The 45,579-nt window shown below is 70.4% G+C and carries 45 protein-coding genes and 1 pseudogene (1 of these 46 cut by a window edge); 21 read left to right on the forward strand and 25 right to left on the reverse strand.

From position 1 onward, the window contains the following. A protein-coding gene (locus ABZV06_RS14090) for an SCO1664 family protein (RefSeq protein ID WP_355233412.1) crosses the window boundary here: on the forward strand, nt 1-553 show its 3' portion. It extends 266 nt beyond the left edge of the window; the window shows 553 of its 819 coding nt (coding positions 267-819); its start codon lies off the left edge, out of view; the stop codon is at nt 551-553. Between the two features lie 67 nt (nt 554-620). Beyond that, nucleotides 621-1,859, forward strand: a complete 1,239-nt coding sequence (mshC, locus tag ABZV06_RS14095) for a cysteine--1-D-myo-inosityl 2-amino-2-deoxy-alpha-D-glucopyranoside ligase (protein WP_355233414.1) — start codon at nt 621-623, stop codon at nt 1,857-1,859. A gap of 191 nt (nt 1,860-2,050) precedes the next feature. On the opposite strand, the gene ABZV06_RS14100 is transcribed toward mshC, so the two are convergent. Both ABZV06_RS14100 and ABZV06_RS14105 read right to left on the reverse strand, forming a co-directional pair. Then, a complete protein-coding gene (locus ABZV06_RS14100) occupies nt 2,051-2,842 on the reverse strand; it encodes a GntR family transcriptional regulator (RefSeq protein WP_355621406.1) in 792 nt (263 codons plus the stop codon). A gap of 158 nt (nt 2,843-3,000) precedes the next feature. Beyond that, nucleotides 3,001-3,870 carry a PAC2 family protein gene (locus ABZV06_RS14105; RefSeq protein ID WP_269678735.1) on the reverse strand — a complete coding sequence of 290 codons (870 nt, stop codon included), beginning with the start codon at nt 3,868-3,870 and terminating at the stop codon, nt 3,001-3,003. 262 nt (nt 3,871-4,132) lie between these two features. Between ABZV06_RS14105 and metH the strand changes: the two genes are divergently transcribed. Next, a complete protein-coding gene (gene metH / locus ABZV06_RS14110) occupies nt 4,133-7,648 on the forward strand; it encodes a methionine synthase (RefSeq protein ID WP_355233418.1) in 3,516 nt (1,171 codons plus the stop codon). A 107-nt stretch (nt 7,649-7,755) separates the two neighbouring features. Here metH and ABZV06_RS14115 read toward each other — a convergent pair whose 3' ends face one another. The 3 genes from ABZV06_RS14115 to ABZV06_RS14125 are packed head-to-tail and all read right to left on the reverse strand — an operon-like array spanning nt 7,756 to nt 9,256. Next, a complete protein-coding gene (locus tag ABZV06_RS14115) occupies nt 7,756-8,157 on the reverse strand; it encodes an arsenate reductase ArsC (protein WP_355621408.1) in 402 nt (133 codons plus the stop codon). After that, nucleotides 8,154-8,891, reverse strand: a complete 738-nt coding sequence (locus tag ABZV06_RS14120) for an MIP/aquaporin family protein (RefSeq protein WP_355621411.1) — start codon at nt 8,889-8,891, stop codon at nt 8,154-8,156. The genes ABZV06_RS14115 and ABZV06_RS14120 overlap by 4 nt, the downstream gene beginning before the upstream one ends. Then, complete coding sequence (locus ABZV06_RS14125) at nt 8,888-9,256, reverse strand: metalloregulator ArsR/SmtB family transcription factor (RefSeq protein WP_355621414.1); 369 nt, start codon at nt 9,254-9,256, stop codon at nt 8,888-8,890. The genes ABZV06_RS14120 and ABZV06_RS14125 overlap by 4 nt, the downstream gene beginning before the upstream one ends. A 77-nt stretch (nt 9,257-9,333) precedes the next feature. Here ABZV06_RS14125 and ABZV06_RS14130 point away from each other — a divergent pair, with 77 nt between their 5' ends. Continuing rightward, entirely contained in the window at nt 9,334-9,792 is a 459-nt protein-coding gene (locus ABZV06_RS14130; RefSeq protein ID WP_355621417.1) for an ArsI/CadI family heavy metal resistance metalloenzyme, read from the forward strand. A gap of 552 nt (nt 9,793-10,344) precedes the next feature. On the opposite strand, the gene ABZV06_RS14135 is transcribed toward ABZV06_RS14130, so the two are convergent. Next, the gene (locus ABZV06_RS14135) at nt 10,345-10,665 is read right to left on the reverse strand and encodes a putative quinol monooxygenase (protein ID WP_355233428.1); all 321 of its coding nucleotides are present in this window, start codon (nt 10,663-10,665) and stop codon (nt 10,345-10,347) included. A 498-nt stretch (nt 10,666-11,163) separates the two neighbouring features. On the opposite strand from ABZV06_RS14135, the gene ABZV06_RS14140 reads away from it, so the two are divergent. From ABZV06_RS14140 to ABZV06_RS14155, 4 genes are all read left to right on the forward strand, one after another. Further along, complete coding sequence (locus ABZV06_RS14140) at nt 11,164-12,057, forward strand: hypothetical protein (protein WP_355621420.1); 894 nt, start codon at nt 11,164-11,166, stop codon at nt 12,055-12,057. A gap of 131 nt (nt 12,058-12,188) precedes the next feature. Next, the gene (locus ABZV06_RS14145) at nt 12,189-12,623 is read left to right on the forward strand and encodes a hypothetical protein (RefSeq protein WP_355621423.1); all 435 of its coding nucleotides are present in this window, start codon (nt 12,189-12,191) and stop codon (nt 12,621-12,623) included. A 197-nt stretch (nt 12,624-12,820) separates the two neighbouring features. Continuing rightward, a complete protein-coding gene (locus ABZV06_RS14150; protein ID WP_355233434.1) occupies nt 12,821-13,231 on the forward strand; it encodes a hypothetical protein in 411 nt (136 codons plus the stop codon). Continuing rightward, the gene (locus ABZV06_RS14155) at nt 13,228-15,981 is read left to right on the forward strand and encodes a tetratricopeptide repeat protein (RefSeq protein WP_355621426.1); all 2,754 of its coding nucleotides are present in this window, start codon (nt 13,228-13,230) and stop codon (nt 15,979-15,981) included. The genes ABZV06_RS14150 and ABZV06_RS14155 overlap by 4 nt, the downstream gene beginning before the upstream one ends. Before the next feature lie 317 nt (nt 15,982-16,298). On the opposite strand, the gene ABZV06_RS14160 is transcribed toward ABZV06_RS14155, so the two are convergent. After that, complete coding sequence (locus tag ABZV06_RS14160) at nt 16,299-16,577, reverse strand: hypothetical protein (protein WP_355621429.1); 279 nt, start codon at nt 16,575-16,577, stop codon at nt 16,299-16,301. 161 nt (nt 16,578-16,738) lie between these two features. On the opposite strand from ABZV06_RS14160, the gene ABZV06_RS14165 reads away from it, so the two are divergent. Continuing rightward, a complete protein-coding gene (locus tag ABZV06_RS14165; RefSeq protein ID WP_355621432.1) occupies nt 16,739-17,200 on the forward strand; it encodes a hypothetical protein in 462 nt (153 codons plus the stop codon). 16 nt (nt 17,201-17,216) lie between these two features. Here ABZV06_RS14165 and ABZV06_RS14170 read toward each other — a convergent pair whose 3' ends face one another. Beyond that, on the reverse strand, nt 17,217-17,582 hold the full coding sequence (locus ABZV06_RS14170; protein WP_355621435.1) for a GNAT family N-acetyltransferase: 366 nt from the start codon (nt 17,580-17,582) through the stop codon (nt 17,217-17,219). After that, nucleotides 17,579-17,755 carry a hypothetical protein gene (locus tag ABZV06_RS14175; protein ID WP_355621437.1) on the reverse strand — a complete coding sequence of 59 codons (177 nt, stop codon included), beginning with the start codon at nt 17,753-17,755 and terminating at the stop codon, nt 17,579-17,581. The genes ABZV06_RS14170 and ABZV06_RS14175 overlap by 4 nt, the downstream gene beginning before the upstream one ends. A gap of 71 nt (nt 17,756-17,826) precedes the next feature. On the opposite strand from ABZV06_RS14175, the gene ABZV06_RS14180 reads away from it, so the two are divergent. Continuing rightward, nucleotides 17,827-18,300, forward strand: a complete 474-nt coding sequence (locus ABZV06_RS14180) for a hypothetical protein (RefSeq protein ID WP_355621440.1) — start codon at nt 17,827-17,829, stop codon at nt 18,298-18,300. Between the two features lie 41 nt (nt 18,301-18,341). Here ABZV06_RS14180 and ABZV06_RS14185 read toward each other — a convergent pair whose 3' ends face one another. Then, nucleotides 18,342-18,911 carry a helix-turn-helix domain-containing protein gene (locus tag ABZV06_RS14185; RefSeq protein WP_355233444.1) on the reverse strand — a complete coding sequence of 190 codons (570 nt, stop codon included), beginning with the start codon at nt 18,909-18,911 and terminating at the stop codon, nt 18,342-18,344. 83 nt (nt 18,912-18,994) lie between these two features. Here ABZV06_RS14185 and ABZV06_RS14190 point away from each other — a divergent pair, with 83 nt between their 5' ends. After that, nucleotides 18,995-19,957, forward strand: a complete 963-nt coding sequence (locus tag ABZV06_RS14190; protein ID WP_355233446.1) for a zinc-dependent alcohol dehydrogenase family protein — start codon at nt 18,995-18,997, stop codon at nt 19,955-19,957. Nucleotides 19,958-20,003: 46 nt separating this feature from the next. Here the strand turns inward: ABZV06_RS14190 and ABZV06_RS14195 are convergent, their stop codons facing one another. After that, nucleotides 20,004-20,723 (reverse strand): SDR family oxidoreductase, encoded by a 720-nt coding sequence (locus ABZV06_RS14195; RefSeq protein ID WP_355621443.1) that lies wholly within the window; start codon nt 20,721-20,723, stop codon nt 20,004-20,006. A 143-nt stretch (nt 20,724-20,866) separates the two neighbouring features. Between ABZV06_RS14195 and ABZV06_RS14200 the strand changes: the two genes are divergently transcribed. Then, nucleotides 20,867-21,778 carry a LysR substrate-binding domain-containing protein gene (locus ABZV06_RS14200; protein WP_355621446.1) on the forward strand — a complete coding sequence of 304 codons (912 nt, stop codon included), beginning with the start codon at nt 20,867-20,869 and terminating at the stop codon, nt 21,776-21,778. An 85-nt stretch (nt 21,779-21,863) separates the two neighbouring features. Then, complete coding sequence (locus ABZV06_RS14205) at nt 21,864-22,304, forward strand: VOC family protein (RefSeq protein WP_355621449.1); 441 nt, start codon at nt 21,864-21,866, stop codon at nt 22,302-22,304. A gap of 167 nt (nt 22,305-22,471) precedes the next feature. Here ABZV06_RS14205 and ABZV06_RS14210 read toward each other — a convergent pair whose 3' ends face one another. Continuing rightward, complete coding sequence (locus tag ABZV06_RS14210; RefSeq protein WP_355621452.1) at nt 22,472-25,798, reverse strand: GH92 family glycosyl hydrolase; 3,327 nt, start codon at nt 25,796-25,798, stop codon at nt 22,472-22,474. 245 nt (nt 25,799-26,043) lie between these two features. On the opposite strand from ABZV06_RS14210, the gene ABZV06_RS14215 reads away from it, so the two are divergent. Beyond that, the gene (locus tag ABZV06_RS14215; RefSeq protein ID WP_355621455.1) at nt 26,044-26,484 is read left to right on the forward strand and encodes a GNAT family N-acetyltransferase; all 441 of its coding nucleotides are present in this window, start codon (nt 26,044-26,046) and stop codon (nt 26,482-26,484) included. Here the strand turns inward: ABZV06_RS14215 and ABZV06_RS14220 are convergent. Beyond that, the gene (locus ABZV06_RS14220) at nt 26,450-27,385 is read right to left on the reverse strand and encodes an NAD(P)H-binding protein (protein WP_355621458.1); all 936 of its coding nucleotides are present in this window, start codon (nt 27,383-27,385) and stop codon (nt 26,450-26,452) included. The genes ABZV06_RS14215 and ABZV06_RS14220 overlap by 35 nt on opposite strands. Nucleotides 27,386-27,477: 92 nt before the next feature. On the opposite strand from ABZV06_RS14220, the gene ABZV06_RS14225 reads away from it, so the two are divergent. Continuing rightward, nucleotides 27,478-27,906, forward strand: a complete 429-nt coding sequence (locus ABZV06_RS14225) for a VOC family protein (RefSeq protein WP_355233460.1) — start codon at nt 27,478-27,480, stop codon at nt 27,904-27,906. 84 nt (nt 27,907-27,990) lie between these two features. Then, nucleotides 27,991-28,575: a hypothetical protein gene (locus ABZV06_RS14230; protein WP_355621461.1), complete on the forward strand. Its 585-nt coding sequence runs from the start codon at nt 27,991-27,993 to the stop codon at nt 28,573-28,575. 91 nt (nt 28,576-28,666) lie between these two features. Here the strand turns inward: ABZV06_RS14230 and ABZV06_RS14235 are convergent, their stop codons facing one another. The 3 genes from ABZV06_RS14235 to ABZV06_RS14245 all read right to left on the reverse strand — a co-directional run bounded on the left by ABZV06_RS14235 (nt 28,667) and on the right by ABZV06_RS14245 (nt 33,882). Then, the gene (locus ABZV06_RS14235; protein WP_355621464.1) at nt 28,667-31,498 is read right to left on the reverse strand and encodes a PQQ-dependent sugar dehydrogenase; all 2,832 of its coding nucleotides are present in this window, start codon (nt 31,496-31,498) and stop codon (nt 28,667-28,669) included. A gap of 87 nt (nt 31,499-31,585) precedes the next feature. Further along, nucleotides 31,586-32,866 carry a ThuA domain-containing protein gene (locus ABZV06_RS14240; RefSeq protein ID WP_355233466.1) on the reverse strand — a complete coding sequence of 427 codons (1,281 nt, stop codon included), beginning with the start codon at nt 32,864-32,866 and terminating at the stop codon, nt 31,586-31,588. Nucleotides 32,867-33,138: 272 nt separating this feature from the next. Continuing rightward, entirely contained in the window at nt 33,139-33,882 is a 744-nt protein-coding gene (locus tag ABZV06_RS14245; RefSeq protein WP_355621467.1) for a methyltransferase domain-containing protein, read from the reverse strand. A gap of 105 nt (nt 33,883-33,987) precedes the next feature. Between ABZV06_RS14245 and mug the strand changes: the two genes are divergently transcribed. Then, nucleotides 33,988-34,557: a G/U mismatch-specific DNA glycosylase gene (gene mug / locus ABZV06_RS14250; protein ID WP_355233470.1), complete on the forward strand. Its 570-nt coding sequence runs from the start codon at nt 33,988-33,990 to the stop codon at nt 34,555-34,557. Here the strand turns inward: mug and ABZV06_RS14255 are convergent. Together ABZV06_RS14255 and ABZV06_RS14260 are read right to left on the reverse strand one after the other, a co-directional pair. After that, nucleotides 34,554-35,054, reverse strand: coding sequence for an SRPBCC family protein (locus tag ABZV06_RS14255; RefSeq protein ID WP_355621470.1), 501 nt, complete (start codon nt 35,052-35,054; stop codon nt 34,554-34,556). The two genes, mug and ABZV06_RS14255, sit on opposite strands and share 4 nt — an antisense overlap. After that, nucleotides 35,051-35,413 (reverse strand): metalloregulator ArsR/SmtB family transcription factor, encoded by a 363-nt coding sequence (locus ABZV06_RS14260; protein WP_355621473.1) that lies wholly within the window; start codon nt 35,411-35,413, stop codon nt 35,051-35,053. The genes ABZV06_RS14255 and ABZV06_RS14260 overlap by 4 nt, the downstream gene beginning before the upstream one ends. A 90-nt stretch (nt 35,414-35,503) precedes the next feature. On the opposite strand from ABZV06_RS14260, the gene ABZV06_RS14265 reads away from it, so the two are divergent. Further along, nucleotides 35,504-36,604: an ionic transporter y4hA gene (locus ABZV06_RS14265; RefSeq protein ID WP_355233476.1), complete on the forward strand. Its 1,101-nt coding sequence runs from the start codon at nt 35,504-35,506 to the stop codon at nt 36,602-36,604. 247 nt (nt 36,605-36,851) lie between these two features. Here the strand turns inward: ABZV06_RS14265 and ABZV06_RS14270 are convergent. From ABZV06_RS14270 to ABZV06_RS14280, 3 genes and pseudogenes are all read right to left on the reverse strand, one after another. Next, nucleotides 36,852-37,106: pseudogene (locus ABZV06_RS14270) on the reverse strand (sigma factor); the annotation flags it as partial. A 3-nt stretch (nt 37,107-37,109) separates the two neighbouring features. After that, nucleotides 37,110-37,502 (reverse strand): YciI family protein, encoded by a 393-nt coding sequence (locus ABZV06_RS14275; RefSeq protein WP_355621476.1) that lies wholly within the window; start codon nt 37,500-37,502, stop codon nt 37,110-37,112. A 232-nt stretch (nt 37,503-37,734) separates the two neighbouring features. After that, complete coding sequence (locus tag ABZV06_RS14280) at nt 37,735-38,100, reverse strand: hypothetical protein (RefSeq protein WP_355621479.1); 366 nt, start codon at nt 38,098-38,100, stop codon at nt 37,735-37,737. Nucleotides 38,101-38,444: 344 nt separating this feature from the next. Here ABZV06_RS14280 and ABZV06_RS14285 point away from each other — a divergent pair, with 344 nt between their 5' ends. Next, nucleotides 38,445-38,657 carry a hypothetical protein gene (locus tag ABZV06_RS14285; protein ID WP_355621482.1) on the forward strand — a complete coding sequence of 71 codons (213 nt, stop codon included), beginning with the start codon at nt 38,445-38,447 and terminating at the stop codon, nt 38,655-38,657. Between the two features lie 95 nt (nt 38,658-38,752). Continuing rightward, a complete protein-coding gene (locus ABZV06_RS14290) occupies nt 38,753-39,493 on the forward strand; it encodes a neutral zinc metallopeptidase (protein ID WP_355621485.1) in 741 nt (246 codons plus the stop codon). A gap of 68 nt (nt 39,494-39,561) precedes the next feature. Here ABZV06_RS14290 and ABZV06_RS14295 read toward each other — a convergent pair whose 3' ends face one another. Further along, nucleotides 39,562-39,942 (reverse strand): hypothetical protein, encoded by a 381-nt coding sequence (locus tag ABZV06_RS14295; protein ID WP_355621488.1) that lies wholly within the window; start codon nt 39,940-39,942, stop codon nt 39,562-39,564. A 312-nt stretch (nt 39,943-40,254) separates the two neighbouring features. On the opposite strand from ABZV06_RS14295, the gene ABZV06_RS14300 reads away from it, so the two are divergent. Next, nucleotides 40,255-40,911 (forward strand): HAD family phosphatase, encoded by a 657-nt coding sequence (locus tag ABZV06_RS14300; RefSeq protein ID WP_355621500.1) that lies wholly within the window; start codon nt 40,255-40,257, stop codon nt 40,909-40,911. 79 nt (nt 40,912-40,990) lie between these two features. On the opposite strand, the gene ABZV06_RS14305 is transcribed toward ABZV06_RS14300, so the two are convergent. The 3 genes from ABZV06_RS14305 to ABZV06_RS14315 form a co-directional block, all read right to left on the reverse strand. Further along, entirely contained in the window at nt 40,991-43,546 is a 2,556-nt protein-coding gene (locus ABZV06_RS14305; protein ID WP_355621491.1) for an FtsX-like permease family protein, read from the reverse strand. Continuing rightward, a complete protein-coding gene (locus ABZV06_RS14310) occupies nt 43,546-44,313 on the reverse strand; it encodes an ABC transporter ATP-binding protein (RefSeq protein ID WP_355233492.1) in 768 nt (255 codons plus the stop codon). The genes ABZV06_RS14305 and ABZV06_RS14310 overlap by 1 nt, the downstream gene beginning before the upstream one ends. Nucleotides 44,314-44,642: 329 nt before the next feature. Next, complete coding sequence (locus ABZV06_RS14315; RefSeq protein WP_355233494.1) at nt 44,643-45,329, reverse strand: response regulator transcription factor; 687 nt, start codon at nt 45,327-45,329, stop codon at nt 44,643-44,645. Nucleotides 45,330-45,579: the final 250 nt, after the last annotated feature.

Here is a 45,579-nt window from a genome sequence, read left to right on the forward strand (position 1 = left end):
CCCGCCCACCATCCTTCGCGACGGTCCGTTCGGCCCCGGCTCCTGCCAACTCTGGATCGACGAGCCGGAGGACGCCGAGCCGCTGGTCGGGTTCGTGCCGGCCGAGGAGGTGCCGCCGCGCTGGTTCCCGATCGCGGCGGCCCGGGACGACGACGGCGCCGCGTACGCCCTCGCGCACGCCGACGATCCACGGCTGGCCCGCCTCGCCGTGCTCGACGCGGTGATCAACAATGCGGACCGCAAGGGCGGGCACGTGCTCGTCGGCGCCGACGACCGTATCTACGGCGTGGACCACGGGGTGAGTTTCCACGTCGAGGACAAGCTTCGTACCGTGCTCTGGGGTTGGGCCGGCAAGCAGTTGCCGCCGGACGCCGTGGAGATGCTCGACGGGCTCGCCGGACAGGTCGCCGGGGCGCTCGGCGAGGAGCTTGCCGACCACCTGACGATCAGCGAGATCGGCGAACTCGCCGCCCGTGTCGACCTGCTGCGGGAGACCGGCCGCTTCCCGCAGCCGCCGGAGGACTGGCCGGCGATACCGTGGCCACCCATGTGAGTCCCCTGTCATCTTGATCACCCGTGGGGCATCCCGGTGCCGCCTGAGGGCTGGTTAGGCTGAGGCCATGGAGTCTTGGGCGGGACACGAGGTGCCACGGCTGCCGGGTCGGGGCGAGCCGTTGGCGTTGTACGACTCGGCGCGACAGGGTGTCCACCCCAGCGACCCGGCCGACGCGGCGAGCATGTACGTCTGCGGCATCACCCCGTACGACGCGACCCACCTCGGTCACGCCGCCACCATGATCACTTTCGATCTCGTGCAGCGGATGTGGCGCGACGCCGGCCGTCCGGTGCGCTACGTGCAGAACGTCACCGACATCGACGACCCCCTGCTGGAGCGGGCCGCCCGCGACGGTGAGGACTGGGTGGTCCTGGCGATGCGGGAGACCGCGCTGTTCCGCGAGGACATGGAGGCGCTGCGGATCATCCCGCCGGAGCGTTACGTGGGCGCGGTCGAGTCGATCCCGGACATCGCCGACAAGGTCGAGGTGCTGGTCAAGGACGGTGCCGCGTACCGGCTCGACGACGGCACCGGCGACGTTTACTTCGACATCTCCGCCACCGGCCGGTTCGGCTACGAGTCGAACCTGACCCGCGAGCAGATGCTGGAGATCTTCCCCGAGCGCGGCGGTGACCCCGACCGGGCTGGCAAGCGCGACGCCCTCGACCCGCTGCTGTGGCGCGGGGCCCGCGAGGGCGAGCCGTCCTGGCCGGGCGGGGAGTTGGGCCCGGGCCGCCCCGGGTGGCACATCGAGTGCGCGGTCATCGCACTGAACCTGCTCGGCGACCGCATCGACGTGCAGGGCGGTGGCAACGACCTGCTCTTCCCGCACCACGAGGCGTCCGCCGCGCACGCCGAGCGGCTCACCGGGCAGACGCCGTTCGCCGAGCACTACGTGCACGCGGGGATGATCGGCCTGAACGGCGAGAAGATGTCCAAGTCCCGCGGCAACCTGGTCTTCGTCTCCCGGCTGCGCGCCGACAAGGTCGACCCGATGGCGATCCGGCTCGCGTTGATCTCCGGGCACTACCGCAGCGACCGTACCTGGACCGACGACCTGCTCACGGCCGCGCAGGAGCGGCTGGACCGCTGGCGGCGGGCCGCCGCCGCGCCCGCCGGGCCGTCCGGGGCCGAGCTGCTGGCCGGGGTACGCGCCAGACTGGCCGACGACCTCGACACCCCCGGCGCCCTGGCGGCAGCGGACCGCTGGGCCGAGGCAACCCTGGCCGGCGCAACGGACGACCCCGAAGCCCCGGCCCTGTTCGCGAAGACGGTGGACGCCCTCCTAGGCATCCGCCTCTAACATCACCCGCCCCGGCCGCCGTGCCCCTTATGCGAGGCACCACAAGTCCATGATCGACGAGAACCCCTCACCTACTGCGCCGATCTTGCACTTTCGGACGTAACGAAAGTTGCCAATCGGGGCAAAGGGGCGACACAAAGTGCAAGATCGGCGGGGCGGAATGGGGCGAGGCAGGGCAGGGCGGGGTGGGGTTAGCCCAGGACCAGGCCGGGGTCGGGGTCCGGGTCGGGGGCTGGGGCGGGGATCTGGTACTCCTCGGTGAGGGTGGTCATGGGTCCGGGCCAGGTCGCCTGGGCCACCTCGATCGGCTTGCGGTGCGCGTCGTACGCGACGTGCAGCAGGTGCAGCACCGGGGTGTCGGGCCGGATCTGCAGCGTCTCGGCCTCGTCTCGGCTGGGCTGGCGGGCGGTGATGGTGTCGGTGGCCGAGACGTACCGACGGCCGGTCGCCTCCTCGGCCTCCTGGTAGAGCGGCCGGCCGAACGCCTCGGCGCGCTCCAGTGAGGTGCCGGCGGTGTTGGCGGGCAGGAACCAGGAGGCGCCCACCTCGACGGGGGAGTCGTCGGTGCGGACGAGGTGGCGGCGGCAGAGCAGGTTGGTGCCGTCGGTGACGCCGAACGCGTCGGCGACCTCGGCGGGCGCGGGGGCGAGACCGACCGAGACGAGTTGCTGACGGTACCGGGCGGCGAGGTCGGTGTGGTAGCCGCGGAAGCCGCCGTACCGGCCCCGGGAGAGGCGGTTCAGTCGACGCCGGGTGCCCCGGACGTACGTACCCGAGCCGGGTTTGGTGATCAGGATGCCCTCGACCCGCAGCTGGTCGACGGCGCGTTGGACGGTCTGCTTGGCGACGCCGAACATCTCGGCGATGGCCGGAATGGACGGCAGTCGTTCACCCGGCCCCCAGTCGCCGCGGCGGACCTGGGCCTTGAGCTGCGCGGCGATCTGCCGGTGTGGAAACTCGGCGGCCCCGGGGTTGATCTGCACACCAGCCTCCCTTGATCACATCTAGGTTCCTAGGATGCCCTAGCGGATGTGCCGGCGCCACCCCTGACACGCGAAAACGGGCCCCCGGACCGCGAAGGTCCGAGGGCCCGCAGAAGGCCAGTGCTACCAGAAGCCAGTGCTCCCAGAGGCCAGTGCTGCTACCAGGAACCGGCGGTGGGGCCGGCCGAACCGCCCCGACGCCGCAGGTACTTCTCGAACTCCTGGGCGATCTCGTCACCGGTCAACGGGGTGATGCCCTCGTCGCCGACGCGCTCCTCCAACTCGCGGACGTACTCGCCCAACTCGGCGTCCTGCTCGGCGGCGCTGCGTACGCGCTGCTCCCACTCGGCGGACTCCTCGGCCAGGTCGGCCATCGGCACCGGCAGGTCGACGACCTCCTCGACGCGGTGCAGCAGAGCGAGGGTGGCCTTGGGGCAGGGCGGGTTGTTGGCGTAGTGCGGCACGTGCACCCAGAACGACACGGCGTCGACCTCGGCGCGGGCGCACGCGTCGTGCAGCACGCCGACGATGCCGGTCGGCCCGTCGTAGCGGGTCGGGGTGAGCTGGTAGCGCTCGGCGGCCTGCGCGTCCGAGGCGCTGCCGCTGATGGGCAACGGCCGGGTGTACGGCACGTCGGCCAGCAACGCGCCGAGCAGCACGACCCGTTCCACCTCCAGGCTGTGGCAGATCTCCAGCACCTGTTCGCAGAATGTCCGCCAGCGCATGCTGGGCTCGATGCCCCGGATCAGCACCACGTCACGGTCGGTGCCCTCGGGGCTCGCCACCATGAACCGGGTCGTCGGCCACTCCACGCGGCGGGTCTCCCCGTCGGCCATGGTGATGGTGGGCCGGCTGACCTGGAAGTCGTAGAAGTCCTCCGGGTCCAGCTCGGTGATCTGCCGGGCGTTCCAGACCTGCTCGAGGTGCTCGACGGCCGCGGTGGACGCGTCGGCGGCGTCGTTCCAGCCCTCGAACGCGGCGATGGCCACGGGGGACCGCAGGACAGGCAGTCCGTCGAACTCGGTCACGCCGTCACCTCACCCTGCTCGTCGCGGCCGATACCGGGACCGCGCCCGGTTGTCGGACCGTGGTGCACGATGGCGTCCCTGTTCTCCTTCACGTCCGCCAGCCTACGTGCCGGGCAGGGATGCGGCCCGTCGGCCGCGCCGGTCCGCCCGGTCGGTGACCGGGCATACGGCGGCGAACCGGACAGCGTGATCCGCCCGACACAATATGGGATCGGGCGCGGAGGGCGCTCGAGTTCGCCTGCGGCCGCACTAACCTGAACGGGTGCGGAACTCGTTGCTGGATGTGCTGGCCGACCGGATCCTCATCGCTGACGGCGCGATGGGCACGATGCTGCATGCCGCCGACCTCACGCTCGACGACTTCGACGGCCTTGAGGGATGCAACGAGATCCTCAACGTCACCCGTCCCGACGTGGTGCGGGGGGTGCACGACGCATACCTGGCCGCCGGCGCGGACTGCGTGGAGACCAACACGTTCGGGGCCAACCTGGCCAACCTCGGCGAGTACGACATCCCGCACCGCATCCGCGAGCTGGCCGAGGCGGGCGCGCGGATCGCCCGGGAGGCCGCCGACGCGGCCAGCACTCCCGAACGCCCCCGGTTCGTGCTCGGTTCGATCGGTCCGGGCACCAAGCTGCCCACCCTCGGGCACGCCGACTACGCGACCCTGCGCGACGCGTACCAGGAGAACGCCGCCGGCCTGATCGCCGGCGGCGCGGACGCGCTGATCATCGAGACCTGCCAGGACCTGTTGCAGGTCAAGGCGGCGGTGATCGGCTCGAAGCGGGCGATGGCCGAGCTGGACCAGCAGGTGCCGATCATCTGTCACGTGGCCGTGGAGACCACCGGCACGATGCTGGTGGGCAGCGAGATCGGCGCGGCCCTCGCGGCCATCGAGCCGCTCGGGGTCGACCTGATCGGGCTGAACTGCTCGACCGGCCCGGCCGAGATGAGCGAGCACCTGCGCTACCTGTCGCAGCACTCCCGCATCCCGCTGTCGGTGATGCCCAACGCCGGCCTGCCGGTGTTGACGGCCGACGGCGCGTACTTCCCGCTGACTCCCGTGGAGCTGGCCGAGTCCCTGGAACGGTTCATCACCGAGTACGGCGTGGGGCTCGTCGGCGGCTGCTGCGGCACCACCCCGGAGCACATCCGGGTGCTGTCCGAGCGGCTGCACGGCAGCGTCGCCCCGGCCCGCGAGGCCCGGCACGAGGCCGGCGTCTCGTCGGTGTACCATCCGGTGCCGTTCGCCCAGGACGCGTCGGTGCTGATGGTGGGGGAGCGGACCAACGCCAACGGCTCGAAGGCGTTCCGCGAGGCGATGCTCGACGGTGACTGGCGGGCCTGCGTGGAGATCGCCCGCAGTCAGGCCCGCGACGGCTCGCACCTGCTCGACCTGTGCGTCGACTACGTCGGGCGCGACGGCACGCAGGACATGCGCGAGTTGGCCGCTCGGTTCGCCACCGCGTCGACGCTGCCGATCATGTTGGACTCCACCGAGCCGGCGGTCATCGAGGCCGGGCTGGAGATGCTCGGCGGTCGCTGCGTGGTCAATTCGGTGAACTTCGAGGACGGCGACGGCCCGGAGTCCCGCTACGGGCGGGTGATGCCGGTGATCCGGGAGCACGGTGCCGCAGTTGTGGTGATGTGCATCGACGAGGAGGGGCAGGCGCGCACCGCCGCGGACAAGGTCCGCATCGCCTCGCGCACCATCGACGACCTGACCGGCAGGTGGGGGATGGACCTCTCCGACATCCTCATCGACACGCTGACCTTCCCGATCGCGACGGGGCAGGAGGAGACCCGCCGCGACGGCATCGAGACGATCGAGGCGATCCGGGAGATCGCCCGGCGTTACCCGGGCGTCAACTTCACCCTGGGCATCTCGAACATCTCCTTCGGCCTCAACCCGGCCGCTCGGCAGGTGCTCAACTCCGTGTTCCTGCACGAGTGCGTGCAGGCCGGCCTGACGTCCGCGATCGTGCACGCCAGCAAGATCCTGCCGATGTCGAAGATTCCCGACGAGCAGCGTGAGGTCGCCCTGGACATGGTCTACGACCGACGCCGCGAGGGGTACGACCCGTTGCAGCGCTTCCTCGAACTCTTCGAGGGTGTCGACGTGACCAGTGCCCGGGCCAGCCGGGCGCAGGAGCTGGCGGCGCTGCCGCTGGACGAGCGACTCAAGCGGCGCATCATCGACGGTGAGCGCAACGGCCTGGAGGCCGACCTCGACGAGGCGATGGCCGGCGGCCGGTCCCCGCTGTCGATCATCAACGACATCCTGCTGGACGGCATGAAGGTCGTCGGTGAGCTGTTCGGCTCCGGGCAGATGCAACTGCCGTTCGTGCTCCAGTCGGCCGAGGTGATGAAGACCGCGGTGGCGTACCTGGAGCCGCACATGGAGGCCACCGAGGACGGCGGCAAGGGCCGCATCGTCCTGGCCACCGTGCGCGGCGACGTGCACGACATCGGCAAGAACCTGGTCGACATCATCCTGTCCAACAACGGCTACGAGGTCGTCAACATCGGCATCAAGCAGCCGATCAGCGCGATCCTCGACGCGGCCGAGCAGCACCGCGCCGACGCGATCGGCATGTCCGGGCTGCTGGTCAAGAGCACGGTCATCATGAAGGAGAACCTGGCCGAGATGGCCACGCGCGGCGTTGCCGAGCGCTGGCCCGTCCTGCTCGGTGGGGCGGCGCTGACCCGGTCGTACGTCGAGGACGACCTGCGCGCGACGTACCCCGGGCAGGTGCACTACGCCCGTGACGCGTTCGAGGGCCTGTCCCTGATGGACCGCGTGATGACCGCCAAGCGCGGCGGCGCCCCGGTCGTCGACCCGGAGCGCGAGGCCGCGCTCGCCACTCGCCGGGCCCGCCGCGAGCGGCAGCGCGCGGTGGTCACCGAGTCGCTGCCGGAACTGCACGACTCCTCGGTCCGCTCCAATGTGGCCCTCGACGTGGAGGTGCCCACCCCGCCGTTCTTCGGCACGCGGGTGGTCAAGGGCGTGCCGATGGCCGACTACGCGGCGCTGCTCGACGAACGGGCCACATTCCGTGGGCAGTGGGGGCTCAACGGCGCCCGGGGCGGCAACGGACCCTCCTACGACGAGCTGGTCGAGACCGAGGGCCGCCCGCGACTGCGGTACTGGCTGGACCGGCTGATCGCCGACCAGGTCCTGGAGGCAGCCGTGGTGTACGGCTACTTCCCCGCGTACTCCGAAGGAAATGACCTGGTGGTGCTCGACGAGAACGGGCACGCGGAGCGCGCCCGGTTCTCGTTCCCCCGCCAACGCCAGGAGCGACGGCTCTGCCTCGCGGACTTCTTCCGGCCCAAGGGCGACCAGCTCGATGTGGTCGCGCTGCAACTGGTCACGGTCGGGCAACCCGTCAGCGAGTACGCGGCGAAGCTGTTCGCCCGCAACGAGTACCGCGACTACCTGGAGGTGCACGGGCTGTCCGTGCAGCTCACCGAGGCCCTCGCCGAGTACTGGCACCGGCGGGTGCGCGCCGAACTGACCCTGCCCGACGGGCGCCCGCTGGGCCACGACGACCCGCAGGACCTGGCGGGCATCCTGCGCAACGACTACCGGGGCTGCCGGTACGCGTTCGGCTACCCGGCCTGCCCCGATCTGGAGGACCGGGCGAAGATCGTGGATCTGTTGGGCGCGGAGCGGATCGGCGTCGAGCTGTCGGAGGAGTTCCAGCTCATGCCGGAGCAGGCCACCGACGCCATCGTGGTCCACCACCCCGAGGCCAGCTACTTCAACGCCAAGTAACGGGCGCACGGATTGCGCTGGACGGCTATCTCTGCCAGCCGTATTTGGTGGCGCAGTTCAGGAAACCCTGTTGACTGCATGAGGGGCAAGGGCCGCTGATCCCAGCACTACGTGCGGAGAGTGTCGACGAGCTTTTGAACCTGGACGCGGATGTCGTCGCGTACCTGACGGACGACGTCGAGGGGTTGACCCGCTGGGTCGGTGAGTTTCCAGTCTTCGTAGCGTTTGCCGGGGAAGACGGGGCAGGCGTCGCCGCAGCCCATGGTGATGATGACGTCGCTGGCTTCGGCCGTGTCCCAGGTGAGCTTGGCGGGCGATTGGCTGGTGATGTCGATGCCGACCTCCCGCATGGCTTCGACGGCGACCGGGTTGATGTGGTCGGCGGGCTCGCTGCCGGCGGAGCGGACCTCAACGGTGTTGCTGGCGAGGTGGCGTAGCCAGCCGGCGGCCATCTGGGAGCGGCCGGCGTTGTGGACGCAGACGAAGAGGACGGTGGGCTTGCTGCTCATCGAGCTTCGGTCTCCTGGGTGAGGCGGGGCACGACGAAGGCGTTGGCGGTGTCGGCGGCGTGGGGGTACCAGGCGGCGATGGCGGCGACGGCGACCAGGCCGCCGACGAGCTGGGCGGCGATGAAACCGGGTACCGAGGTGGGGGCGATACCGGCGAAGGTGTCGGTGAAGGCCCGGCCGATGGTGACGGCGGGGTTCGCGAACGACGTCGACGAGGTGAACCAGTAGGCCGCGCCGATGTAGGCGCCCACGGCGGCCGGGGCTGCTGTGGCGCGGCCGGAGCGGGCGAGGGCGAAGACCAGGAGGACCAGGCCTGCGGTGGCGACGACCTCGGCCAGCCACAGGTTCCCGCCGCTCCGCTCGGTGCGGGACCAGGCCACGGCCGGCACGTCGAACATCAGGTCAGCCAGCACCGTGCCGGCGATGGCTCCGCCGGTCTGCGCGGCGGTGTAGGCGGCGAGGTCCCGGGTGGTGAGGCCGAGGCCGGCGCGGCGGCCGAGCCACCAGTCGACGACGGAGACGATCGGGTTGAAGTGCGCGCCGGAGACCGGGCCAAAGGTCAGGATCAGCGCGCCCAGGGCCAGGGCGGTGGCGATCGCGTTTTCCAGGAGTTGGAGACCGACGTCAGTGGGGGAGAGCCGGGCGGCGGCGATCCCGGAGCCGACGACGGCGGCGACCAGCAGGGCGGTGCCGGCGCACTCCGCCGACGCCCGCCGGGGCAGGGTGCGGCTCACGCGGCGGCGGCCGGGGCGGCGGAGATGTCCAGTAGCGCGCCGAGCTTGCGGAATGCCTCCGGCTTGACCCGGTACCAGACCCAGGTGCCGCGCCGCTCCGAGTCGACCAAGCCGGCTTCGCGCAACAGCTTGAGGTGGTGGGAGATGGTCGGCCCGGACAGGTCGAACGCCGGAGTCAGATCACAGACGCAGATCTCGGGGACCGACGCGATCATCGACATCAGCCGCAGCCGGACCGGGTCACCCAGGGCCTTGAACAGCGGCGCGACCAGCGCCGCCTGATCGGCGTCCATGGGGCGGGCCGCTATCGGGGAGCAGCAGGCGACCGCGTTGAGGTCCACCACCGGCAGCTCTTGTTTCGACATTTCTCTAGCTTGACAGACTTCGAAACAGGGGGCAACGTAGGTCTTGCTTCGATAAACATCTAGGCAAGGAGATGGCCATGTCCCGCGTTCAGCTCGCCCTGCGCGTGTCCGACCTCGAAGGCTCGGTGGCCTTCTACTCGAAGCTGTTCGGCGTCGAGCCGGCCAAGCGTCGCCCCGGCTACGCGAACTTCGCCGTCGAGAACCCGCCGCTCAAGCTCGTCCTGTTGGAGGGCGAGGCCGACCAGCCCACCGTGATGGACCACCTGGGCGTCGAGGTGTCCACCACCGACGAGGTCAACGCCGCTACCAAGCGCCTCACCGACTCCGGCCTGATCACGTTGGAGGAGAACGACACCGAGTGCTGCTACGCGCTCCAGGACAAGGTGTGGGTGCGCGGTCCCGGCAACGAGCCATGGGAGGTCTACACCGTCAAGGCCGACTCGCCGCAGTTGGAGAGGGCCACCGCGAGCGCCTGCTGCACTTCGGCCGCCGAGAAGGAGCCGGCCACCAGCGGGGCCGCAGCAAGCTGCTGCTGATCGTTGCGCCCTCGTGCGCCCGTCCTCGATCCAGGAGGCGGGCGCGCAGTGCTGGGGCACGACGGGGGCACAAGACAGCGTGAAACGTCGTCAACCAGCGCGACACGACGAGGACCCGGAGCTGCCCCCAACAGCGTGCGGGCAGCGTTGCCGGAGGTCACAAAGATGCCGCACCAAGTTCCGCTTCAACGTCTGACACCGCGTAGAAGAAGCGCTTGTCAGTCAGAGCATTGCAGCAAGCATGGTGCCGATCAGACCCGCAGCCCAAACGCCAAACCAGGACCACAAGGCAGCGCGGCCATAGGGAAGGGCGCGGATGGCGGTGTAGAAGCGACGGTGCCGTTGTCGCGGACCTCGATCCGGTAGCCCGGTTGCGCCGTGTCGCCAGCAAGCTCCCATTGAGGAGCCGAGACCGAGCCGTCTTCAGCCGTGAACTTCCCCCAGCACCACCGGGTCTCGTGGCGGTCGTCGGAGACGCGCACACAGCTCGGGTGGTCCGGTCACGGGCTGGAAATTCTCCATGTGCCAGTTGGCGCGCAAGGAGGAGCGGCTCTAGTGGGAGACAGTGAGCGCCGTGAAAGGGGACCAGCCGGACGCGTTGGTCTTGACGATTTGCACTGTCTCGGTCAGACGCGGTGGAAGATCGCGTTGAGCCTGCTGGAACTGCTCCGTGCCAAGATGCGCCGCGTTGGCCGCCTCGTCTTTCCAGAACTCCACGAGAATGTATTCGGTGGGATCATCGAGGCCGCGCGACCAGTCGAAGGATACGCAGCCCGGCTCTTTTCGGGTGTCGAGGGTGTACTCACGAATGATTTCTGGCCATCGGTCTGCGTCTTCCGGGCGCACTCGAAACCGTGCAGTTACGATGATCATGGTTAGCCCCTCGTCCCAAAGTCTCCGGGTCGGTGTCGGTGGTCTCGGCGATACGTCGATCCTAGGATCTTCGGTGTCCCAAAACTCGAACAAGCAGTTTTCTGACCCGTTTGCTCGACGTCTGCCGTCGGGCGGTGGAGGTCGGCGGGGCGGCATCGCCGGCCGGGCGCCCGAGCCTCGCGCTCCGGCTGGCGACCTCGCGTCCACGACGGGAGATCGGAGGTGTAGGGGGTTCAGATCCCCTCGCGTCTCGGGTTGCCGCCCTTCGCGAGATCGTGCCGCATCCAGGCCGTCCAACGAGAGCCAACGGCGGCCATCGCCGACCATCCATGCCAGGTGTGGCAGCAGCTCGAACCCGCAGTCATCCGGTTTGATCGACCATCCCCCTGGCTGGACCAATACAACGCCAAGCGAGGACCTCGGGCTGCGGCGGCGTTGACAGTCGAATTCGCCTGATGGCAGCCCCTGCGGACAACCGCACTCCACGAGGGACGATCCGTGGGCGCGACCGTCGATGAGCGATCCGAATCGCCGCAGGTCGGCCGGCTTGAGGGCGAAGTGACCCTTTTAACACGTCTTCTGGTGAACTCGGCAGTGCTCCTCCACGTCGGTGGCGACGTCGACTACTTTTCGGAGGACCACTTGCGCAATCAGCCCCATCCCGAACCGCCGCTGTGGCTCCAGGCAGCCGAGACGGCCGGGGCGTCGGTACTCCGCGAGATGAATGCGCCCTGGTTGCCGGCGCTGGCGGGCATCTGGGCGGCGAGCGTCACGCTGTTCGCCTACGCGCCGGTCGCCACGGCCATCAGTCGCCGACTCCGCGGCGAGCGGCGGGCGAATGTCGTCGAGGAACTGTTCACGCGGACCATGCGCGGGGTCTACCCAGGTGCGAAGCGGGACGAGCAGCGGCACCATCCGTCGAGGTCGAAGAGCCAGGACCGCTCCTACGAGGCGACCTTTCAACGACGGGACCCGCTCCACTCGACGGCTGTCTACACCGTCGTCGTACGCGATCTGCTGCGCATCCAGGAACTGTTCTACCGAAGACTGAACCACCCTGAACGGATAATGTACTGCCGTGACGCGAACGAGCGTATCGCTGCACAGTTGGCGCCCGACGGTCGAAGCCCGCAGACCTATGAGGAACTGGATTTCCACCATCAGGCCATCGTCGAACGTCAGATAACTGTCGACAGGCAGTTCTTCAGGTTGTACGAGACGTTCAGCGATCAGCAGGTTGCCGGCGCGCCCATCAGTGAGCTGACGCCGATCAGCGCCCCGGCGCTGCCCCCCGTCGTCGTGGACGCGCTGGGTCTGGTCGAGGCCACCAGAGCACCGTTTCCCACCTTGGCGCCGTACCACCTGACCGCCCACGCGATGGCCGTCGGCTGACGGGTCCCCGTGTACGAAACGGCTGGACTGCTCCGCGCGGTCGGCGCGGAGCAGTCCAGCCGGATACCGCGTCCGGCGTGCCAGCTCGGCGAGGGGTGTGGTCACAAGGCGGTCGGGGAAGGATGACGGTCATGGTGGAGGCCTTCGTCGCGGAGCCGCCGTGCGCGGCGTGTGGGCGACCGGCGACCCACGTCGAACTCGTCGCACCGGATGCCCAGCCGGTCGGTTGGCAGGGCTGGTCACCGGCGCAGCGCGACGCCCACACCGCCGCGCGAGAGCGCCACAGCGGCCAGCGATGGTGGCTGCTGTATTCCGGGATTGCGGCGGGTAACGGGCTCGGCCGACCGGCGGACCCGGCAGAGGCACAGCGCATCGTCGACGCGTTCACCCAGCCGTACCGGTACGCCGCCGTCACGACTGCCGGCTTCTACGACGACGCCGGCTTCTGTGCGCGGTGCGACGCCCCGTACTGCTTCCACCACTGGAACGTGTCCAGCACCGGCTACGGACGGTGCCCCCGGGGGCACGGCAAGAGCCTCGACCCCCACTGGTCGCCCGACGACTAGTGCGGCACGATGACCGGTTCGGATGTGCGCTCCGCTGGGGCCGGCACCGGATTCGGCGATCCAGCGATTCGACGAAGCACGGCTGTAGCCCGCGCGGCTTGCGGCCCGGTGCATGTGGTCGCACCGTGACGGTGTGTGCACCGGTGTGGTACTGATCGGGTCGCTGGTGTGCTGTCTCGCTCGGAGGGTGTGGGCTGATGGATCCGGATGTGACTTCCCTGGCTGGTGCCGTGGTGCCATACGTGGCCGCGGCGGCCGGAGCGTACGGGGCGGGCGTGGTGGCGCGGGTGCAGGAGGTGGCGGCGGACGCGACGGTCGGCCTCGGCGGGCGGCTGTTGCGTCGGTTGCTGGGGCGGGAGGAGTCAGCGCCGCTGGTGGAGGCGGCGGTGCTCGATGTGGCTGAGGACCCGGCTGACGAGGACCGTTTGGCGGCGTTGCGTTTGCAGATCCGTAAGGCGGTGGCCGCCGACGCGCGGTTGGTCGCCGATCTGTCGGAGATGCTGGCGTCGGCGGGGGTGACGATCACCGCATCGGGCGAGCGGTCGGTCGCCAGCCAGACGATCAGCGGGGTGGTGATCACCGGGGATGGTGGCCAGGTGACTCGATGAGCGACCGGGATGCCGCCGACCGTGGCGCGGAGTCCGCCGGGGTAAGCGCCGAGGGCGGCAGGTCGGTCGCGGCGGGTGAGATCAGCGGGCTCGCCATCACGGGGAACGACGCGAAGGTCGATGCGCGGCGGATCGAACTGCATCGGGCGTCGACGGCACCCGATACGGGGGCTCGATTGCACAACCTTCCCAAGCCGGCGACGCGGTTGTTCGTGGGCCGTCAGGAGGAGTTCGCGGCGCTGGAGGCGGTGATGTCCGCTGGTAGCGGGGTGATCTGTCAGGCGGTGCACGGCCTGGGTGGGGTCGGCAAGACCGAGTTGGCGTTGCAGTACGCCCACCGCTGTCGCGACCGGTATCCGGTGCGGTGGTGGCTGACCGCCGACAGTCCGGCGGCGATCGAGAACGGCCTGGTGGCGTTGACGGCCCGGATGAACCCGGACCTGGTGTTGACCGCGACGGCAGCGGAGGCCGCGAGTTGGGCGGTCGGTTGGTTGCAGAACCAGTCGGGCTGGCTGCTCGTGCTGGACAACGTGGAGCAGCGCTCAGACGTCGAGCCGCTGTTGGCGCAGCTGGACACCGGGCACCTGTTGATCACGACCCGGCGTGACGTGAACTGGGAGACGCTTGTCGACGGTTGTCTGCGTCTTGACATGCTGGATCGTGAGTCCGCGGTGCGGCTGCTGCTGGAGCGAGGGGAACAGCAGGACCTGTTGGCGGCGGCGGTGTTGGCCGACGAGTTGGGGTATCTGCCGTTGGCGTTGCAGCAGGCGGCCGGCTACCTGAGGCAGACCCGCCTGCCGGTGTCGGTCTACCTGGATCGGCTGCGGGCGCAACCTGCCGAGGTGTTGAACACGATCGCGGAGGGCGACCAGGCAGAGCGTGCGGTGGCCCAGGTGTGGCTCCTCACCCTCGACCGGCTGCGCGAAGTCCGGCCGGCGGCGATCGACCTGCTGCGGATCTTGTCGTGCTACGCGCCCGACGACGTGCCGCGATCGATCCTGGACGGGTACGCCGACCAGGCTGGGGCTGTTGACCAGGCGTTGTCGGCATTGGCGTCGTACAACCTGGTCACGCTCACTCAGACGACAGTCAGCACGCACCGACTCCTCCAGACGGTGGTCCGCGGTCAAGCGCAGACACAGGCCGAGGCTGGCCACCACGACGGGCACAGCGACCTCTCCGAATCGTTGTGGCAACGAGTCGTTGACCGCGCGATGGCCCTGCTCGACCAAGCCGCGCCGTCGGGCAACCCATCAGAAGACGTAGATACCTGGCCGCAGTGGCGGGCACTCGCCCCACACATCGAGATGCTCTTTCAACACACGCCAGAGCACGCCGTAGACCTGACTTTCGCCTACCTGTTGGGCCAGTTGGGGTTCTATCACTACACGCAGGCCAGGTACAGCCAGGCATTGCAGGCCGAGAGGCGTGTGTTGGAGATGTCCGAGGCGGCGTTGCCGGCGGGGCATCCTGACATCGCGCTGCGGTTGGACAATCTGGCGGGCACGTTGGGTGCTCTGGGGCGGTCGGACGAGGCGTTGCCGTTGCAGCGGCGGGCGTTGGAGATCAGTGAGGCGGCGTTGCCGGCGGGGCATCCTGACATCGCGCTGCGGTTGGACAATCTGGCGGGCACGTTGGGTGCTCTGGGGCGGTCGGACGAGGCGTTGCCGTTGCGGCGGCGGGCGTTGGAGATCAGTGAGGCCGCGAGGCCGGCGGGGCATCCTGACATCGCGCTGCGGTTGGACAATCTCGCGTCCACGTTGAGTGCTCTGGGGCGGTCGGACGAGGCGTTGCCGTTGCAGCGGCGGGCGTTGGAGATCAGTGAGGCGGCGTTGCCCGCAGGACACCCCACCATCGCGCTGCGGTTCAACAATCTCGCCTTCACGATGAGGGTTCTGGGGCAGGCTGAAGAAGCGCTGCCGTTGCAGCGGCGGGCGTTGGAGATCAGTGAGGCGGCGTTGCCGGCGGGGCATCCTGACATCGCGCTGCGGTTGGACAATCTCGCGTCCACGCTGGGTGCTCTGGGGCGGTCGGACGAGGCGTTGCCGTTGCGGCGGCGGGCGTTGGAGATCAGTGAGGCGGCGTTGCCGGCGGGGCATCCTGACATCGCAATCCGGCTGGACAACCTGGCGTACTCATTGGGGGATTTGGGGCGGGAGCAGGAGGGGTTGCCGTTGCAGCGGCGGGCGTTGGAGATCAGTGAGGCGGCGTTGCCGGCGGGGCATCCTGACATCGCGCTGCGGTTGGACAATCTCGCGTCCACGTTGGGTGCTCTGGGGCGGGAGCAGGAGGGGTTGCCGTTGCAGCGGCGGGCGTTGGAGATCAGTGAGGCGGCGTTGCCGGCGGGGCATCCTGACATCGCAATCCGGTTGAACAACCTGGCGTACTCATTGGTGAAGTTGGGGCGGGAGCAGGAGGGGTTGCCGTTGCAGCGGCGGGCGTTGGAGATCAGTGAGGCGGCGTTGCCGGCGGGGCATCCTGACATCGCAATCCGGCTGGACAACCTGGCGTACTCATTGGTGAAGTTGGGGCGGGAGCAGGAGGGGTTGCCGTTGCAGCGGCGGGCGTTGGAGATCAGTGAGGCGGCGTTGCCCGCGGGGCATCCTGACATCGCAACTCGCCTGAACAACCTGGCATACACGTTGAGGGAGCTGGGGCAGACCGAGGAGGCGCTGTCGCTGCAGCAGCGGGCTTCGGAGATACGAATGGAGATTCAGCGTAGGCGGTCGGGTACGAATGACGCAGGCTGAATGCTGTCCTGCCGTGAGGTCCACTCCATCGCTGATCTCGTCCGAGCGCTGCGACTGCCCGACGCCATCACGCTCCGCCCGGCGAGGTGAGTCGAGACACCGGCTGGGAGTTGACGCGGCCTGAGCACGGCCCGGAGGGATGTAATCCCGGTACTCAGACGATGCCTCGTCTGATCGGCGGATACCCCGCCTCGGCCTCGCAGGCGTCCATGACTCGCACTCCGGGCCGTGCCGGACGAGGATATGCGGGCGAGGCGGCGCGTGGGGCACGGCGTTCCGGTCTCGGCACGCTCGGCGCGATTCTCGGCCGGGGCGGGTCACTCGACGAACGTGCCATCCGGATGCATGATCTGGTCTCGCACCAGCGGTGCGAGCGCGGACCAGGCCCCATCGTCCACGGCGACCGACATGCGGATACGCCCATCGCCGTCGTCAAGGGCGTAGCTGACCACGCTGTACCGCTTCCCGTCCTCGCCGACGACCTGCCGGATGTCCTTGTCATCGAGCATCGCGCGCCACCCGTCATAGCCGATGCGCTGCCACTCGACCAGACGTACGTCGGCAAGCACTGCTGCGATTCGCCCGTCCAGACTCACGCGCCCAGCCTCTCACCCGGACGAGGGTGCCAGCGATCCCACGCTGGGCGTGCACCACGGCAGCGGCCGACGACCACCGTTTTCAGTGCACGGCAAAGCCTCGTCGCGCGGTGCGGTGTGCGGGATCGCGCCGGGCGCTGACCGCCGCTAGTGTTCGCGCGGTGAACCTCGTGATCGATGAGAGCAGCCGCCAGGTACGCGAGTTCGTGTGCCAGTGCTGTGACACGGACGCGGACCGGACGTGGGCCAACATCTACGAGGGCGACACCGCTTTCGCCGTCTACTTCGCGAGCTGCTACCACCACAACGGGGTCCACGAGGCGTGGATCGATGCCATCCTGGGGACGTGGGGGAATGATCGCTTCGACGACCACATCACGTTCGGCTGCCGGGTCGGCCCGGTGGTCGGCTCCCCGGCCCCTGCTGCGACGCTCGTCAACGGTGGCGAGGTTGCCGGTGACAGTCCGATCTTCGGACGCAAGCTCACCCGGGAAGAGGGGCTCAGTCACCCGAGGATCGCCGAGTTCTGGCAGGTCGTGGACGTGATCCTGGAACGGGACGACCTGGTGCGCCGCCACGTGTACGGGCCGGTCACGCCCGACGGTGCGCGGCCCGGGCGGTAGCGCCCGGCATCGTCGGTCAGGGGTTCGCCGTCACCGACGGGTCGAACCCCGTCGGGGTACGGGGGCCGGCGAGCTGTGTGACCATCGTGTCCGCGTCGTCGAACGATTCGACCGTGTGGAAGCCCTCGCTGGCGTACAGCTTCGCGGCGACGTTCGCCCGCTCCACGCTCAACGACACCGCCCGCAGGCCCCGATCGTGTGCGACGGACAGAACGGCGCGCAGGAGCGCCCGGCCCACACCGCGATTGCGCCAGTGTTCCACCACACCGAGGGTCAGCTCTGGTATGTCGTCACTCACGTACCCGTAGCCCGGATCGGCGGCGGTCAGGTGTCGACACCAGGACGCGCCGACCGGCCGGTCGGCCGGGTCCACCGCGATCACCCGAAATCCCCCGGCCGCATCCAACCGTCGACGTAGTGGGCCAGCTCGGGGTTGGCCAGGATCTCCTCGCGCGGCCAGTTGCGCTCGGGCAGCCAGTTGACGGCCTGCACGAGCATGTCGACAAGGAAACCGTTGTCGGCCGACGTGGCGGTACGGATGCTGAACGTCGTCACCGCCGAAGCCTCGCACAACGGCGCCCTGTCCCGGGACAGGGCGGCGTCGACGGCGGGGCTACCGTGACGGCATGATCGTGCGTACGCGCTGGATGATGCCCCACCCACCCGAGTTGTTGTGGCCGGCGCTGTGCGACTCACGCCTGGAGTTGCAGCCCAGGTGTCCGGTCTTCTATCTGGGTACGCCTCGACCGACGACGTGCCGCCTGCCCGAGGGCCCCGGTGAGGTGGGCGTCGCCCGGCAGTGCGTGTCGGAGCAGGGTGTGGTGCGGCAACGCATCACGACGTGGGAGCCGCCGGTCCGGTTGGCGTTCCACATGGAGTCGACCGACCTGGGCTTCCACCGCTTCGTCGACCAGCTCGGGGACGTGTTCGAGTTGACCAGGACGGAACGCGGCACGCAGGTGACCCGGACGACGACGGTCACGGTTCGTGGGTTCGGTCGGGCGGCCCTCTATCCGGCCCTGTGGGTCGGGTTGAAGTCGGTCCACCGCTTCGTGTTTCGCAACTGGCAGCAGATGCGGTTGTCGCCGGCGACGGTGTGACGGGTCAGGGCGAGGCGCGGCCGGGTCGGTAACGACGCGCTTCAGGCGCGGAACGCTCGGATGGCCAGCGCGGCGAATCGTCGGGAGGCGGCGACCCGGGCGTCCGTCGAGGTCGCGTGCAGGCCACCGTTGGCCATCAGGATGAGGATGAGGTCGTCCAGGACGAAGTCGGGTCGCAGGTGGCCGGTGTCCCTGGCCCGGAGTGTCAGGTCGGCGAGTGAGGCGAGGGCCGTTCGGCGTTTCGCGGCGAGATCCACGGCGTGCGGGAAGGCCGTGGTGAACGCCGTGGTGTAGCCCCGGTCGCGGGCGTGCAGCTCGCAGAGCTGTTCGATCACCTGGCACAGGCCACGCCACGGGTCGGGGTCGGCGAGTCCTTCGTCGACGATGACCTGGCAGGCGTCCATCTGTTCGGCGAATGCCTCGGTGGCCAGTGCCTCCTTGGTGGGGAAGCGCCGGTAGAGGGTGGCGGGGCCCACCCCGGCCCTGCGGGCTATCTCGCGCATCGGCACGTCCATGCCGTCGGTGGCGAACATCGTCCGGGCGACGTCGAGGATCCGTTGGCGGTTGTCCCGCGCGTCCGACCGTAGGTTTCGAGTCAACTGCTCGGTCACGCTCTCATTTTAGCTAAACGGACGCCGGCGTCCACTACCGTTTGCGCTGACCACAGGGCGGTCCGGCTCGAGAAGAGGCACATGTGAAGGCAGTCATGATCCGGGAGTTCGGCGATCCTCGCGGCTTGGCGGTGACCGACATCCCTGACCCGGTTCCGGCTCGGGGGCAGGTGATGATCACCGTCGAGGCGGTCGGTGTCGCGGGCGCCGACGTCATGATCCGAAGCGGCGCCCTCGCCGCCTACGGCTTCCGGGAGGGTCACATCCTCGGCGGCGAGGTGGCGGGGACGGTGGCCGCGGTGGGCGAGGGCGTCGACGCGGCGTGGATCGGGCAGCGCGTCTGGGCGTTCACCGGCACCGGCGGTGGGTACGCCGAGCGCGCGGTCGCCCCGATCCCGGAGGTGCTGCCCCTCCCCGCTGGCCTCTCCGTCGTCGATGCCGTAACGCTCGGCAGCTCCGGGGTCGTGGCCCACTTCGGTCTCGCCCACGCGCATCTCTCCGACGGAGAGACCGTCCTGGTACGCGGTGCGGCCGGCAGCATCGGGATCATGGCGGTGCAACTCGCGAGCCGCCGGGACGCCAGCGCTGTCGCGGTCACCACCTCGTCGCCCGAGCGTGGTCGCCGGCTGCGTGGCCTTGGTGCAACCCACGTGCTCGACCGCACCGGAGCAGGAGGGTCGGACGCTCCCCGCGGCTATGACGTGATCATCGACGTTGTCGCGGGTGACAGCATGCCCTCGTTCTTCGACAGGCTCAATCCCAACGGCCGTCTCGTGCTCGTCGGCGCGGTCGGGGGCCAGCCGCCAGCAGACTTCGGCGCGACGCTGATGGCCGCCTTCCAGAAGTCGATGTCGTTCGCCACGTTCAGCGCCGCGACGGTGCCGGAACCCGCCCGCCAGGCCGTGCGGCGTGACCAGTTCGCCGCGGCGGCCCGTGGCGAACTGGTCTCCGTCGTGCACGAGGTGCTGCCCCTGGAACAGGCGGTGGCCGCCCACCAGAAGATGGCCGCCGGCCAGGTCTTCGGGCGGATCGTCCTCACTCCGTAGCGGGGACGGGCGGCGACCACCCGCGCAGGGCCGCGGCGCACGGGTCTCAGGCGAGCAGGGTGCCGCCGTCCACGGTGACTACCGTGCCGGTGGCGTACGTCGACCGCAGGAGGTAGACGAACGCTTCGGCGACGTCCTCGGGCTCGCCCACCCGGCCGAGCGGCAGTGACGCGCTGAGCTGGGCGTACATCTGCTCTCGGGTGTCGTCGGGCAGTGCGTCCCACAGCGGTGAGCGGATGACGCCGGCGGAGACGGCGTTGACCCGGATCGGTGCCAGTTCGACGGCGAGCGAGCGGACCAGCGCGTCGATCGCTCCGGTGATGCTGGCGGCCACCGACCATCCCGCGTTCGGCCTGTGATTGGCGGTGCCGGTGGTGAGGGTGATCGACCCGCCGGGCCGCAGGTGCGGGAGCGCCGCGTGGACCGCCGCCAGCGACCCGAAGTAGCGCAGGTTGAAGGCGGCACGGGCGGCGGCGAGGTCGAGGGCGTCGACGGACATCAGCGCGAGCGGTTCGCCGGCGGTGTAGACGAGGTGGTCGAACGGGCCGAGCCCCTGGAACAGCCGCGTCACGTCGTCCGGGTTGGCGAGGTCGGCGACGTACCCCTGGGTGCCGGCCGGCAGGGCGGCGAGGGCGCGGTCCACGCTGCGCCGGTTGCGGGAGGCGACCACGACCTGGGCACCCTCCTGGGCGGCCCGGGCAGCGGTCGCGAGCCCGATTCCCGAGGTTCCGCCGAGGACGACGACGCGCTGGTCGGTGAGGGTCATGATGGTCCTTCCGGATCGTGTTCGGCTGACGCACACCACGGTGCGTCGGCACTGTTGCTCTCGTCCAAGACCTCTTTGACCTGCTGTGATACCCGACGGGTATCGTGGAGGTCGGGTACGTGCGCGGCGGACGGAAGGGTCGGATGGACATCGATCTGCGCAAGCTCCGCTACTTCGTGGCCGTTGCCGAGGAACTGCATTTCGGCCGGGCCGCCGCGCGGCTGCACATCGCCCAGCCGGTCCTGTCGCGGCAGATCCGGGCGTTCGAGCACGAACTCCGCGCCGAGCTCTTCGTCCGGGACCGCCGCTCCACCGTGCTGACCGAGGCCGGTCGTCAACTGTTGGCCGACGCCGGTCCGCTTCTGGCCTCGGCCGAGGCCCTGCGTCGGCGCGTGCAGCGGGCGGCGCACGGCCGGCAGACGTTCACCATCGCGTTCATGCCGGGCATCATCGTCACCGCCGAGGCCCGCGCCATCGCTCAGCGGCACCCCGAGCTGGCCGTCGGTGTCGTCCGCACATCGTGGGACGACCAGGCCGCGGTCGTCCGCGAGGGGCGCGCCGACGTCGGCTACGTGCGGCTTCCGGTCGACCAGCGGGGCCTGCGCCTACGCCCGCTGTTCACCGAGCCCCGTGTCGTCGTCCTGCCCGGCGAACATCGTCTGGCGGGCAAAGAGTCGGTCGACCTCGCCGAGCTGGCCGAGGAGCGCCTTCTTCAGGACCCGGACGCGGTGCCGGAGTGGCGGGACCTGCCGAACCGTCCGACGGACCCGGAGCCCCGCCCCCGGCCGGTGCTGACCTCCGTCGAGGAGAAGTTGGAGCACGTCGCCGCGTATGCCGGGGTGGTGATCCTGCCGCTGTCCACCGCGAGGTTCTACACCAGGCCGGACGTCGTCCACGTGCCCGTCGGCGACCTCGGTCACAACCAGGTGTGCCTGGCCTGGGCCGAGAACAACCGGTCACCGCTGGTGCGCGAGTTCGTCGACATCGCGGCGCAGCAGGCCGGCGACGTGGGCGCTCCCATGCCGGGCAGTGCCGGATCGGGCCCGCCCAGCTGAGGCCGCGCCCCGCGAGGAGGCGCGTGAACTTGGGTGCCACCATGACGCGGTCATTGCGGCCGCACCTAGAGCAGGGGGAACCAGCATGGCGATCCGGCGGATGGACAACGTCCTCATCGTTGTCGAGGACCTTGACGCGGTCATCGCGTTCTTCGTCGAGCTCGGCATGGAGTTGGAGGGCAGGGGACCGGTCGAGGGCCGGTGGGTGGAGCGCGTCATCGGCGTCGAGGACGTGCGGCAGGAGGTCGCCATGCTGCGGACCCCGGACGGCCAGGGCAAGGTCGAGCTGGCGATGTTCCATGCGCCCACGGCTGTTCGCCACGAGCCGGAGGACGCCCCGGCGAACACCCTCGGCATTCGTCGGGTCATGTTCGCCGTCGACGACGTCGAGGACACGATCGCCCGGCTGCGCCGCCACGGGGCGGAGCTGGTCGGCGAGGTGCAGCGATTCGAGGACATCTTCCTGCTCTGCTACGTCCGCGGCCCCGAGGGCATCATCGTCGGGCTCGCCGAGGAGTTGCGCTGAGTGCTGGCGTGCGGGCCGCCGCTGTCGGTCGGGAGCCAGCAACGTCGGGGATGTTGTGGAAGCCGGCACCGCCCGAAGCCGGCACCGCCCGAAGCCGGCGCAATGTCGGTGAGGGCCTGCTCCGCCTCGCGGCAGAGCAGGCCCTCATGTCGTCCGTCCGGCCAGGGTCAGGCCGTCGCCACCCCGAAGAGGTGGATGACGCCGCCCTCGGCGGTGGTGGGCAGCGTCAGGCTCGCGAGCTGCTTGCCCGGCTGCAGGTCGATCGGGGTCGTGGCGAAGACGTACGTCGCCACCGGGTCGACCCCCGTGCCCAACACGTCGCGGTACGTGGTGTGCACCGCCGTCACGTTGCCGAACGACGGCTGATCGCCCCCGCCGCCCAGCGTCCAGTCGCTGAAGCCGATCGTCGCCTGCTGCGTGGTGCCGTCGGTGTACGTCAGCGTCACCGTGCCGGTCGTGGGACCGAACGCGGCGCTGCCCAGCAGGCTCAGCGTGGTGTCACCCTCGGCCGCCTGGACGCTGAGCACCTGACCGCCGCCGCCGACCAGGATGTTGTCCGCGTCGCCGGGGGCCACGTTCGGCCAGGTGAAGTCGAACCCGTTGGCCGACACGGTGGACCCCGGCTTCACCCCGGCGGCCTCGAGCGCCTTGGCGGAGTAGCTCCAGCCTCCGGTGTCGAAGTTGGCCTGCGGATTGGTGTCGTCGGCCGAGATGCCGTTGTTGTTGAGGTTCCACAGCACGCTGTCCCGGACGGCCACCGTCACGGGGATCGTCACGCTGGGCAAGGGCGTACCGGAGGTGGTGGCGGCGGTCACCGTCACGGCGTAGGCGCCAGGCTTGAGGTCGGCCGACGCGGAGACGGTCAGCTCCTTGCTGCCCGACCCGTCGCCGGTCAGCGTGAACTGACCCTGTGCGGGCGTGACGGTCAGTCCGGCGGGCGCGCTGACCTTCCAGCGCGCGGCGGCGGGCGTCTCGGTCAGCGCCTGGATCTTGTAGGTCGCCGCCGAGGTGCTGCCCGGCTCCACCTTCAGGGTCTGCGGGCTCGCGCCGGTCAGGTACGGCCGGCGACCGTCGCCGTAGGAGGGCGGGGCGTCGGCGGGTGAGCTGCCCCACGACGTGTTCGGCTTGCCGCCCAGCACGAAGCTGACGGTGCCGCCCTTGTTGACGAGGGTGTCGGGGACCCAGCTCCGGTTCGACGTCTTACCGTTGACCTTGACCGACTGGATGTACCTGTTCTGGGCCGAGGCGTTCGGAGCGTCGATCGTGATCTTCCGGCCGTGGCCGGCGTCGATCACCGCGCGCCGGAAGAGCGGTGCGGTGAGCACCAGGTCGGCCCGGCTCGGGTTCTGCGGGTACATGCCCAGTGCGGAGAAGACGTACCACGACGACATGGTGCCGGCGTCGTCGTTGCCCGGGATGCCGCCGGGGGTGTTGCCCCAGAGTTGGTCCATCACCGCGCGGACCGTCTCCTGGGTCTTGTAGGGCGCGCCGAAGTAGTTGTAGAGGTACGGCGCGTTCATGTCCGGCTCGTTGGTGGGGTCGTACCGGGTGAGGTCGCGGGCGGAGAAGTCGTAGGTGCCGGCCGGGGTGCGGAAGAAGGCGTCGAGGCGCTGCTCGGCGGCCTTGTTGCCGCCCATGGCGCGGGCCAGGCCGGCGACGTCGGAATAGACCATCCAGGTGTAGCGGGCGCTGCTGCCCTCGACGAACCCGTTCTCGGTCGCCGGGTGGAAGGTGCGCTCCGCCCAGGTGCCGTCCGCCTTGCGGGAGCGCGGGTAGCCGCCCTGCGCGGTGGCGGTCAGGTCGAAGACGTTGCTCCAGGTGCCGGACCGCTTGCGGAAGGCCCGTTGGTTCGCCTGGTCGCCGACCTGTCCGGCGAGTTCGGCGAGCGCGGAGTCGGCGACGGCGTCCTCCATCGTCTCGGCCGCGCCGCCCCAGCAGGAGCAGCCGTCGGCCGGGACGTAACCCAGCTCCAGGTACTTGTCGAGGGCGGGACGCTGACCGACGCACGCCACGTTGCAACCGGCGCTGTCGGAGTCGTTGGCGTTCGGCACCGTCGCCGCGGTGATCAGCGAACGAAGTGCACCCTTGACGTCGAAGCTCCGCCCGCCGAAGGCGTAGATGCCGGCGACCGCCGGGGCGGACGGGTCGCCGGACATGACGCTCGTCTTGCCGTGCTGGAGCAGCCAGCGGTCCCACTCCCCGCCACGCTGGGTGGCGTAGTTGAACAACGACTGCGCATAGTCGCTGCCCGCCTTCGGGTTGACCAGCGTCATCAGCTGCACCTGGGCGCGGTACTGGTCCCAGCCGGAGAAGGTGCCGTACTGCGCGTCCTGGCCCTTGGCCAGCCGGTGCGGCTTGCCGTCGGCGCCGACGTAACGGCCGTCCACATCGCTCGTGAGGGTGGGTTCGAGCATGGAGTGGTACAGCGCCGTGTAGAAGGTGCTGAGCTGGTCGTCGGTGCCTCCACCGACCTTGATCGTGCTCAGCTCACGCCGCCAGGCCGCCGTGGCCTCGGATCGAACGGCGTCGAAGCTCTTCTTCTGCGGGTTCTCCGCCCGTAGGTTGGCTTCGGCGTTCTCCAGGCTGAGGTAGGAGATGGCGACCTTCACGCCGACGGTCGTGGTGCCCTTGGCGAAGGTGACGTAGGCGCCCGATCCCTTGCCGGGCGCGGGGCTGCCCCCGCCGAGGCCGGTGCCCCCGGAGGCCGTCGTGGCGTCCGGCGTGAGGTTGCCGTCCTGCCACGTGCCGACCCGGGCGAACGGCTGGTCGAAGTGGGCCGTGAAGTGCAGCGTGTACAGCGCCTTGCGGTTGTTGTCGCTCTGCGGGCCGCAGAAGTTGCCGGCGGTGACCGAACCGGTGATGGTCCGGGCCGCGGAGTCCACCCGTACGGTGGCGTCGGCGCTGCCGGTCTCCGAGTTGGAGGTGCGGAACAGCATGCTGGCGGGCTGGTCGTCCGGGAAGCCGAACCGGCCCGAGCCCGTGCGGGGGGTGGTGGTCAACTCGGCCGACGCGCCACTGTCGAGGCCCACCCGGTAGTACCCGGCCCGCGCGGTCTCGTTCGTGTGGGAGAAGCTGCTCGCGTACGTCGCGTCGGAGGTGTCGACGGATGGCGAGGAGTTGACGTCCCCCACGTACGGCATGATCGGGATGTCGCCGGAGCCTCCGTTGCAGCCGACCCCGTTGAGGTGGGTGAGGCTGAAGCCGCGGATGCGGTTCGCGCCGTACTCGTAGCCACCGGGCGCGGGTGTGGAGACCTGCTTACCGGTGCTGGTCTGCGGGCTCCAGGCCAGCATGCCGAACGGGCGGACCGCTCCGGGGTAGGTGTTGCCGAGGTTCGTGGACCCGATCAGCGGGTTGACGTACGCGGCGGGGTCGGTGACCAGGTGCGGAGCGGGTGCGGCCGAGGCGGGGGTGCCCGCGGAGACCGCCGTCAGCGCCGCCACGGCCACGGCGGTGGCGGCGGCGAGGGTTCGGCGTCTGGCGGTGTACGCCATGCGCGCCGTCGTGTCTGACACAGTGTTGGCCCTTCGGTTGGCATCGTGTGCGTAAAGCTCGATGGGGCGACCCGTCACGCTTCCTCTCTCCATACCGGAGCCGCACACGGTTGTGACAACGTTGTCTAATTCGCGCTGATGCTTCTCTTCCCGCACAGGGCTGTCAAGATCCTGATCACGATCGGTCGTGGAGGGGACGTGACGCGCGGACAGCGGCCGTCCATCGTCGCGGTTACGCTCCCGGCATGTTCCGTGCGGCCCGGCCCGACGACTTCGCGCAGATCATCCACCTCTACCGACAGTTGAACCCGGACGATCCCGTGCTGGACGACGGCACCGACCGGACGGCCTTCACGCAGATCCTCGGCACACCCGGGCTGCGGCTGTTCGTCCTCGACCTGGACGGGTTCGTCGTCGCCACCACGTACCTCAACGTGATCCCCAACCTCAGCCGGTCGGCCTCGCCGTACGCCGTCATCGAGAACGTCGTCGTCGAGCAGTCGCGGCGCGGTACCGGTCTGGGTCGGCAGATCATGGCTGCCACGCTCCAGGCCGCCTGGGACGCGGGCTGCTACAAGGCGATGCTGATGACGGGCTCGCGGAACCCGGCGACACACGCGTTCTACCGTGCCTGCGGGTTCTCCACCGACGTCAAGACGGCGTACCTGGCGCGCCCACCCCGCTAGGGAAGGTCTCGCGCAGCGCGGCGTCCAGCGCGCGGCCGGTCGTCGGCTCGATGAACAACTCACTGAGCAGGAGATCGGCGAGGTAGGTGGGGTTGATGCCGGACTCCTTGCGCCCCAGCGCCTGGGACGCGCCGCCGAGTCGCAGGGCCGTCCGCGCCGCGCCGGTCGGCAGCCGGCCGACCCGGCGGCGGCGGCCGACCGCCTCGGCGATGCGCGCGAGCATGTCGTGCCAGGTGAGGTTCTCGTCGGCGACCGGGATGTCCGCGCCGCTGGCCTGCTCCAGGGCGTCGGCCGCGACCTCGGCCACGCTGCGCGCCGAGGCTGCGGCGCTTCCGCCGGTCGGCGCCACCAGAGGGGTACGCGAGCGCGCCCACCGGTCCAGCGGACCGGCCCAGTTCGGCAGCCGATCGCCGACCCGACCGAAGACGAAGGGCAGTTCGAGTACGGCGACCGGCAGACCGGGACCGGCGGCGGCACGCCCCTCGCCGGCCTGCTCCAGGCGGCAGCGGATGTACGTGTGCCGCTCACCGAGCCGCCACTGCGGGTGCAGCCGGTCGAAGTACGTGTAGTACGAACCCATGATCACCCCGCGGGTGAGGCCCTCCGCGCGGGCGGCGGTGAACAGGCGCACCACCGGATCGACGTTCTCGCGGCGGAACTGCGGATAGATCGGCTTGGGCAGCGCCCGCTGCTCGTCGGTACGGGTGGCGTACACGACGCCGTCGTGACCGGCGAGCAACGATCGCAGGTCGTCGGTCGAGGCGGACCCGACGTCGAGCAGGGAGTCGACCCCCTGCTGGGCGGTACGCGCCACCGAGGTCGTGGCGTGCCCGCGCTCCCGCAGCACCTCCACGACGTGCGCGCCGATCAGCCCACTGCCACCCACCACGAGAATCCGCACGCTGAATCGTCCACTGCGAAGCGGGGTGCGTGTCAAGTGCGGATGCGACGGCGGTGGGGCGCGACCAGAATGGCGTCCGGAGGTGATCGAGGATGACCGACAAGGAGAGCGTTCCCCGGCTGACGTCGGTGGTGCTCGACGGCACCGACGCGCGAGAGTTGGCCGAGTTCTACCGGCAGCTCATGGGCTTCGTCTACCGGCCCGGAGACGAGCCGCCCGCGGACGGCCGACCCGACGAGCGCGGTCGTGACTGGCTGGTGCTCAGGTCACCGGACGGCGGCCCGCAGATCGCGTTCCAGCAGGTCGACGACCTGCCCGAGGCGACATGGCCGAAGAACGACGTGCCCCAACAGCTGCACCTGGACCTGACCGTCGGGTCCGTCGACGAGCTGCTGGTCCAGCACGAGCGCGTGCTACGCCTCGGCGGCCAGCTACGGTTCGACCGCATCGTGGACCCCGAGGAGCCGCTGCGCGTGTACGCCGACCCGGCGGGCCATCCGTTCTGCATCATGGTGGGATAGCGGCAACGACGCCGTCCGTATCCGTATCCGTGCGCGGCACGCGTGCGACAGTGGTGCGGACCATCGTCGAGGACGGGGACGAGGATGCCGGAACCGCGCGCCTTCTGGCTGGACGAGCAGTTCGACCGCGAGCACGGCACCGACGGGCGCGGCCGCTACGAGGCCGAGGTGCTCCGCCGGATCGGCGAGTTCGCCGAGACCTGGGGTGACTTCGCGCCGGTCGCGTTCGCCGCGACGGCCTGGCGGGTCGCCAGCGAGCTGTCGCCGGGCTTCGTGCGGTGGCACCGGCGCATCCTCTCGGCGACCTGCGAACGCAGTCCGTGGGACGGTGGCATGGTCTGCGCGGTCATCGTGGCCTCCCGCTGGCCTGCGGAGCTGACCTGGAGCAAGCAGTGGCAGCGGGACCGCGGATGGCAGGACTGGCCGCGGCTGTTCGGCCAGTTCACCACACCCACCGAGCAGGACCGGACGCGCCGTCCGCATCTTCGCGCGCTGCTCCAGGTGGAGGCGCCGCTGCCGCTCGACGGCCTGCCGCCGACACCGGACGGTCCGGACGACCACGTCGCCGCCGCGGCACGTCGGGCGGTCGTGGTGCTGGCCCGGGAACTCAACGACCTGCTGGCACCGGTGATCGGGCAACTCGACAGCGGAGTCCCCGCCGACTCCTGACGGCGGGGACTCGTCTCGACACGGCGCGTCGGCAGTCGCGATGGTGCAGTGGGCCCGGCCCGGTCACCGATCGGGCCGGGCCCACCACGTGTCAGCCGGTGGTCAGGTAGAACTTCTCCCAGGCCCCGGCGGACGTGCGGTTGGCGATCAGAGACCCGGCCCCGGAGTTCTCCGCGCACACGAACTGGCTGTTGATCGTGGCACGCAGACTGACCGTCCCGTCCGAGTTGGTGACGATCTGGAAGGTCTGCGCCGCCCCGATCGACGTGCCGCTGGCGACCAACGGTGCGGTAGTGCTCGTGGCCGAGACATAGAGCCCGTTGGAGCGCGACTTCAGGGCGATGTTGCCGTTGCCGGCGTCCACCCGGTCGAACTGCTCGGTGCTGCCGACGCTGGCCTTGTTGGCGATCAACGCGGTGGTGCCGACCGCCGACACGTACTGGTTGTTGATCTGCGCCCGCAGCGTGGTCACCGGCGTGCTGCCACCGGTGCCGGTGGTGAAGGTGAACGCGTCCACGTCGAACAGGTAGCCCGACCCGCCCTTGAACACCAGGTAGAGCGTGGTCGACGCGGTGGGCGGGTTGCTGATCGTGCCGGACACCTCGGTGAAGGTCTCCCAGTTGCCGGTCACCGGCACCGTGACGGTGCCCAGCAGGGTGCCGGTGGCCGAGCCGGCCCGAACCTCGATCGTGCCGCCGGCCCCGGCCGACGACGCCCGCACGGTGATGCGGTTGGCGCCGGTCAGGTTGTACGGCTGGTACGAGATCCAGTCGTTGTTCTCGATGAACCCGGCGGTGCGGCCACCCTCGGCGCTGGTGTGGTCGGTGGCCTGGACACCCGACTGGCCGCCGAAGTGCTCACCCTGGCGGTGCTTCGGTTGCAGCGTCCTGATGCTGTGCGTGGTGAGCCCGCCGTTGTCGGTGTAGGCGGCGTCGAAGACTCCGTAGATGTTGGCCGCGGAGTCGTGCTCACCGTCGGTCGGGACGGTGATCGACCCGCTGCACCCGTTCTTCGAGGTGATCTGGTGGGCGTGACTGTCGTGGCCCAGCGCGTACGTCAGGCTCACCTTGGAACAGTCGATGGTGCCGTCCTGCGGGTCGCTCACGCTGATCTGGTACGAGACGGTGTCACCGAAGTTGAACAGTTGCCCGTCGGCGGGCGAGGTCAGTGTCACCGTCGGTGCCGTGTTGCCCACGGTGATGACCAGGCTCGCCGTGCCGGTCAGGCCGGTCGGGTCGGTGACCTTCAACGTGGGGGAGTACGTGCCGTTCGTGGTGTACGTCTTGGTGGGGTTCGCCGCCGTCGACGTGGTGCCGTCCCCGAACGTCCACAGGTAGCTCAGCGCCCCACCCTCGGGGTCGGAGCTGCCGGCCGACGAGAAGTTCACCGTCAACGGGTTGGCACCCGACGTCGGGTTCGCGGAGGCGACCGCGATCGGGTTGCGGTTGCCGCCGCCGATGTACTCGATGCGGAACAGCGCCTGGTTGTTCGAGCCGGTGCCGTAGTCCAGCACGTACAGCGCGCCGTCCGGGCCGAAGGCCATGTCCATGACCTGCGTGCCGCTCCACGGGAAGCTGGAGATCTCCCCGCGGGAGCCGTCGGAGTTGATGGCGATGGGCTTGATCCAGCGGCGGCCGTACTCGCCAGCGAAGAACTGGCCGTTCAGCGACTGCGGGAACTTGACGCTGGAGTTGAGCGAGGCGTCGTACCGGTACACCGGCCCGGCCATGGGCGACTCGGAGCCGCTGCCGAACTCCGACGGTGAGCCGGAGTCGCCGGCGTACTTGATCCAGGCCGGCTTCGCCGCGGGCAGCGTGCCCAACCCCGTGTTGCGGAACGAGTTGTTGGTCGGCCCGCCCGTGCAGTTGTACTTCGACTGCGACGGCCCGGACGGGAAGGTGTATTCATTGTATGTTTCGGTGCTCGTGTTGCTGCCGGTGCAGTACGGCCAGCCGAAGTTGCCCGGCGCGGTGATCCGGTTGAACTCGACCTGACCCGACGGACCCCGGCTCGAGTTGGTGCTTCCCGCGTCCGGCCCGTAGTCACCGACGTAGACGACGCCGGTCGCCTTGTCGACGCTCATCCGGAACGGGTTGCGCATACCCATCGCGTAGATCTCGGGACGGGTGTTGGCCGTTCCGGGCGCGAACAGGTTGCCCGACGGGATGGTGTACGTCCCGTCCGACTGCGGCTTGATCCGTAGCACCTTGCCCCGCAGGTCGTTCGTGTTGCCAGCCGAGCGCTGGGCGTCGAACTGCGGGTTGCGGTCGGTCCGCTCGTCCAGCGGCGCGTAGCCGGACGACTCGAACGGGTTGGTGTCGTCGCCGGTGGTCAGGTACAGGTTGCCGGCGGCGTCGAAGTCCAGGTCACCGCCGACGTGACAGCACTGCCCGCGGTCGTTGGCGACCTGGAGCACGATCTTCTCGGTGCTCAGGTTGACCGTGTCGTCGCTGTTCAGGGTGAACCGGGACAGCCGCAGGTGCCCCTTCCACCGGTCCCAGTCGGACTGCGAGCCGGTGGTGGGGGCGTCCCCGGACGGGGTGCTCAACGTGGGCGAGTAGTACAGGTAGATCCACCGGTTGGAAGCGAAGTTGGGGTCGACGGCGACGCCCTGCAACCCCTCCTCGTCGTGCGTGTAGACGGACAGGGTGCCGGAGACCTTCGTGTTGCCGGCCACGTCGGTGACCCGCAGGACACCGTTGCGGGCGGTGTGCAGCACCGAACGGTTGGGCAGGACGGCCAGGGACATGGCCTCGCCCAGCTCGGAGGAGCCGGTGGCGAGTTTGACCTGCTGGTAGTCACTGGCGGGAATCACCACCGCCTGCGCGGCGGAGGAGGGTGCGGCTACGGCCAGGGTCACACTCGCGACGGTGGTGACCGCCGCGATGAGTGCCCGTGACCAGCGCCGGGGGTTCGAGAGCATTGATCGTCCTTCCTCGACGACCAGGGCCGGGGCGTGCTGGGGCGCACCACGGCCAGGTGAGGGTGGTGGGAGCGAGCCGCGGCGCGGTCAGTTGGTGACGAGGGTGAACTTCTCCCACTGACCGATGGAGGTCCGGTTGGCGATCAGCGGAGAGGAGCCCCCGTTGTCAGCGGCCACGTACCGGCTGTTCACGGTGGCCCGCAGGCTGACCGTGCCGTCGGAGTTGCGGATCAGCTGGAACGTCTCCCATGCCCCGGCGCTGGCCCGGTTGGCGATCAGCGCGGCAGCCCCGGCGTTCTCCGCCGCGACGAACTGCCCGTTGCTCTTGGCGCGCAGCGCGACGTTGCCGTTGGCGAGGTTGACCAGTTCGAACCGCTCGGTGGTCCCGGCAGTGCTCTTGTTGGCGATGAGCGGGGTGGAGGCGTTGGCGGCGCTGACGTACTGGTTGTTGGCGAGGGCACGCAGGGTGGAACCGGTGGCGGCGGGCGGCGGGGTCGTCGGCGGGGCGGTCGTCGGCGGCGCCGTGGTCGGCGGCGGGGTCGTCGGCGGGGCCGTCGTCGGCGGGGCGGTGGTCGGCGGCGGGGTGGTCGGCGTCGTCCCCGGCGAGCAGTTCGCGCTCACCGAACCCGCGGCGACCTGCAGGCCACCGAGCAGCATCCGGGTGAAGTTCGGGTCGGTGTACGACGCCTCGGTGTGCCCGAGACCCGTGTACCAGGAACGCCCGGCGCCGACCGTCTTGCACCAGGTGATCGGGTGGTCGCCGTTCATGTTGCCGCCGCTGTAGGACGACTCGTCGAGGCTGGCGAGGACGTGTGCGCTGGAGCGGGGGTTGGTGCGGTAGTTGTACCACTCGTCGGAGCGGACCCAGGTGGCGCTGAGGTGCGCGGTCGACGGGTTGCTGCGGTCCTCGATCTTCACGGTCGCGGTCTGGATCGCCGGGTGCGAGTCGAACCACGCGCCGACCAGTTGCCCGTACCACGGCCAGCTGTACTCGGTGTCGGCCGCGGCGTGCACGCCGACGTAGCCGCCGCCGGCGGCGATGTACGACTCGAACGCGGTCTGCTGGCTGGAGTTGAGGACGTCGCCGGTCGTCGACATGAAGACCACCGCCTGGTACTGGGCCAGGTTGGAGGTGGTGAACTGGGCGGCGTCCTCGGTCGCGGTCACGCTGAAGCCGTTCGCAGCGCCGAGCTGCTGGATGGCGGCGATGCCGTTGGGGATGGCCGAGTGGCGGAAGCCGGCGGTCTTGCTGAACACCAGGACCTTGGTCAGCGGTGCCGCCGAGGCGGTGGTCGGCAGTGCGACCAGACCGGCCATCATCACGGCCAGGCCGGTGACGAGCGCCAGTAAACGGGGACGGGAACGCATGGTGATGCTCCTTAGCTGAGCGTCGACCCCGCAGGGCGCGCGTGGGCGCGCCCGGGGCCATGGTGGCGGTGATGCGGAAGCCGGGCCGCCGATGCTCGGCTGAGGTGATGTGGAGCGGTGGTGATGGCGCGGTGCGCCAGTCGACGCTCCCCGTCCGACCAGTGTGGACGGACGGACTGCATCGACTGACGTCGCTGACGCAGTAAACCTCTGATGTCTACGCGCCGTCAAGCCCGCCCGCTGTGGCCTGCCACTGCGGCGGGGAGTCGACCTCAGTGGCCGAGGACCAGGTACGCGAGGCCGAGGACGCCACGGTAGCCGCCCACGTACTCGCGCAGGCGATCGTCGAGCTCGGCGCGGACCTGGGCCGCGCGGGGATCCTCGGGGTACGTCAGCAGCCACTCCTGCCGGCCCGCGAGCCAGGTGGACTCGAAGTCGTCCCACTCCCGTTGGTCGGCGGTGCTCAGGTGCAGCAGCCGCCAGCCCCGCTCACGGGCGGCCTCGACGAGGCTCGCGAGGTCGGTCACGTCCGCACCGAAGATCTCCGCGACCTCCGCAGTGGGGTCGCGCTGCCAGTACCCCTCGCCGAGCAGCAGCCGCCCACCGGGGCGGACCACCGTGGCGAGGGCGTCGAGGGCCGCTCCGGTGCCCCCGAAGGCGTGCGCCGAGCCGATGCACAGAACCCGGTCGGCGGGCTCCTGCCAGGCGGCGGCCTCGCCCATCACGAAGGCGACGTGCCGGTTCAGCGACCTCTCGGCGGCGAGCCTGCGCCCCCGGGCGAGGACCGCCTCGTCGGTGTCGACGCCCACGCCCCTCGTCGCGACCGGGCCGGCGACGCCACCGGCGGCGACAGCGCGCAGCAGCAGCTCACCCCACCCGCAGCCCAGGTCGAGCACGCGCGCGCCGGGCCGTACGTCGAGTCGCCGCAGCAGCAGGGCCGCGTGCTCCTCCGACAGGGGCGTGTTCCAGCGCATCCGCGCGTAACGGCTGGCGGCGAGGTGGTCGGTGGATTGCATCGGTCCAGGGTGTCAAGTCATGACCATCGGCGCACACCGGGTCCGGTGCGTCGGCGTCGTCGGCAAGCGGGGACGGGCGTCGGCGCGTACGGCAGGATCGGTGCAATGGACGCGGAGGTGTCACCGCCGTGGCGGCCGCCGACCCGGCAGGAGGTCGCGGCGGCGGCCGGTCGCGGCCTGGTGGATGTGATCGGTCCCGGCCTGCGGGTGCTGTTCTGCGGGTTCAACCCGGGGTTGTACTCGGCGGCGGTGGGGGAGCACTTCGCCCGGCGGGGTAGTCGGTTCTGGCCGGCCCTGCACGGCGCGGGCTTCACCGACCGGGAGTTGCGCCCGTGGGAGCGCGCCGAGCTGCTGCGGCAGGGGTTGGGCGTCACCAGCCTCAGCAACCGGGCCACGGCCCGGGCCGACGAGCTGACCGCCGCCGAACTGGTGGCCGGGGTGACCGGGTTGGCGGTCAAGGCCGAGCGGCACCGGCCACGGTGGGTGGCGATCCTCGGGGTGACCGCGTACCGGATCGCGTTCGTCCGGCCGAAGGCCGGCCTGGGGCCGCAGCCGCAGCGGCTGGGACCGGCCCGGGTCTGGGTACTGCCCAACCCGAGCGGCCTGAACGCGCACTTCCCGCTGCCGGCGTTGACGGCCGAGTTCGCCCGACTGCGCCGGGAGGCCGGACCCTAGGCCCGCTCGGCAAGGGTCTCGTAGTAGGACCGCATCGCGGGGTGGTACTCGTCGAACTCCGGTCGGGGCGTGCCGTCCCGCGAGGCGACGAGCATGTCCAGGTAGTACTCCCAGCCGGCGCCCACCTCGGCGACGCCGTCGAGGCTGCCCAGTTGCTGGGTGAACCGCAGCTCGGTGACGCCGGCGCTCTCGGTCAGCGCGAACTCCAGCAGCCAGTTGCTCGAGCCGTCGACCATCGACACGCTCAGGCGTCGCGGTGGCTCGCACTCCTCGACGCGGACGTCGCACCAGGGCTGCTGCTCCTCGTACGCCATCTGGACCCGGATGGTCCGGCCGGGCCCGGCGTCGCCCTCCCACGGGCCGAACCAGCGGGCCGTGCGCTCCGACTCGGTCAGGCTCGCCCACACGTCGGCCGCCGAGGCGCGGAACGTGCGGGTGAGGACGAGGTCGTGGCCGGTGGCGGTGGGGAACAGGCGGCCAACGGGGGTACGGGTCATGCGGTGTGCTCCGTTCGGTGCGCGGCCGGGCCGCGGCGGCGGCGTTCCCGGCGGGTTCGATAGACCTCGGTCTCCAACGCGTCGAGGCGCTGCTCCCACCGGTCGGGTGCGACGAGCTCGCCGAGCCAGTCGACAAGCGGGGCGAGCGGGCCCGGATCGAGCCGGTAGATCCTCGTGCGGCCGATCAGCTCGTCGCGGACCAGGCCGCTCTCGCGCAGCACCCGCAGGTGTCGGCTGATCGCCGGGCGGCTGATGGCGAACCGTCCGGCGATCTCGCCCGCGGCCAGCGGCGCGTCGCGCAGCATGCTCAGGATGCGCCGCCGCACCGGGTCCGCGAGCGCCGCGGCCACCTCGTCCACCCCGAAAGCGTAACCCATGAGTTACGGGTTTTCCGGTAGGGGTGCGTCGGTGGTGGGCACATGATCACGTGACCTGGCACTCTTGACGGCATGCCAGCCCAGCTTCGATCCCGCCTGCTCGACTGGACCGTCTCCGTACCCGTGCTCGCGGTGCTGGTGTTGCTCGTGACGTGGGGGCGAGAACTTCCCGGCCCCGTCGTCGTGGTGGTCGCCGCGCTGCTGGGCGGCGCGGTGCTCGCGGCCGTGCACCACGCCGAGGTGGTCGCCCACCGGGTCGGGGAGCCGTACGGCTCGCTGGTGCTCGCCGTCGCGGTCACCGTCATCGAGGTGGCCCTCATCGTCACGCTGATGATCAGCGGCCCGGAGAAGACACAGTCGCTGGCCCGCGACACCGTCTTCGCCGCCGTCATGATCACCTGTAACGGCATCCTCGGACTGTCCCTGCTGCTCGGGGCGCTACGCCGACGTGTGGCCGTATTCAACCCCGAGGGCACCGGCGGGGCCCTGGCGACCGTGATCACCCTGGCCACGCTGAGCCTCGTCATCCCGACCTTCACCACGGCCCGCCCCGGCCCGGAGTTCAGCCCGGCCCAGCTCACCTTCGCCGCCGTCGCCTCGCTGGCGCTGTACGGGCTGTTCGTGCTGGTGCAGACCGGCCGGCACCGCGACTACTTCCTGCCGGTCGACAGCCGGGGTCGGGTGATCGACGCGGAGGAGCACGCCAAGCCGCCCACCACCCGCGCGGCGCTGGTCAGCCTGGGACTGCTGCTGGTGGCGCTGGTCGCGGTGGTCGGCGACGCCAAGACCGTCTCACCGACGATCGAGGCCGGTGTGGCGGCGGCGAACCTGCCGCACGCGTTCGTCGGCGTGATCATCGCGCTGCTGGTGCTGCTGCCGGAGACCCTCGCCGCCGCCCGCGCCGCCCGCCGCGACCGCGTGCAGATCAGCCTCAACCTCGCCCTCGGCTCGGCGATGGCCAGCATCGGTCTGACCATCCCGGCCATCGCCATCGCCTCGATCTGGCTGGACGGTCCGCTGCTGCTCGGCCTCGGCGGCACCCAGCTCGCGCTGCTGGCCCTCACCGCCGTGACGGCGGTGCTGACCGTCGTGCCGGGCCGGGCCAACGTGCTCCAGGGCGGCGTGCACCTGGTGCTGCTGGCCGCGTTCGTCTTCCTGGCCGCCAGCCCCTGACGCGCCGGACGCAGCCTGGTCGGTGCCCGCGTCGCGCAGCCGGCGGTCGGGTCGTCCGCCAGGGCGTCCGCGCGGGCGTTGAGGTAGCGCTGCTGTGCCAGGTTCGTCGAGCGTGCCGCCGCCATCCGGTACGCCTCGCGCGCCGCGACACGCTCGCCGGTCAGCTCCCACAGGTGGGCGCGGGCAGCCGGCAGTCGCGGGCCGTCGGCCAACCGGGGGTCCTCGTCCAGTCCGGCACCATCCACCGGGCTGCGGTCTCCTCCCGTCGCGCCCGCGCCTGGTCACGCCGTAGCAGGTCGGTGAGCCGCCGGGACGCGACGGTGATCAGCCAAGCCCGAGGATTGTCCGGTACGCCGTCACGCGGCCACCCGTCCGCCGCCGCGATCAGCGCCTCCTGCACCGCGTCCTCGGCCGTGTCGAAGTGCCCGAAGCGGCGTACCAGCGCGCCGAGGACCTGCGGCGCCAACTCGCGCAGCAGGCCCTCGGCGGGTGTCTCCGGCACGCCTCAGCCGGCCAGGTCCTCGACGCCGTTCGGCACCGGCCGCACGTCCACGTACGCGCCCGGGGTGTCCGGATCGACCAGGCCGGCGGCGATCTCGGTGGCCCGGTCGAAGCTGGCGCACTCCACGATCGTGTAGCCCGCCAGCACCTCCTGCGTCTCCGCGTACGGGCCGTCGGTCACCACGGGCGCCCCGCCCCGCACCTGCACGCGACGGGCGTGCACGGGCTCGCTCAGGCCCCGCGCGTCGACGAGTTCCCCGGACTCGGCGAGCGCCTGGTGGAACGTCTCCATGTGCTCGTGCATGGCCGCGACCTGTTCGGCCGACATGGCCGGCCGGTCGGAGGGCCGCCCCGACAAGGCGTCATAGTCCTGCTGCGACCCGTAAAGCATGATCATGTATCTCATGGTGGCCTTCCTGTTCCCGGTGCCGCCCCGGCACCGCTCACCAGAAACGTCGAACCCAACCCCGCGCCCCGTCCCCGTCCCGTCCCCGCCCCGTCCCGTCCCCGCCCCGTTGATCATGAAGTTATCGCTATCGATGTCGGCGTGTCGGCGCAATAACTTCATGATCAACGGAAGTGGGCGGGTCGGCGATGCGGGGGTGGGGGTGGGGTGGGGTGGGGGTGGGTTATTGGCCGTAGGAGAGGCGGAGGCGGTTGTTGATCAGGTAGTTGAGGCGGTGGCGGAGGTAGCCGAGGGTGCTCTCGCTGGGCGGGTCCGCGTCGGGGGTGGTCAGAGTCCAACGCACCGCACAGTCACCGCCGGGCAGCCCGGGCGAGATGTCGAAACGGATCTCGTCCAGTGGCCGGTGCGGCCACAGCGACGACCACACCAGCAGCACCGGCGCGTAACCCGTCACCACCCGTGGCGGTACCTCGTCGTCGCGTAACTCCAGCCAGGGGCGACTCCCGGCCTCGTACGGGTCACGGAGCGACCGCCACACGACCTGCGCCGGGGCAGGCTGGCTCCGTTGACGGCTGCCCAGCACGTGCACGTCGCCCCTCCTGACCGGGCGGTCGCGTCCGCCCCCGGGCCATTGTGGCGGCCCCGCACCACGGCGCGCGCGAACCGCCCGGCCTGCGCCACGCGCCGCGCCAACAACTCGTGCCGGCACCACGCCGCGAGAACCTGTGCGAGGACCGTCCGGGCCGGTCAGGCGTGAATCCTGCTGCGAGCCGTAGAGCAGAATCAGGTACTTCGCGGATCTCTTCTCCTGCCGCCGGCGCCGGTGCGGCGCCGCTCACCGGAGACGTCGACGCCGACCAGCCGTTCCGGACACCGTGGTGGCGACATCAGGGTGCGCCGACGGGGTGGTGCGCCGAGGCTACCGTCGGGCGCATGACGACGGTGTGGGTGGTGGTGGGCACCCTCGCCCTGCTTCTGGTCGGATCGTTCGGCTACGTCGCCCGGCGGGACCGCCGCCGGCTCAGCTCCGACGACGACGGCGGCGCCGCGCGCGACGCTCGCTCCGCCCAGGAGCGGTACGCCGCCGAGCGGCACGCCGTGCAGGGCGACACCTGGCTGCGTGGCCGCGACGGCGCCTCCGGCTGAACCGTCCCGACGCGGCGGCCGTGTTGACTGTGGGGGATGGTGACCCGTTCATCGGGGTACTGCGACACGATCGGGCACCTGGGGAGGGTGATGTGATGGCACGCTCGGGTCGCCCGCGCGGGCCACTGGCGGCCGCGCTGGTGGCGTTGGTGGTGGCCGTCGGCTGCGCCGTCGGCGGGGTCCCGGACAGTGGGCCACGGGCACCCGCGCCGGAGACGTCCCGCTTGGTCGGGACCGGGGAGCCGACCGCTCGCGCCGACCGCACGACGAACGCCGACAGCTTCCAGGACGACATCAGCGTCGCCGTCGAGAAGGCCGACCTCTACTGGCGTTCCCAGTTCGACGCGTCCGGGCGGTCGTTCCGGCCGATCAGCCGGATCGTGCCGTACCGCCGGGACGGGGAGGCGGCCTGCGGCGGCCAGGGACTGCCGCGCAACAACGCCGTCTACTGCTCCCAGGGAGACTTCATCGCCTACGACCTGAACTGGTCGGTGGGCGCCTACCAGCAGGTCGGCGACGCGTTCGTCTACTACCTGCTCGGCCACGAGTATGCCCACGGCATCCAGGTCAGGCTGGGCATCCGCTACAACTTCACCATCCAGCAGGAGTTGCAGGCCGACTGCATGGCCGGTGCGTACCTGGGTGACTCGATCCGCAGCCAGCAACTGCGGCTCGAGCAGGGTGACCTCGACGAGTTCCGGGAGGGCCTGCTCGCGGTCGGTGACGACCCGAGCCAGCCCTGGTTCGCCGAGGGCGCGCACGGCACCGCCGAGCAGCGGACCGACTCGTTCTTCCGCGGCTACGAGAAGTCGCTGTCAGCCTGCGGCCTGGACTGAACCGGGGGAAGACGGGCCGACCTGCGCCGCGTCTTCCCCCGGATCTGCTGCCCGAAGGGGCGGACCCGCTACGGGTAGGTGTTGCGCCAGGTGCCGCAGCTGTCGTCGCCGAGGTCGTCCTCGCACACCCGGATGCTGTCGGCGTACCCGTTCAGGACGCCCTTGCCGCAACCCTCGGCGGAGCCGTTGCCGTCGCCGACCTTGCCGTACGTGCCGCCACCGGACCACTTGACCTGTACGTAGACGCCGTTGCCGTCCTGCTCCTTGTCACAGGCGTAGACCGTGACTTGGCCGCCGTTGGGGTTGTTCTTGAACAGGGTGCCGTAGTCGTCGCCCTGGTAGGCGATCATGTTGGCTGCCTGCACGGCCAAGGCCGCCGTCGGGCTGCCGATCGTGACCGCGACGCCGAGCGCCAGAGCGCCCAGGCCGGCACCGATTCTTCGTGCCACCGTCATGCTGTTTGGATTCCTTCCCCCGTCGAAAGTGGAGCGTCGATCGTATCGACGATGCGCCGGTCGACATCGACGAGGGTGAGCCGGGGGCCGGTTCCGACCTGTGCCGTGCGGCGCTGCCCCGGCCCCTTGCGGTGACGTCGTCGCAACTGACCGTTATCGATTAGGGCGGCGGCGGTCCGGTGCCGGCTGGCGGGACGCTCCGGCGCCGTGGCGTACCCGACGACCACCGGGGCCGCCCCCGGCTGGCAGGATCAGGGCAGTCGCCGCACCCTGGAGGATCCGCTGAGCAGCCATTACCCCGCCGCCGTGCTCTTCGACATGGACGGCACGCTCGTCGACAGCGAGAAGCTGTGGGACGTCGCGTTGCAGGAGCTGGCCCACGAGTACGGCGGGGAACTGTCCGCCGACGCACGCCGGGCGATCATCGGTACCGCCATGGCCGAGTCGATGCGCATCCTGCACGACGACCTGGGGCAGCCCGAACGCGATCCGGACAGCAGTGCGGCGTGGATCAACGCACGGATCCTGGAGCTGTTCCGCACCGGTCTGCCCTGGCAACCGGGAGCGTTCGAGCTGGTGCACGCGGTCCGCGCGGCGGGAATCCCCACCGCGCTGGTCACCTCCAGCCCTCGGGCGCTGGTCGAGATCGCCCTTGACACCCTCGGTCGGGACAACTTCGACGTGGTCGTCGCCGGCGACGAGGTGGTCGCTGCCAAGCCGCACCCGGAGCCGTACCTGACCGCCGCACGGCACCTCGGTGCCCCGATCGAGCGGTGTGTGGCGATCGAGGACTCACCGACCGGGGTGGCCAGCGCGCTCGCCTCCGGCGCGGCCGTGCTGGCCGTACCCGCCGAGGTGCCGCTGCCCCCCATCGCCGGCGTACACCAGGTGCCGAGCCTGACCGGCGTGGACCCGGAGGCGCTCGCGGCGCTGCTGACCGACCGGGCCGCGGCGACCGGCTGACGCGGTCGACGCCACCGGCCGAGGAAGCGCGCGACCCCCGACGCCGCGAGTGGCGTCGGGGGTCGCGAGGTGGAACCGGTCAGTCGTGGGCGATCGCGCCCAGGACGTTGATCCGGGCCGCCCGCACGGCGGGGACCACCGCGGCCACCACCCCGACGATCGCGGCGAGACCGAGGAAGACGCCCATCTGTCCCCAGGGCAGGATCAGGTCGGTGATGCCCTCGTCCTTGAGCGCCTCGACCACGGCGGCGCCCAGGCCGGTGCCGACCGCGACGCCCAGCAGTGCGCCGAAGACGGAGATCACCACCGCCTCGACCGTGATCATCCCCATGGTCTGGCCACGGCGCAGCCCGATCGCGCGAAGCAGGCCCAACTCCCGCGTGCGCTCCAACACCGACAGCGCGAGCGTGTTGACGATGCCCAGGACGGCGATCACGATGGCCAGCGCCAGCAGGATCTGGATCATCGTGAGCAGCCCGTCGAGCGAACTCGTCTGCTGCTTGATGAACGCGTCCCGGTCGGCCACCGACACCTCGGGGCTGTCCGCGAGCAGCATCTCCACCTGCGGTTGCACGTCGGCCGCCCGGGCGCCCGGTGCCAGCTGGATGAAGCCCTGGATGGGCTGCGGGATCGCGAAGTCCTTCGCCGCGGCCGGCGGCAACGTCACCGGGTTGGTCAACTGCGACGACTCGTAGATGCCGCTGATCGTGTACGTGCGAGGCTCACCCCGGGTGAGCTGCACGGTCACCGTCGAGCCGACCGACCAGCCCCGGGACTTGGCGGTGTCGGAGCTGGCGAGCATCTGCGTCGGTGACAGCCGGTCGATGTCACCGGCGGTCGCCTTGGCACCGAAGATCTGCCGCAGCGACGCGACCTCGCTGCTCGCCGCCACCCACGTGCTCTGACCGTCCACGCGTGCCATGTCGCCGTACTCGCCGTCGACCAGTCGCACGCCGGGCAGCGCCTTCACCTGGTCCAGCACGCTCGGGTCGAAGCTCGGCGGACGCGGGCCACCCTGCTGACCGGCGATCACCAGCTCGGCCTTGATGGTGTCCTGGGCGAGCGCGCTGATGCTGCCCTTGGCCGAGTCGAGGATCACCGTGACGCCGGTGACCAGCGCGATGCCGACCATCAGCGCGGCAGCCGTGATGGCGGTGCGGCGGGGGTTGCGCCCGGAGTTGAGCCGGCCCAGCTTGCCCGGCACCGACCAGGAGAAGATCGCGCCGAGCAGGTTCACCACCGGCCGACTGATCAGCGGGGTCAGCAGCGCCACACCGATGAAGGCGAACAGCACGCCGCCCAGGATGGTGGCGAGCGTCTGACCGCCCGCGTTGCCGCTGAGCCCCAGGAAGAGCAGCACCGCGCCGATGCCGGTGACCAGCGACCCGGCCACGGTGATCTTGGTCAGCGGTCGGTCCGGGGTCGCCACGTCCTGCATGGCGGCGATCGGCGGGATCCGGGACGCCCGCAGCGCCGGCAGCAGGGCCGCCACCACGGTGATCACCAGACCGACACCGAACGACCCGATCACGGCCGCCGCCGGCACGCCGATCCCGGCCAGGGTCAGGCCACCGGCCAACTTGCCGAACAGGAACGCCAGCAGCGCGCCCACCCCGATGCCGGCGGCCAGGCCGAGCACCGACGCGATCAGACCCACCGCGATGGCCTCCAGCACCACCGAGCCGATGATCTGCCGCCCACTCGCACCGATGGCGCGCATCAGCGCCAACTCACGGGTGCGCTGCGCCACGATGATCGAGAAGGTGTTGAGGATCAGGAAGGTGCCGACCAGCAGCGCCACGGCGGCGAAGCCGAGCAGGATCTTGTTGAAGAAGGAGAGGCCCTCCTTCAGGCTGGCCGCAGCGTCATCGGCGACCTGCTCGCCGGTCTTCACGTCGTAGTCCGCGCCCAGCGTGCGGGCCACGTCGTCGCGCAGCGCCTCATCCGAGACACCGCCGGCGGCCTTCACCGTGACGCTGCTGAACACCCCCGGTTCGCCCAGCATCAGCCGCTGCGCCACCGGCGTGGTGAAGAAGACCTCGTTGACGCCGCCGATCGAGTCCCGGTCACCGCTGTAACCGGCGATGCCGACCAGCGTGAAGTCCCGCTTCTTCGACTCGAACGCGGTCAGCACGCCGACCTTCTCGCCGACGCGCACCTTCGCCGACGTGGCCAGCGACTTGTTGACGACGATCTCGTCGTCGGCCTGCGGCGCGCGCCCCTCGCGCAGTTGCAGCAGGTCCCCCTCGCCGACCCAGTTCTCACCCAGCTGCGGCGGCCCGAACGACGTGACGACCTTGCCGTTGCTGCCGATCACCCGCGCACCGTCGGCGTTGACGACACCGGTCGCCGAGGCCACCCCCGGCACCTGCTTGACCCGGTCCACCACGGCGGCCGGCAGCGGGGCGGCGGTCTGCTCGCCCTCCATCTCGTTGACCTCGACCTTGGGCTTCGCCGCGACGTTCACGTCGATCTCGGAGAAGCCGTCGGCGAACACCGAGTCGAAGGAGCGACCCAGCGTGTCGGTCAGCACGAACGCGCCGGAGACGAACATGACCCCGAGCACCACCGCCAGACCGGACAGGATCAGCCGGACCTTGCGGGCCAGCAGACTCTTGAGCGTCGCCCGGAACATCAGTTGCCCACCTCGGCCGGAGTGTCCAGCTTCTTCATGGTGTCCAGCACCGTGTCGGCGGTCGGCTCGATCAGCTCCGAGACGATCTGCCCGTCGGCGAGGAAGACCACCCGGTCGGCGTACGCCGCGGCGGTCGGGTCGTGGGTGACCATCACGATGGTCTGGCCGTGCTCGCGCACCGAGTCGCGCAGGAAGCCGAGCACCTCCGCGCCGGAGCGCGAGTCCAGGTTGCCGGTCGGCTCGTCCGCGAAGATCACCTCGGGGCGGGACACCAGCGCACGCGCGCACGCCACCCGCTGCTGCTGACCGCCGGAGAGCTGCGCCGGCCGGTGGTCCAGCCGGTCCTGCAGGCCCACCGTCCGGATCACCGTGTCGTACCAGGCCTGGTCCGGCTTACGCCCGGCGATCGACATCGGCAGCAGGATGTTCTCCTTCGCGGTGAGCGTCGGCAGAAGGTTGAACTGCTGGAAGATGAAGCCCACCTTGTCCCGGCGCAGCTTCGTCAGTCCGGAGTCGCCCAGCCCGGTGACCGTCGTCTCACCGATCGACACCGTCCCCCGGGTCACCGAGTCGAGACCGGCGAGGCAGTGCATCAACGTCGACTTGCCGGAACCCGACGGGCCCATGATCGCGGTGAAGCGGGCACGTTCGAACTCCGCGCTGACCCCCCGCAGCGCGATGACCTGAGCCTCGCCGCTGCCGTACACCTTCCACACGTCGTTCGCCCGGGCCGCGGCCTGCGCCTGCTGGCCTACCGTCGCGGTCACGTCATCTACCTCTTCCGTCTGTCCGAATCCCACGCCGCCCCCCGATGGTCCGGCGCGACCGTTCAATCATCGGCGCTGCTCGCGCCCGTACCGTCCGCCCCTGGGGGGACGCGGAGCGGATTTCCCGCTGCGGGTGCACCCCCATGCCGCATCAGGGTTGCCCCTGACCCGACGGCCGGTCGACCGGTTTTGCACACTTCCCCCTCACGTCACAGGAGGGTCAACCGCGCCGTGCCGTCTCCGGTCACGGTAGGTGAGCACGGCAACCGGGCCGTCCCTCCACGGGGGGATCTTCGAGTACGCCGCGTGAGGTACCCGGGGCTTCGCGGCTACGCCCGTGGGCGGACCAGACCCGACTCGTACGCCAGCACGACCGCCTGCACCCGGTCGCGCAGCCGCAGCTTGGTCAGCAGGTGCCCGACGTGGGTCTTGACGGTGGTCTCGCTCACCGACAGCACGGCCGCGATCTCGGCGTTGGACAACCCTCGGGCCACCTGCACCAGCACCTCGCGTTCCCGGTCGGTGAGCGCGTTGAGCGCCGCCGACGGCGTGGCCGACGGGTCGGGCAGCAGCTCCGCGAATCGCTCCAGCAGTCGCCGCAGGATGCGCGGCGAGACCACCGCGTCCCCGCCGGCCACCGTGCGGATCGCCGCGATCAGCTCCTCGGCGGGTACGTCCTTGGCCAGGAACCCGCTCGCGCCCGCGCGCAGCGCCCCCACCACGTACTCGTCGAGGTCGAACGTGGTCAGCACCAGCACCCGCACCGGCAGGCGGGAGTCGACGATGGCTCGGGTCGCCGCCACCCCGTCCATGCGGGGCATCCGGATGTCCATCAGCACGACGTCGGGCAGCAGCCGCCGGGACAGCTCGACCGCCTCCACGCCGTCGCCCGCCTCCGCCACCACGTCCAGGTCACCCTCGGCCCCCAGGACCATGCGGAAGCCCGTACGCAGCAGCGGCTGGTCGTCGGCGAGCAGGATGCGTACCGGCCGAGCCGGGGCCACCCGATCGCTCATCTCGTCTCCCGTCCCGGTCCACCGGCCTGTGCGTTTCGCCGACCACGGTAAAGGTCGCCCCGCTCCGCCACTCCCTCCCCCGCCGCGATCTTGCACTTTCTGCGCCGACAGGCTGGGGCGAATCACCCGATGTCGACAACCGAAACTGCAAGATCGCCGGGCCGGGGCGGGGCGGGGCGGGGCGGGGCGGGGCGGGGTGGGGTGGGGTGGAGATGGGAAGAGCGTCGTGGAGGGAAGGAGTGTAGATGAG

Origin of the sequence: Micromonospora sp. NPDC005172 (genome assembly GCF_040608555.1) — a bacterium.
Taxonomy (GTDB): domain Bacteria; phylum Actinomycetota; class Actinomycetes; order Mycobacteriales; family Micromonosporaceae; genus Micromonospora.

Bases quoted from the DNA above. Each gene is read 5' to 3' on its own strand.
- mshC (WP_355233414.1), top strand. From the start codon at position 621: ATGGAGTCTTGGGCGGGACACGAGGTGCCACGGCTGCCGGGTCGGGGC.
- ABZV06_RS14115 (WP_355621408.1), bottom strand. From the start codon at position 8,157: ATGAGCAGCAAGCCCACCGTCCTCTTCGTCTGCGTCCACAACGCCGGC.
- ABZV06_RS14125 (WP_355621414.1), bottom strand. From the start codon at position 9,256: ATGTCGAAACAAGAGCTGCCGGTGGTGGACCTCAACGCGGTCGCCTGC.
- ABZV06_RS14130 (WP_355621417.1), top strand. From the start codon at position 9,334: ATGTCCCGCGTTCAGCTCGCCCTGCGCGTGTCCGACCTCGAAGGCTCG.
- ABZV06_RS14135 (WP_355233428.1), bottom strand. From the start codon at position 10,665: ATGATCATCGTAACTGCACGGTTTCGAGTGCGCCCGGAAGACGCAGAC.
- ABZV06_RS14145 (WP_355621423.1), top strand. From the start codon at position 12,189: ATGGTGGAGGCCTTCGTCGCGGAGCCGCCGTGCGCGGCGTGTGGGCGA.
- ABZV06_RS14150 (WP_355233434.1), top strand. From the start codon at position 12,821: ATGGATCCGGATGTGACTTCCCTGGCTGGTGCCGTGGTGCCATACGTG.
- ABZV06_RS14155 (WP_355621426.1), top strand. From the start codon at position 13,228: ATGAGCGACCGGGATGCCGCCGACCGTGGCGCGGAGTCCGCCGGGGTA.
- ABZV06_RS14180 (WP_355621440.1), top strand. From the start codon at position 17,827: ATGATCGTGCGTACGCGCTGGATGATGCCCCACCCACCCGAGTTGTTG.
- ABZV06_RS14195 (WP_355621443.1), bottom strand. From the start codon at position 20,723: ATGACCCTCACCGACCAGCGCGTCGTCGTCCTCGGCGGAACCTCGGGA.
- ABZV06_RS14200 (WP_355621446.1), top strand. From the start codon at position 20,867: ATGGACATCGATCTGCGCAAGCTCCGCTACTTCGTGGCCGTTGCCGAG.
- ABZV06_RS14205 (WP_355621449.1), top strand. From the start codon at position 21,864: ATGGCGATCCGGCGGATGGACAACGTCCTCATCGTTGTCGAGGACCTT.
- ABZV06_RS14210 (WP_355621452.1), bottom strand. From the start codon at position 25,798: ATGGCGTACACCGCCAGACGCCGAACCCTCGCCGCCGCCACCGCCGTG.
- ABZV06_RS14215 (WP_355621455.1), top strand. From the start codon at position 26,044: ATGTTCCGTGCGGCCCGGCCCGACGACTTCGCGCAGATCATCCACCTC.
- ABZV06_RS14225 (WP_355233460.1), top strand. From the start codon at position 27,478: ATGACCGACAAGGAGAGCGTTCCCCGGCTGACGTCGGTGGTGCTCGAC.
- ABZV06_RS14230 (WP_355621461.1), top strand. From the start codon at position 27,991: ATGCCGGAACCGCGCGCCTTCTGGCTGGACGAGCAGTTCGACCGCGAG.
- ABZV06_RS14235 (WP_355621464.1), bottom strand. From the start codon at position 31,498: ATGCTCTCGAACCCCCGGCGCTGGTCACGGGCACTCATCGCGGCGGTC.
- ABZV06_RS14240 (WP_355233466.1), bottom strand. From the start codon at position 32,866: ATGCGTTCCCGTCCCCGTTTACTGGCGCTCGTCACCGGCCTGGCCGTG.
- ABZV06_RS14245 (WP_355621467.1), bottom strand. From the start codon at position 33,882: ATGCAATCCACCGACCACCTCGCCGCCAGCCGTTACGCGCGGATGCGC.
- mug (WP_355233470.1), top strand. From the start codon at position 33,988: ATGGACGCGGAGGTGTCACCGCCGTGGCGGCCGCCGACCCGGCAGGAG.
- ABZV06_RS14255 (WP_355621470.1), bottom strand. From the start codon at position 35,054: ATGACCCGTACCCCCGTTGGCCGCCTGTTCCCCACCGCCACCGGCCAC.
- ABZV06_RS14265 (WP_355233476.1), top strand. From the start codon at position 35,504: ATGCCAGCCCAGCTTCGATCCCGCCTGCTCGACTGGACCGTCTCCGTA.
- ABZV06_RS14275 (WP_355621476.1), bottom strand. From the start codon at position 37,502: ATGATCATGCTTTACGGGTCGCAGCAGGACTATGACGCCTTGTCGGGG.
- ABZV06_RS14285 (WP_355621482.1), top strand. From the start codon at position 38,445: ATGACGACGGTGTGGGTGGTGGTGGGCACCCTCGCCCTGCTTCTGGTC.
- ABZV06_RS14290 (WP_355621485.1), top strand. From the start codon at position 38,753: ATGGCACGCTCGGGTCGCCCGCGCGGGCCACTGGCGGCCGCGCTGGTG.
- ABZV06_RS14305 (WP_355621491.1), bottom strand. From the start codon at position 43,546: ATGTTCCGGGCGACGCTCAAGAGTCTGCTGGCCCGCAAGGTCCGGCTG.
- ABZV06_RS14315 (WP_355233494.1), bottom strand. From the start codon at position 45,329: ATGAGCGATCGGGTGGCCCCGGCTCGGCCGGTACGCATCCTGCTCGCC.